37 protein-coding genes (1 of these 37 running past the window's edge) are annotated in these 57,671 nt (G+C 62.9%); 16 read left to right on the top strand and 21 right to left on the bottom strand.

The features are described 5' to 3' along the window. Positions 1-1,298: the 5' portion of a winged helix-turn-helix domain-containing tetratricopeptide repeat protein gene (locus AC1MDC_RS13695; RefSeq protein WP_480393151.1), read on the bottom strand. The gene continues 271 nt to the left of window position 1, outside the view; the window shows 1,298 of its 1,569 coding nt (coding positions 1-1,298); the start codon lies at positions 1,296-1,298; the stop codon falls past the left edge of the window. Positions 1,299-1,548: 250 nt separating this feature from the next. Here AC1MDC_RS13695 and AC1MDC_RS13690 point away from each other — a divergent pair, with 250 nt between their 5' ends. The 5 genes from AC1MDC_RS13690 to AC1MDC_RS13670 all read left to right on the top strand — a co-directional run bounded on the left by AC1MDC_RS13690 (position 1,549) and on the right by AC1MDC_RS13670 (position 5,168). Beyond that, on the top strand, positions 1,549-2,304 hold the full coding sequence (locus tag AC1MDC_RS13690) for an SDR family oxidoreductase (protein ID WP_085703694.1): 756 nt from the start codon (positions 1,549-1,551) through the stop codon (positions 2,302-2,304). A gap of 32 nt (positions 2,305-2,336) precedes the next feature. After that, positions 2,337-2,750 carry a cupin domain-containing protein gene (locus tag AC1MDC_RS13685; protein WP_227235305.1) on the top strand — a complete coding sequence of 138 codons (414 nt, stop codon included), beginning with the start codon at positions 2,337-2,339 and terminating at the stop codon, positions 2,748-2,750. A 166-nt stretch (positions 2,751-2,916) separates the two neighbouring features. After that, positions 2,917-3,432 (top strand): GNAT family N-acetyltransferase, encoded by a 516-nt coding sequence (locus tag AC1MDC_RS13680; protein WP_480393150.1) that lies wholly within the window; start codon positions 2,917-2,919, stop codon positions 3,430-3,432. Between the two features lie 37 nt (positions 3,433-3,469). After that, positions 3,470-4,510 (top strand): GSCFA domain-containing protein, encoded by a 1,041-nt coding sequence (locus tag AC1MDC_RS13675; RefSeq protein ID WP_480393149.1) that lies wholly within the window; start codon positions 3,470-3,472, stop codon positions 4,508-4,510. Next, positions 4,479-5,168: a hypothetical protein gene (locus tag AC1MDC_RS13670; protein WP_480393148.1), complete on the top strand. Its 690-nt coding sequence runs from the start codon at positions 4,479-4,481 to the stop codon at positions 5,166-5,168. The genes AC1MDC_RS13675 and AC1MDC_RS13670 overlap by 32 nt, the downstream gene beginning before the upstream one ends. A gap of 45 nt (positions 5,169-5,213) precedes the next feature. Here AC1MDC_RS13670 and AC1MDC_RS13665 read toward each other — a convergent pair whose 3' ends face one another. The 6 genes from AC1MDC_RS13665 to AC1MDC_RS13640 are packed head-to-tail and all read right to left on the bottom strand — an operon-like array spanning position 5,214 to position 29,192. Further along, on the bottom strand, positions 5,214-6,083 hold the full coding sequence (locus tag AC1MDC_RS13665) for a TauD/TfdA dioxygenase family protein (RefSeq protein WP_480393147.1): 870 nt from the start codon (positions 6,081-6,083) through the stop codon (positions 5,214-5,216). Positions 6,084-6,097: 14 nt separating this feature from the next. Next, positions 6,098-6,304: an MbtH family protein gene (locus AC1MDC_RS13660; RefSeq protein ID WP_085700385.1), complete on the bottom strand. Its 207-nt coding sequence runs from the start codon at positions 6,302-6,304 to the stop codon at positions 6,098-6,100. Then, on the bottom strand, positions 6,297-6,986 hold the full coding sequence (locus tag AC1MDC_RS13655; RefSeq protein ID WP_480393146.1) for a hypothetical protein: 690 nt from the start codon (positions 6,984-6,986) through the stop codon (positions 6,297-6,299). The genes AC1MDC_RS13660 and AC1MDC_RS13655 overlap by 8 nt, the downstream gene beginning before the upstream one ends. Beyond that, complete coding sequence (locus AC1MDC_RS13650; RefSeq protein WP_480393145.1) at positions 6,983-16,078, bottom strand: hybrid non-ribosomal peptide synthetase/type I polyketide synthase; 9,096 nt, start codon at positions 16,076-16,078, stop codon at positions 6,983-6,985. The genes AC1MDC_RS13655 and AC1MDC_RS13650 overlap by 4 nt, the downstream gene beginning before the upstream one ends. Beyond that, positions 16,075-20,187 (bottom strand): non-ribosomal peptide synthetase, encoded by a 4,113-nt coding sequence (locus AC1MDC_RS13645; RefSeq protein ID WP_480393144.1) that lies wholly within the window; start codon positions 20,185-20,187, stop codon positions 16,075-16,077. The genes AC1MDC_RS13650 and AC1MDC_RS13645 overlap by 4 nt, the downstream gene beginning before the upstream one ends. Continuing rightward, positions 20,184-29,192 carry an amino acid adenylation domain-containing protein gene (locus tag AC1MDC_RS13640; protein ID WP_480393143.1) on the bottom strand — a complete coding sequence of 3,003 codons (9,009 nt, stop codon included), beginning with the start codon at positions 29,190-29,192 and terminating at the stop codon, positions 20,184-20,186. The genes AC1MDC_RS13645 and AC1MDC_RS13640 overlap by 4 nt, the downstream gene beginning before the upstream one ends. Positions 29,193-30,003: 811 nt before the next feature. Between AC1MDC_RS13640 and AC1MDC_RS13635 the strand changes: the two genes are divergently transcribed. The 3 genes from AC1MDC_RS13635 to AC1MDC_RS13625 all read left to right on the top strand — a co-directional run bounded on the left by AC1MDC_RS13635 (position 30,004) and on the right by AC1MDC_RS13625 (position 32,435). Next, positions 30,004-30,408 carry a hypothetical protein gene (locus AC1MDC_RS13635; RefSeq protein ID WP_085700390.1) on the top strand — a complete coding sequence of 135 codons (405 nt, stop codon included), beginning with the start codon at positions 30,004-30,006 and terminating at the stop codon, positions 30,406-30,408. A gap of 40 nt (positions 30,409-30,448) precedes the next feature. Beyond that, entirely contained in the window at positions 30,449-30,865 is a 417-nt protein-coding gene (locus AC1MDC_RS13630) for an organic hydroperoxide resistance protein (protein WP_480393142.1), read from the top strand. A 136-nt stretch (positions 30,866-31,001) separates the two neighbouring features. Further along, positions 31,002-32,435 (top strand): catalase, encoded by a 1,434-nt coding sequence (locus AC1MDC_RS13625; protein ID WP_480393141.1) that lies wholly within the window; start codon positions 31,002-31,004, stop codon positions 32,433-32,435. A gap of 57 nt (positions 32,436-32,492) precedes the next feature. Here AC1MDC_RS13625 and AC1MDC_RS13620 read toward each other — a convergent pair whose 3' ends face one another. The 3 genes from AC1MDC_RS13620 to AC1MDC_RS13610 all read right to left on the bottom strand — a co-directional run bounded on the left by AC1MDC_RS13620 (position 32,493) and on the right by AC1MDC_RS13610 (position 34,720). Beyond that, entirely contained in the window at positions 32,493-32,954 is a 462-nt protein-coding gene (locus tag AC1MDC_RS13620) for an aldehyde dehydrogenase family protein (protein ID WP_480393140.1), read from the bottom strand. A gap of 66 nt (positions 32,955-33,020) precedes the next feature. Beyond that, complete coding sequence (locus AC1MDC_RS13615) at positions 33,021-33,770, bottom strand: creatininase family protein (protein WP_085703684.1); 750 nt, start codon at positions 33,768-33,770, stop codon at positions 33,021-33,023. A 134-nt stretch (positions 33,771-33,904) separates the two neighbouring features. Continuing rightward, positions 33,905-34,720: an AraC family transcriptional regulator gene (locus AC1MDC_RS13610; protein ID WP_085703683.1), complete on the bottom strand. Its 816-nt coding sequence runs from the start codon at positions 34,718-34,720 to the stop codon at positions 33,905-33,907. A 134-nt stretch (positions 34,721-34,854) separates the two neighbouring features. Between AC1MDC_RS13610 and AC1MDC_RS13605 the strand changes: the two genes are divergently transcribed. Further along, entirely contained in the window at positions 34,855-36,069 is a 1,215-nt protein-coding gene (locus AC1MDC_RS13605) for an MFS transporter (protein ID WP_480393139.1), read from the top strand. A gap of 46 nt (positions 36,070-36,115) precedes the next feature. Here AC1MDC_RS13605 and AC1MDC_RS13600 read toward each other — a convergent pair whose 3' ends face one another. From AC1MDC_RS13600 to AC1MDC_RS13585, 4 genes are all read right to left on the bottom strand, one after another. Continuing rightward, positions 36,116-36,892 carry an alpha/beta fold hydrolase gene (locus tag AC1MDC_RS13600; RefSeq protein ID WP_227235290.1) on the bottom strand — a complete coding sequence of 259 codons (777 nt, stop codon included), beginning with the start codon at positions 36,890-36,892 and terminating at the stop codon, positions 36,116-36,118. Between the two features lie 24 nt (positions 36,893-36,916). Next, on the bottom strand, positions 36,917-37,426 hold the full coding sequence (locus AC1MDC_RS13595) for a cytochrome P460 family protein (protein WP_085703680.1): 510 nt from the start codon (positions 37,424-37,426) through the stop codon (positions 36,917-36,919). 24 nt (positions 37,427-37,450) lie between these two features. Then, on the bottom strand, positions 37,451-38,494 hold the full coding sequence (locus AC1MDC_RS13590) for an alpha/beta fold hydrolase (protein ID WP_085703679.1): 1,044 nt from the start codon (positions 38,492-38,494) through the stop codon (positions 37,451-37,453). Between the two features lie 71 nt (positions 38,495-38,565). Next, the gene (locus AC1MDC_RS13585; RefSeq protein WP_085703678.1) at positions 38,566-39,912 is read right to left on the bottom strand and encodes an epoxide hydrolase family protein; all 1,347 of its coding nucleotides are present in this window, start codon (positions 39,910-39,912) and stop codon (positions 38,566-38,568) included. 216 nt (positions 39,913-40,128) lie between these two features. Here AC1MDC_RS13585 and AC1MDC_RS13580 point away from each other — a divergent pair, with 216 nt between their 5' ends. Next, complete coding sequence (locus AC1MDC_RS13580; protein ID WP_480393138.1) at positions 40,129-41,358, top strand: MFS transporter; 1,230 nt, start codon at positions 40,129-40,131, stop codon at positions 41,356-41,358. Here AC1MDC_RS13580 and AC1MDC_RS13575 read toward each other — a convergent pair. Continuing rightward, positions 41,345-42,310 carry a quinone oxidoreductase family protein gene (locus AC1MDC_RS13575; RefSeq protein WP_480393137.1) on the bottom strand — a complete coding sequence of 322 codons (966 nt, stop codon included), beginning with the start codon at positions 42,308-42,310 and terminating at the stop codon, positions 41,345-41,347. The two genes, AC1MDC_RS13580 and AC1MDC_RS13575, sit on opposite strands and share 14 nt — an antisense overlap. A gap of 339 nt (positions 42,311-42,649) precedes the next feature. On the opposite strand from AC1MDC_RS13575, the gene AC1MDC_RS13570 reads away from it, so the two are divergent. The 3 genes from AC1MDC_RS13570 to AC1MDC_RS13560 all read left to right on the top strand — a co-directional run bounded on the left by AC1MDC_RS13570 (position 42,650) and on the right by AC1MDC_RS13560 (position 45,675). After that, complete coding sequence (locus AC1MDC_RS13570) at positions 42,650-44,611, top strand: PAS domain-containing sensor histidine kinase (protein ID WP_480393136.1); 1,962 nt, start codon at positions 42,650-42,652, stop codon at positions 44,609-44,611. Then, positions 44,611-44,982 (top strand): response regulator, encoded by a 372-nt coding sequence (locus tag AC1MDC_RS13565; protein WP_480393135.1) that lies wholly within the window; start codon positions 44,611-44,613, stop codon positions 44,980-44,982. The genes AC1MDC_RS13570 and AC1MDC_RS13565 overlap by 1 nt, the downstream gene beginning before the upstream one ends. Before the next feature lie 78 nt (positions 44,983-45,060). Further along, positions 45,061-45,675 carry a response regulator transcription factor gene (locus AC1MDC_RS13560; protein ID WP_085700404.1) on the top strand — a complete coding sequence of 205 codons (615 nt, stop codon included), beginning with the start codon at positions 45,061-45,063 and terminating at the stop codon, positions 45,673-45,675. Here the strand turns inward: AC1MDC_RS13560 and AC1MDC_RS13555 are convergent. The 3 genes from AC1MDC_RS13555 to hchA form a co-directional block, all read right to left on the bottom strand. Next, positions 45,662-48,544 carry an ATP-binding protein gene (locus AC1MDC_RS13555; RefSeq protein WP_480393134.1) on the bottom strand — a complete coding sequence of 961 codons (2,883 nt, stop codon included), beginning with the start codon at positions 48,542-48,544 and terminating at the stop codon, positions 45,662-45,664. The two genes, AC1MDC_RS13560 and AC1MDC_RS13555, sit on opposite strands and share 14 nt — an antisense overlap. Before the next feature lie 120 nt (positions 48,545-48,664). After that, a complete protein-coding gene (locus AC1MDC_RS13550) occupies positions 48,665-49,384 on the bottom strand; it encodes a PA1136 family autoinducer-binding transcriptional regulator (RefSeq protein ID WP_480393133.1) in 720 nt (239 codons plus the stop codon). Beyond that, a complete protein-coding gene (gene hchA / locus AC1MDC_RS13545; protein ID WP_227235287.1) occupies positions 49,381-50,259 on the bottom strand; it encodes a glyoxalase III HchA in 879 nt (292 codons plus the stop codon). The genes AC1MDC_RS13550 and hchA overlap by 4 nt, the downstream gene beginning before the upstream one ends. A 168-nt stretch (positions 50,260-50,427) precedes the next feature. Between hchA and AC1MDC_RS13540 the strand changes: the two genes are divergently transcribed. The 3 genes from AC1MDC_RS13540 (at position 50,428) to AC1MDC_RS13530 (ending at position 54,228) form a co-directional block, all read left to right on the top strand. Then, a complete protein-coding gene (locus AC1MDC_RS13540; RefSeq protein WP_085700408.1) occupies positions 50,428-52,287 on the top strand; it encodes an ABC transporter ATP-binding protein in 1,860 nt (619 codons plus the stop codon). 147 nt (positions 52,288-52,434) lie between these two features. Further along, positions 52,435-53,268: an oxidoreductase gene (locus tag AC1MDC_RS13535; protein WP_480393132.1), complete on the top strand. Its 834-nt coding sequence runs from the start codon at positions 52,435-52,437 to the stop codon at positions 53,266-53,268. Between the two features lie 21 nt (positions 53,269-53,289). After that, positions 53,290-54,228, top strand: coding sequence for an AraC family transcriptional regulator (locus tag AC1MDC_RS13530; RefSeq protein WP_085700410.1), 939 nt, complete (start codon positions 53,290-53,292; stop codon positions 54,226-54,228). Positions 54,229-54,250: 22 nt separating this feature from the next. On the opposite strand, the gene AC1MDC_RS13525 is transcribed toward AC1MDC_RS13530, so the two are convergent. The 3 genes from AC1MDC_RS13525 to AC1MDC_RS13515 form a co-directional block, all read right to left on the bottom strand. Beyond that, positions 54,251-55,384, bottom strand: a complete 1,134-nt coding sequence (locus tag AC1MDC_RS13525) for a GGDEF domain-containing protein (protein ID WP_480393250.1) — start codon at positions 55,382-55,384, stop codon at positions 54,251-54,253. Positions 55,385-55,513: 129 nt separating this feature from the next. Further along, the gene (locus AC1MDC_RS13520) at positions 55,514-57,058 is read right to left on the bottom strand and encodes a methyltransferase regulatory domain-containing protein (RefSeq protein WP_480393131.1); all 1,545 of its coding nucleotides are present in this window, start codon (positions 57,056-57,058) and stop codon (positions 55,514-55,516) included. 79 nt (positions 57,059-57,137) lie between these two features. Beyond that, the gene (locus tag AC1MDC_RS13515) at positions 57,138-57,593 is read right to left on the bottom strand and encodes a VOC family protein (protein WP_085700413.1); all 456 of its coding nucleotides are present in this window, start codon (positions 57,591-57,593) and stop codon (positions 57,138-57,140) included. Between the last annotated feature and the right edge of the window lie 78 nt (positions 57,594-57,671).

Genomic DNA, 57,671 nt, shown 5'->3' with positions numbered 1-57,671 from the left:
GCCAGTGCCATCCCGACCTGCATGCGGAACATCTCCGGATCCAGCGGGCTCAGGCGCACGGCGTGCTCGAGGTTGGCAATGGCGGCCTCGGTTTCGCCCCGCAAGGCACGCAGGATGCCACCCAGATACCAGGCCGGCGCCAGGTTGGGGTTGAGCAGTCGAGCCCGATCGAGCAAGGCGATGCCACAATCGACATCCCCGGTCAGATGGGCAAGAGCATGACCGCAACGGGTCAGCGCCACGGCGTCATCGCGCCCCAGCTCCACACCCATTCGCGCCAGCCGCGCACCTTCGGCGATTTCCCGAGACCGATCGGTCATCCAGCCGTTGAGCTTGCGCCAAAAGTGGCACCACGCGGCCATGCCGTAGGCCGAGGCAAATTCCGGATCCAGCTCAATCGCCCGGTAGAACAGCGCCAATGACTGCTCGATCGCCGCTCGGGTGCCGATGTGCAGCTTGGCAGTCCCTCGCAGGTAGTAATCGTAGGCATCGAGGCTGTCGGTGGGCTTGCGCTTGGCCCGCTCGATTTCCGCGCGTTCGAGCTGTGGCGCAATGGCGCCCACAACGCTTTCGGCCACTTGATCCTGGAGCTCGAAAATATCGTCGAGCAGACCTTCGAAGCGTTCGGCCCACAGGTGCGTTCCGCTGCAGGTGTCAATCAGCTGGCCGGTGATGCGGATCTTGTTGCCGCACTTGCGCACGCTGCCTTCCAGCACATAACGCACACCCAGTTCCTGACCGACGCCTCGTGCATCCACCGCCCTGCCCTTATAGGTGAAGCTGGAGTTGCGAGCGATGACGAACAACCAGCGCAGGCGTGACAAAGCGGTGATGATGTCTTCGACGATGCCGTCGGCGAAGTAGTCCTGTTCGGGATCGCCGCTGAGGTTCTGGAATGGAAGGACGGTGATCGAAGGTTTTTCCGGCAGGACAAGTGTCGCGGCCACCTCGGGTTTCGCAGGTGCTTCTGGTGCGTCGACAGGACAGTCGCACGGGATGATTTCACCGACAAAGCGATAGCCCTTGCGCGGTACCGTGCGCACCAGGCGCTGCTGTTCACCACTGTCGCCGATAGCCTTGCGCACGGCGTTGATGTGGCTGGTGATGGTCGATTCGGAAACGATCCGGCCACTCCACACGGCACTCAACAGTTCGTCCTTGCTCACCACCCGCTCGCGGTTGCCGACCAGTACCAGCAACAAGTCGAAGACCTGCGGCCCGACAGTCACTACCTCCCCGCGCCAGGTCAGTTCCCGGCGCTGCTGGTCGAGCACGTAGTCTTCAAACACGAATTGCACGGTGGCTGTTCTCTGGTCTGGGCCCCCGACTCCGTATCCGAGCGGGCGATTGTCGTGCGCTCAATGATACGGCAGACCTTGAACCGCCGCACCGGTGTGCACATTGGTCTACGCATCTGCCGACGGATTGGCCTGTCTGGACAAAAAACCAAGGCAAATCCAAGGTCACCACAAGGATTTGCCCGGGCGCCACAAGCATGCTCAACGCACATCGACAGCAATGGTTGCCGTCGTCAAGTGGAGAGTTGCCATGAAGATCGTCGTTATCGGAGGCACCGGCCTCATCGGATCGAAACTTGTGAACAATCTGCGCGAACGCGGCCACGATGCCCTCGCCGCCTCCCCCAACACCGGCATCAACAGCATCACCCGCGAAGGCCTGGCCGAAGCGATGGACGGTGCCCAGGTTGTGGTCGATGTGTCCAACGCGCCGTCGTGGGAAGACCAGGCCGTGCTCGATTTCTTCGAAACCTCCACCCGTAATCTGCTCGCTGCCGAAGACGCCGCCGGGGTTCGCCATCACGTGGCGCTGTCGATCGTCGGCAGTGAGCGCCTGCCCGCCAACGGTTACTTCCGCGCCAAGGTCGCGCAGGAGAATCTGATCAAGGCGTCCGGCATTCCGTACAGCCTGTTACGGGCCACGCAGTTCTTCGAATTTGTCGGCGGCATCGCCCAGGCCGCCACCGTCGGCGAGGAAGTGCGCCTGTCGCCGGCGTTGATCCAGCCCATGGCTTCTGACGATGTCGCGGCAGCACTCACCGACGTGGCACTGGCCGCGCCGATCAACGGCACGCAGGAGATTGCCGGCCCCGAAGCCATGCCGCTCGACGAGTTGGTCCGGCGCTTTTTCCGCGCCACCCACGACACCCGCAAAGTGATCCCGGACGTTCACGCCCGCTACTTCGGCGATGTGCTCGACGACCAGTCGCTCACCCCCGGCAGCAGCAACCCGCGCCTGGGCCCGACGCGCTTCGAAGACTGGCTGGCGAAATCGACCCAGCGCTGAAACACCCCCATCCGCTTAGAAGGAGTATCGCCATGTTCAGCCGAATCCTGCTGGCCGCCACGTTTGCGGCCGTTTCGATTTCCTCCGCCTCGGCCGCCGAGCCGCAGGCCGGCAAGGTCACCGTGGTGTTCGACCGCGCCCTGCCGAACGTTCCGGGTAAATCCATGAAGGGCGTGCTGGTGGAATACGCGCCCGGTGGATCTTCGCCGGCGCACTTTCATCCCAAGTCCGCGTTCATTTACGCCACGGTGCTTGAGGGTGCGGTGCGCAGCAAGGTCGGCGACGGGCCGGAGAAGGTCTACAAGGCCGGGGAAAACTTCGTCGAACAACCGGGTGATTTCCACGCGGTGAGCGCCAATGCCAGCACCACCGAACCGTCCCGTCTGCTGGCGGTGTTCGTGCTCGACAGCAGCGAGACCGACCTGGTCAAACCGGTCAAGCCGTAACCGATCAATTCGCCGATCCACCTCCGGCAGCTCGGCTGCCGGAGAGTACCGCGACGAGGGGCGTCCAAGGTCGGCGCGGCAAAACATGCCCGATCAAAACATTGATCTTTCCCCCCACACCCAGTAAAAAACCGTCTTCCCTTTTCGCACTTGCAAGGAGCAGCGGATGCTTGAGCTCACCACGCAACGCCTGGACCTGCGCACGATGGTCGAAGCCGACTGGCCGCTGTTCCTCAGGCTGCATTCCGAGCCGCAAACCATGCAGTACGTGTTCGGTGAAATCGCCGAGGACCAGGTTCGCAAAGGCTTCGAGCATCGGCTTCCGGCCTGGGGGCCGCAGTCGGATCACTGGTTGTGTCTGGTGGTGACCGACAGGGCCAGCGGGCAGGAACTGGGCGTGACCGGGTTTCGCATCCTGTCGCCGGGGCATGCCGAGGTGGGTTGTCTGCTGTTGCCCGAACATCAGGGCAAAGGCTTCGGCACCGAGTCGCGGAAGGCGATCATCGACTACGCCGCCGCCATCGGCCTGGACTCGCTGGAGTCGACCGTGACCGACGGTAATATCGCGTCCTGCAAGGTTTTGGAGAAATGCGGTTTTGTATTCGAGCGCCGCGTGCCGCAGGCCTATCAGATTGGCGATCGCTGGTTTGACGACCTGATCTACCGCTATCAAATCAGCTGACCCCGTTTTATCAGCGACCGCCAAGGAGGCCCTCGTCGTGAATCCTTATCAATGCCTGCCACCCCGCGCGTTCTGGCGCACCGCCGTGGCGGACAAGCCCGCGCTGAACATCGATCAACTGTGGACGCCGCAATTCGAGATCGGCAACAAGGACGCCATCGTCACCGCCGGCTCGTGTTTCGCTCAGCACATCGGCCGGGCGCTGGTGGAACGCGGCATGAACTGGCTGGATGCAGAGCCGGCCCCGGCCGGACTGGCCGAAACCGACTGGAAGGCCCACAACTACGGGGTTTTCTCGTTTCGCACCGGCAATCTGTACACCCCGGCGATGCTCTGCCAATGGCTCGAATGGGCGCTGGGCGTGAGCCTGCCGCCCGACGAAACCTGGGCCCATGACGGGCGCTTCTTCGACCCGTTCCGCCCCGCCGTGGAGCCCGACGGTTTTGCCAGCGAGGACGCGCTGTTCGCATCGCGCCAAGCCACCCTAGACGCGATCCGCACAGCCCTGCGCCGGGCCAAAGTGTTCGTGTTTACCCTCGGCCTGACCGAAGCCTGGCAAAACCGTCAGACCGGTCTGGTGTACCCCGTGTGCCCCGGCACCGTGCGGGGGACCTTCGATCCGCAGCTGCATCGCTTCTGCAACTTCGGCTTCATGGACACCTACGGCGAGATAGTCAGGGCACTGGAGTTGATGCGTTCGATCAACCCGCAACTGCGCGTGCTGCTCACCGTGTCACCGGTGCCCCTGACAGCGACCGCCACGGGTGAGCATGTGCTGAGCGCCACCACCTATTCCAAATCGGTCCTGCGCGCCGTCGCCGGGCAGCTATGTGAAGACCTGTGCGACGTCGACTATTTCCCCTCCTACGAAATCATCACCGGCACACCGTTCAAGGGCGCGTTCTACCAGCCCAACCAGCGTGAGGTCACACCCGAAGGCGTGGCATTCGTCATGCAGCAGTTTTTCGCCGGACTCGATGCCGTTCAACCGGTGCAGACGCCGGTCAACGTGCCCTCCACCTGCGTGCCCAGCGAGGAGCTTGTCTGTGAAGACGCCGTGCTCGATTACTACGCCTAGGTTTCTGCTGCTGGGCGATTCCCATGCCGGGGTCATCGGCAAGGCGGCGCAGGCCCGTGAGTTACCTTTCAGCGGCGGCCCGCTGGGCACCGGCCGGGATTTCGCGGTGGACTTTTTCAGCCTGACCCGCCATGACGTGGTGTTTCGCGAGGCCGAGATGGAGCGCCTGTATCGTCAGGCCCTTGAACCGTTCGAAGTGCCGCAACTGGCGAGGGTCGGGGTGCCGCTGGTCAGCACCATCGGCCTGAGCCTGCACTACCTCGCCACCGCGCCGAACTGGACGTGCTACCAGGCCCCGGACGGCGAATTCGATGAAGGTTTTCTCGCCGGGCCGTTGTTCGAATCCATCGTCGACACCCTGTCCCGGCCTGCGCTGGCGTTCTATGAGCAGGCCCGGGCGATGAACCTCAAAGTGTTCGCCGTGCTGCCACCGCAGCGGGTGCCGGAGTTGTCCGACTCGCGGGTGTTCATGGCCGCGCAGGCGCTACTGATCGAGCGTCTGCAAGGGCTCGGCATCGAGCTGATCGACGTGCGCGCCGCAGCGAATGATGAACAGGGTTTTCAGCTTCCGGCGTACTGCGAAGTGGATGACCCGCTGCACGGGAACCTAGCGTTTGGCGAGCTGATCGTCGAGCAACTGCTCAAACGAGGAATTTAGACCCAGACCTGTGGGAGCGAGCAAGCTCGCTCCCACAGGGGGTCATCAAGCCTTGGGCTGCGTCCCCAGAATCGTCACCCGCTCGCCATACCGCGAATGCGGGAAATAATCCCAGACCGCATGGTGCTGGGTGCAGCGGTTATCCCAGAACACCAGGCTGTTCGGCGTCCAACGCACACGACAACTCAAAACCGGCTCCCGCGCCACCAGATCGAAAAGCATGTTCAACAGCATCTGACTTTCGCCGCCGGACAACTGGACGATGTGCGACGTGAACCCGGAATTGACGAACAGCGTTTTGCGCCCGGTTTCCGGGTGGCGAACCACCACCGGGTGTTCGTTTTTCGGCAGGTTGGCCGGCGCTTCATAACCCTTCCACGGAATTGCGCCGTCGTGGATCGCCGTCAATTCGCCGAGAAACTGCTGCATTGTCGGCGAGAGCATTTCCAGCGCCAGGTGCATGTTGGCGAACAGCGTGTCGCCGCCCGTGCCGATGGCCGGGGTTTCCTTGACGTACAGCATCGAGCCCATGGACGGCGCCAGGTCGGCGGTGCCGTCGGTGTGCCAGGTTTCACCGGCCACGTAGCGCGATTGCGCATTGGCGCGGATCACCACCAGCTCCGGGTCATCGCCGTCGATGTCTTCCACCGGCAGCGCCCGCAGCTCACCGAACAGCCGACCGAACGCCTTGTGCTCGTCCACCGTCAGGTGCTGGTCGCGGAACACCACCACGTGGTTCTCCAGAAAGGCCCGGCGGATTTCCGCGAGCTGCTCGTCGCTCAGCGGCTGTGAAAGATCGACGCCACCAATCTCGGCGCCGATGATCGGCGTGATCCGCTCGACCGTGATGTGCCGATAAGGCGCACGCTGTTCTGCGGCGATGCGCTCGATTGCCTTGAGTGCCAACTGATCCATGTTCCCTCACCTTTTTATTGGAACGACAGCGATGACTGCTCGCGCAGCGAGCGCGGGCGCATGTCGATCCAGTGTTCATTGATGTAATCCAGGCAGTCCTGGCGCTCACCGCGCATCCCCGCCTCGCTCCAGCCGCTGGCCATCGGCTTGCCCGCCGGCCACAGGGAATACTGGCCCTGAGCGTTGATCACCACATCGAATTGCAGTTGTGCGTCATTCATGTCGTTCTCCTGTTGAACGGGACTGCAGCGTGGCCAGGCTTCGCTCGAGCCCGGCGACGAGATGGTTGAGTGCGGCATGCCGCTGTTCGTCGCTCGAAGCGCATGCCCCGACGTAGACCCGCACGGTCGACCCACAGACCTGCGCGCAGGTTGCTGCGTCGTCGGCCGCAAAAGCCCGGGCCGAGACCTCGGCGTTGGCGCTGGCATGGGCCTGGGCAAACGCCGTGGCAGCGGCCTCGGTATTCAGTTGCGCGTAGTACTCGGCGAACGCCTCGGCATCGCCGAAGTGCTCGGCAATCATGGCGGTGTTAGCCGGCGCGAGGCCGTAGCTCAGCGCACTGGCGTGGGCCTTGGCGTAAGCCGCGTCGTAGGCATAGGCCTTGCGATACAGCGCCAGCAACACCGGTTTGAGCGTTGCCCGCCATTCGCCCTGACGCCCGATCACGCCGAGCGCCGCTCGCTGGTGCAGGCTTTGCAACGCGAGCAGCGCCTGCTGATGTTCCGGCAAGGCGTCGCCGAGCATCGGCATGACAACGTCAGCCTGCCAGAGATGAAACAGCTGAAACGGCACCTGTCCCCGGACTCGGCTCAAGCGCAGACGCAAGGCCTCGTCCGGTTCGACTTCACACAGCACCTTGGTCAGGGCCAGCCACCATTGCGGCATCAAGGTCGGTTCGTTCATGGCGCTGGCTCATCCGTACCGATAACTTCGGCCAACAACCGCGCCCAGCGGCCCGCCACGATGCCGTAGTGATCGGTGTCCAGGGTTTGCCTGCTGCGCAACTGCGGCAGCAAGGCCTGCCAGCTGCGTTGCAGGTCATCCGGATTCCAGGCATTGCCCAGCCCGTAAGGATTGGCGTGTCCGGCGATGAACAGTCGCACTGCTGTTGTTGCCAGCGCCGGCGGCTGGAAGTCGATCATGCTGGTCATGTTGTTGCGGCAGCACACCGTCAACCGTTGCAGATACGCCTGACGTTCCTCGGCCAAGCCCTGCCCTTCGACCGCCGGCCAGCGCTGGGCGAACTCGCGCTGGAACACTTGCTCGATGGTCTGTTCATCGATGCCGGCCAGCTCCGCACCGGCATCCGGCGCGGGCGGGTCGATCAGGTACAACAACGGCTGCCTGAAGCCCTCAGCCTGAGCCTGATGACACAGCGCCTGCGCCACCCATGCACCGAACGACCAGCCGGCCAGACGCCAAGTGCTGCCGTGCGGAAGATGGGCCTTGATCGCCTCCAGATACCAGAGTCCACGTTCCTCCACGCTGATGTTCGGCAACTGCGGCAGGCGCAGCGCCGGGTCGGCGATCACGCACACGCCCAGTTCCGCCGGCAGCGCCGAGACCAGTTCCCGATAAGACTGAACATCACCACCCACCGGGTGGATCAGGTACAGCCAATCGCGGCCGGCACCGGCATGCCACTGATCGATCCGCACCGCGTCGTGCCAGCCGTGCAGTGTCACGGCCGCGGCCTCTTCACCCGTGGCGGTCGACACCAGCCCCAGCACCTCGTTCAGGCTGACCTTGTGGCTGAATTGCGACAACTGGAACACCTCGCCGGTGGCTGCCTGCAGTTCGTCGATCAGATCGAGCAGCGTCAACGAATCTGCGCCCAGGTCGTACAGCGAATCTTCATCTTCCAGCTCGGACACGCCGAGCCACTTGCACAGACACTCACGCAAGCGCGCCGACAGATCCACGCCCTTCGGCGCCTCGACCACTGCGGCCACGGCGCCATGGCGAACCGGATAAAACCGCCGCGCCGTGTCGATGCCGGTGGTGGAGATCAGCAGTTGCGGCAACTGCGTCGCCATCGCCAGATCGAACACCCGGCAGCCCTCTTGCGCCGAGAGACCGACCGTCAGATGCTCCAGATGTGCGGCGTCTCCGCCGTTGCTGGTGGTGGCCATGCCGATGTCGCGCCAGATGTCCCAGTTGATCCCCAGGCGCAGGCAAGCGTCGGCCGGATTCGGGCGATAGTGGGTAAAGCCGTCGAGCACCCCGCTGGCCGCTGCGTAGTCCAGATGCCCCGCGCCGCCGAACAGTGCCGACATTGACGAGCAGTACAGAACAAAACCCGGTTTCAAGTGCTCGATCAAAGCCTCGACCGCCAGCATGCCGCGGGTCTTGGCGGCCATCGCCTCGGCCATTTGCCCGGCATCGCGATGACGGATCAGACTGCCCGCCCCCACACCCGCCGCATGGATCACCCCGCTCAGACGACCGTAACGAACCGCCATTTGATCGAGGACCTGCGGCCAGTGCGCCAGGTCGGCGATATCCGCTTTGATGCAATCGATCCGCGAGTTGTAAGTCGCCAGTGACTCAGGCAATTGCCCTTGGCGCGAGATCAGCACCACACGGCGCGCGGGTGCCTGGAGCAGGTGTTCACACAAGGTCCGACCGATGCCACCGGTCCCGCCCAGCACAAGGAACGTTCCATCTTCCGGTAAAAGCGGCGTGGTTGCCGGGCCAATCAATGGCTGAGGTATCAGGCGTGGCAGCCAGAGGTAACCGTCGCGCACCGCCATTCGCCGAGGCAACGATGAAGGATCGGCCAGCAATGCCGCCAGCACTGCGCCTTGGGTTTCGAGGCGCGACGACGGCCAGTCCAGCCAGTGGCAACGCACCGGGTATTCCTGCGGCACCACTTCGGTGATGCCGGCCAGTGCTGCCAACTCGGGACGTTGCACTTCGCCGTCCACCGGGCAGGCCTGCCATGACATCAACCACAAGCGCAGACGGGTCGTGCGCGCGGTCTGCCCCCAGGCCTGCATCAGCGCACTGACCGTATCCAGGCAGGCCCACTGCGCCAGATCCAGCGATTGCTCGTTGACCGCGCCCGACACCGCCAGCGGCAAGGCATGCAGCCAGTCGAGTTCGCCGAGATCAGGGTCAGCAACTTCGGCGAGCAACCGGTTCAGGGCATCAGTGTCCAGAGGATCCAACTCGAAACGGTCCGGACTCAAGCGTTTGAAGCCGTTGCCCGCGCGGACCTGAATCACGCGTCGGTACACGGCGCTCAGGCTCGCGAGCAAGGTCGATTCGGGCGCTTCGTGGCTGCACAGGATCAGCACCTCACGGGATCCGGCCGTAGTTATCCCGCTCAGACGCCGGGTGCGCACCCACTGACGTAGGTGGAACCAGTCCGCCAGCGATTGTCGCTCCAGGGCTGGTGCATCAGGTTGAGCAGCTACAGGCGTCTGGAAGCGATACGGCTGAAGATCGAACGACGACGGCGGCAAGTCCCAGGGTGGCGGTGCCGAGCGCTGCGGCCACTGAATATTCGCACCTTCGTACCAGGCGTCGAGCAGTTCCTGCGGCGCTTGATCACGGGCGACCAACTGCGCGCCCGAATCGGTGATTTCCTTGATCGAAGTTGGCTGCAACGGAATCTCATCACCTGCCCGGCAGACCATCGCGAAGCGCCAACGCAGTTGCCGACGACCTGACTGCAAGTGCCGCAACAACGCGGTGTGCTGGCCCGGGTTCGTTTGCAGATATTCGTGAATCGCCGCGATATCGCGCAGCAGTTCCGTTCGGCCATGGGCCGATATCATCAGCAGCGGCAGTGTTTCCTCGCCCTCTTCCTGCGCCTTGGGCGCAGCGCCGACGATGACATGCACATTGGTCCCGCCAATCCCGAAACTGCTGACACCGGCCAGCCGACGCCGCCCTTGCGGCCATGGCCGGGACGTGGTCGGCACATAGAACGGCGAATGCTCCAGATCGATCTGCGGGTTGATCCGGCCAAAACCGAGGTTCGGCGGCAGCACGCCATGGAACACCGACAGACTGGCACGAATCAGCCCGACCACCCCCGCCGCCGCGCCCAGATGACCGATCTGGCTCTTCACCGAGGCCAACGCGCAACTGCCGGCCGGCGCATCGCCGAAAGCCTTGGTCAGCGCCGCGACTTCGATCGGATCTCCCAGCAAGGTGCCGGTGCCGTGGGCTTCGATGTAGCCGATGTCGGCACCGCTCAACCCGGCGCGGTTCAAGGCATCGCGGATAACCGCACTCTGCCCGGCCACCGACGGTGCGGTGTAACTCATCTTGGCCCGGCCATCGTTGTTCAACGCCGAGCCTTCGAGCAGCGCGTAGATCCGGTCGCCATCGGCTCGCGCCCTGGCCAGCGGTTTGAGTACCACCACCCCGTAACCACTGGCGCCAAGGGTGCCGCTGGCGTCGTCGCTGAACGGACGGCACAGACCATCGGCGGAAAAGATGTGCTGCGAGCGATGCCGGTAGCCCTCGGTCAGGGTCGGGTCGATCAGCACCCCGGCCGCGAGCATCACGTCACTGTCGCCCTGACGCAGCATCGAACTGGCCAGGTGCACGGCGATCAGCGAACTGCCGCAAGCGGCCTGCACGCTCAGGGCCGGGCCATTGAGGTCCAGGTGATACGCGGCTTTGGTCGCCAGAAAGTCCTTGTCGTGATGCAGCGCCAGCTGAAAACCGTCCGGCAGATCGTCTTCGGCGGTTTCGCGCAGCATCTGCTGGAAGTAGGTGGTTTCACCGCAACTGGCGATCAGGCCGATGCGCGGGCCATCGGCCGACGGGACGATGGCCGCGTGTTGCAGGGCCTGCACGCACGCCATCAGCAGATGCCGCTGTTGCGGGTCCATCAGGCGCGCTTCCTGGCGGCTGATGCCGAAGTACTCGGGATCGAAATCGAGCATGCCGGCCAGCTGACTGCGGGCGCCGATCAAGCCTTCTTCGGCAGCAAAGTGCTCGATGCCCAACTCATTGCCTTGCACCATCGCCCAGAACTCGGACAGGTTCTGCGCCCCGGCCACATTCACCGACATGCCGATGATCGCCATCGGCTGATGGCCTGCATCGGAAAGCCTTACACGCTCCGCCACCTCCACCGGTGCGGTCGACAGATGCGCCGCCAGACGCCGCACCGTGACGTGTTCGAACAGATCGGCCATCGTCACCTTGTGCGGCAACTCTGCGGCGTAACGCCCATGCAAACGCATCAGACCGAGACTGGTGGCGCCGGCCTCGAAGAAGGTCTGCTCCGGCTCGATGTCACGGCCGATCACAGCCTGGAACAACTCGATCAGTTGTCGTTCCAGCGCGGTCAATTGAACAACCGGTTGTGGCGTGCTGCGCCGCTCCAGCGCCTCGCCAACATTCGCCAAGGCCTTGCGGTCGATCTTGCCGCTGGGGGTGCGTGGCCAGAGGTCGATCCGTCGGTATTCATCGATCCGCACATGGGCCGGCAGCAGACGCGCGACCTGACGATCCAGCAATTGTGAGGTTGCAGGTTCGCCATCGAGTTGCAGCCAGGCGATCAGCCTCGGCGGATCGGCCTGCACCGCCACCACCGCGTTGACCACTTCCGGCACCTGCATCAGCGCCGCCTCGATCTGCCCCAGTTCCAGACGATGGCCGCTGAGTTTGATCTGCTGATCGTCACGTCCCAGGTAATGCAGGCAGTCTTGGGCATCGGCCCACGCCAGATCGCCGGTGCGGTAGTACAAACGGCCGTCCGCCAGTTCGACAAACCGCGCAGCGTTCAGCGCAGGATCTGCCAGATAGCAGCGGGCAACCATCGGCCCGGCCACCAGCAGATAGCCGCGACTGCCCATCGGGACCGGACGGTCATGCTCATCGACCAGCAACAGCCGCGCATTACCGACGGCATGGCCGATCGGCGCGCGCAACGGCCAGTCCCGCGCTACGGGCGGCAGGCGCCAGGCGCTGACCACGTGGGTTTCGGTCGGACCGTAGTGGTTGAACAGCGAGGCCTGCGGCATGCCGCCAAACCAGTTGCGCAAAGCCTCCGTGCAGAGCAATTGCTCGCCGGCCGTGATCACCTCACGCAACGCCGACGGATAAATGCCACGGGCCACCGCGGTTTGCGCCAGATGCTGCAGGGCCACGTACGGCAGGAACAGACGCTCGATCCGCGCCTCGACCATGTAATCCAGCAACGCCTCGGCATCCTGACGCCAGCGCGGTGTGATCAGGTGATAACAACCGCCACCGCACAGGGTGCTGAAAATCTCCTGAAACGACACATCGAACGACAGCATCGAGAACTGCAGGGTTACCGCTTTCGCCGACAACTGCCCTTCGCTGCGCTGCCATTGCAGCAGGTTGCACAGAGTGCGCTCCGACACCTGCACACCTTTGGGCGTGCCGGTCGATCCGGAGGTGAACAGCGTGTACAGCGGCCGTTCACCGGCGTGGCGCGGACGCTCGAACGATCCGGCATTGGCGTTCAGATCGACCCGATGCGTGACAAATCGTCCGGCGTTCAGGTCATCCAGCGCGGCCGCCGTCGTGTCGCTGAACAGCACACAATGCGGCTGCGCCTGCTCCAGCACCTGCCGCTGGATCGCCACCGGATAGGCAGGGTCCAGCGGCACGGCGGTCAGGTTGAGTTTGGCCAGCGCCAGCAAGGCGACGATGTGCTCCACCGAGGCATCGAGGAACAGCACGACGTGCAGCGGCGCATTCCCGGTCGGCAATGGATGACGCTCGACCAGCGTTGCTGCCAGAGCATCGGCCAGCGTATTCAATTCGCTGTAGCTGAGGTGCTGCGGGCCTTGAACCAGCGCGACCGCCTGCGGCGTGCAATGCACTTGATGCTCGAACCCGTCCGCCAGTGTGTTGAACGGCAGTGCAATCTTCGGACCTTCGCTGGCCGGTGGCAGGCTGCGTCGATACGGACCGAGCAAATCATCGAGCCTGGCCGCCGGGCTTTCCAGCAACAGATCCAGCCCTCGACGGAACAGCGCACTCACAGCCCGCATCTGTTCGGCATCGAAGTAGCCGCACTGATATTCCCACCAGCATTGCAGTTGCGACCCGCTGCCGACCATCAACAAGGTCAGCGGGCACTTGGCGTGCAACTGCTCGTTGAATTCCAGCGTGGCGCGCAGGTTCGAGTCAGCCAACGCGGCGTAATCGGTGTTTTCCAGCACGAACATGAAATCGAACAAAGAAGGGTTCGACGACAGCCGCAGGTCTTCCACCAGATCCGCCAGCGCCACGTCCTGCAACGCCAGCACTTCGCGCACGGTGGCGGTCTGTTTGCGCAACTGCTCGTTCAGCGTGAATCCGTGTTCAACGGTGGTGGGAATCAACACGGTGTTGGCAAACATGCCGACGGTATCTTCGAACTCCACCAGCGGTCGGTTGGACACCGGGCTGGCGATCCGTGGTCGCTCGCACCCGGTCAGGGCGTACAGGCTCCAGGCGAAGACACTGAACAGCACTTCGAAACGGGTCAGTCGTTGTTGGGTGCAAAAGCGTTCGAGGGCTGCGCTTCGGATGGCGCCCAAGGGTTCCCGGTGCAACCGGGCATTCGGGCTGATTTCGCGCATTGGCATCAGGGCCGGCGACGGTTCTTCCTGACGGCGATGCAACTCGGCGAGTGCGCGGCGCTGGTCACGATAATGCGGGTCGACGCTCCACTGGCGTTGCCACTGACCAAACTCCAGCGTCGTCAATCGGGCAACTGGCGTCGGGCTGTCGTGGCCTTGCAGGATATCGGCATAGAGCTGCACCAGGTCGTCGAACAACAGGTTCACCGACCAGCCATCGACGATGATGTGGTGCAGGTTCAGCAACAGCCGACAGCTGCCATCGGCGAACGGCAACAACCAGGACTGAAACAGGTTCGGGGTGGTCAGCTCGAATGGCGCGGCGAACACCCATTCAGCGAAGGCCTGCCAGTTGTCCTCGGTGAAATGCCCGACCGCGAAGGTGCGACAGGTCGCCCCCTGCTCGGCGATGACCTGATCGAGTCCATCGGCACCGGGCGCAAAAGCCGTGCGCAATCCCGGATGGCGCAGCACCAGTCGCCCCACGGCCTCGGCCAGTGCCGTGACATCAACGCCCGCCGCCAGATGCAGAATCAGCGGCACGCTGTAGGCGGTCGAGGTCGGCGAGCGTTGTTGCAACAGCCACAAGCGGCGCTGTTCGGCGGTGGCCGGCAGGCGTTTGGCGCTACTGATCGGAGGCGCCGGCGGGTAGATCGAATCGCAGGTGGTTTGACCGGTCAGTCGTTCGGCCAATGACGAGAAAGGCTCGTTGAGCAACGTGTCGATAGCGATCTCGCGCTGCCAACGAACACGGATTGCCGAACGCAGGCGCATCGCCTTGAGCGAATCGCCGCCGCTGGCCAGCCAGTCGTCCTGCGCACTCAGAGCGGGTTGGCCGAGAAGCGAACGGGCCTGACTCAGCAACCAGTCCAGCGCCGGTGAAGCGCTTTCGTTATCCGTTGCCGTCAAGACTGGATGCCAAGGACTCAACCCTTGGGCCAGCAAGCCGTCGCGGTCGATCTTGCCATTGGCCGTCAGCGGCAGGCGCTCCAGCAGGAACAACTGATGCGGCCGCATATACGGCGCCAGTTGCGCCCGCAGGTAAGTTTCGAACGCGTGATAGTCCAGATCCCCGCGCGGCACGACAAACGCCAGCAGCTGATGATCTTCAGCCGCCAGCCGCCGCGTGCAGACGTACGCCTGCGCCACGCCCGGGTACTCCAGCATGCGTTGCTCCACCTCCCCCGGCTCGATCCGGAAACCACGAATCTTCACCTGTCGGTCGACCCGCCCCAGGTACTCGATCAAGCCTTCGGCATTGCACCGCACCAGATCGCCGGTGCGGTAATGCACCTGCGCCCCCCCGTCGAGGTCGGGCAAACGGACGAACTGGCGAGCCGTTTCTTCGGGCCGGTTGCGATAGCCTCGGGCGACGCCGCTGCCACTCAAATACAGCTCGCCCACCTCGCCCGCCGGCACCGGCCGTTGTTGCTCATCCAGCACCCACACACCGGTGTCCGGCAACGGTCGGCCAATGGGCGCCGAATCACCGGCAAAGTCGCGGCTGATCGGCCAGCACAAGGCAAACGTGGTGCACTCGGTGGGGCCATAGACATTGAAAATCCGGCAGCGGCTCTCGGGGTTGGCCCGATACCAACCACGAACAGCAGCGGCGCTGATCTGCTCACCGCCGATCAGCACCTGACGCACACTGGAAAAGCATGACGGCCACTCGGCAATCAACGTGTTGAACAGCGACACCGTCATGAACAGGTTGTCGACTTGCGTGCGCTCCAGCACCTCGGCCAGTCGACGCCCGTCCAGCACGTCCTCGTCGGCGATCATCACGCAGCAACCACCGTTGAGCAGCGGCGCCCACAGTTCGAAACTGCACGCATCGAATGCCGGGTTGGACAGGCAGGCAAACCGGTCCGTCGGGTAAATCTCGATATAGCCGTCGGTGTGCGCCAGCCGCAGCAGACCGCGCTCGCCCACCTCGACCGCTTTCGGCGTGCCGGTGGTGCCCGAGGTGTAGAACAGGAACACCACCTCGGCAAAGTCTTCGGCCAGTGTTTGCGGCGGAGCGTCAGGTTGATCGAGCAAGGTCTCGATGCCGGTTTGCCACAAAGAAGGCGACCAAAGCGGTTCTTCTTCCAGGGTAATCAGGCCGACACACGCCGCATCCGCCAGCATCAACTCCCGACGTTTGCGCGGGCTCGCCCGATCCAGCGGCACCACCACCGCGCCGACTTTCAACGCGCCGAGAATTGCCGCCAGCCACTGCCAGCAGCGCGGCATGCACAACGCTAGCGACTGGCCGGGTTCGACACCCCGTGCCAGCAATCCTCGGGCAATGCGTTCGCTGGCGCTGGCCAGTTCGGCATAGGTCAGCGTGAGCGACTGGTCGATCACTGCCGGGGCTTGCGGATTATTTCGCACGTGCTCGGCAAAACGCGCGAGCAACGGCATGTCTTTGGGCGCACTCATCATTTCGTCTCCTGCGCGTCGAAGCGTTGCAGCTCCCGACGGATGATTTGCGAGACCCGGTGGATTTCCGCGCTTTCGAGCATGTCCCAGTGCCCGCCGCTGACCAGCTTCGCCAGATAGCCGCTGCCCGAGCGGCGGCGCCAGAACCCGCGCAGTTCGTGCAACTGATGGCGGCTGAAATCTTCCCGCGCCTGAATCAGCACCACGCGACCGGCGCGCGGCGCGCACTCATAGGCGGCCATGGCCAAACGGTTGTGGTTGTAGATGTTGAAGTAGCGTTCGACCTGGGCGTCTTCGATGCCGGGGTACATGCCGTTGAAGCGCACCAGTTTGTCGCGGAACTCGGCCATGTCCACGGTGCCGATCTGTTCGCGGAAACCAGGGTCGTCGCTGCCCTGGGTGTCGAGCAGCACCACGGTCACCTGCCGATGCCCCGCCGCCGTCAACCGCCGCGCCATTTCATAGGCCACCAGACCGCCGAACGACAGCCCGGTGAGGATCAGCGGTTGCTGCGTCAGCGGTTCGATCTGGCGCAAGTAGGCCTCGGCCATCGCCTCGACCGTCGGTTCGGTACTCTCCCCCGGATTCAGCCCCGGCGATTGCACCCCGTACACGCCGGTTTCATCCGGCAGCACCTTGGCCAGCGACAGATAACAGAACGCCGTACCGCCCGCCGGGTGAATGCACACCACGTTGTGCTGGCCGCTGCCGCGCCGGAATTCGATCAGGTTGCTCTGGGCCAGCGCCGGATTGGCGCCAACCCGCAACCAGCCACCCAGCGCCTCGATGGTCGGGTAGCTGAGCACCACGCGCACCGGCACTTCGACCGCGAACTGCCGGCTGATTTCATGGGCCATTTTGATCGCGGCGATCGAGGTGCCGCCGACATTGAAGAAGTTGTCGCGAATGCCGATCTGCGGCGCCAGCAACAGGCTTTTCCAGATCTGGTACAGCGCCAGCTCGATGTGGTCGCGCGGGCTGCTCAGGTTGACCTGACGGTTGACCATTTCTTCATCCGCCAACGCTGTCAGCGCAGGGCGATCAACCTTGCCGTTGGCGGTCAGCGGTAGCGCGTCCAGCCACAGATAGCTGCCGGGGATCACCGCTCTGGGCAGGGTTGTTGCCAGATGGGCGTGCACCGCCGCTTCGTCAACGGGCTCGGCCACCACGCAACAAGCCACCAGCCGCTGGTCCTGCGCCGCTTCACCGACCATCAACACCACCGCGCTGCGAATGCCGGGAAACGCTTCGAGCCGGGCTTCGATCTCGCCCAGTTCCAGGCGCACGCCGCGCAACTTGACCTGAAAATCGTTGCGACCGAGAAACTCCAGCTGGCCGTCCGGGCGATAACGCGCCAGATCGCCGCTGCGATAGAGCCGATCACCTGACACAAACGGGTTGTCGATAAAGCGCTCGGCACTCAGTTGCGCCAGCCCCAGATAACCCCGGGCCACGCCCACGCCGCCAATATGCAGATGCCCGGTCACGCCCACCGGCACCGGCTCGTCGCGATCATCGAGCACGTAAAAGCGATTGTTGGAAATCGGCCGACCGATCGGCAGTTGCCGGGCCGGCACGTCGGCGCCGGGCTCAAGGGTCCAGATGCTGTTGATCACCGTGGTTTCGGTCGGGCCGTAGACATTGTGCAACCGCGCATGGGGCAGACGCTCCTGGAAGCGCCGGGCCAGAGCCGGCGGCAGTTCACCGCCGCCACTGAACACATCGGTCAGCGACGCACACTGACTGACCTCGTCGACCTCCAGAAACAGCTGCAACATCGCCGGCACGAACACCAGCGCCGTGACCTGCTGCTCGCGCACCTCGCGCGCCAGATACGCCGGCTCGTAATGCCCGCCGGGCCGCGCGATCACCAGCCGTCCGCCAGTTGCCAACGGCCAGAAGGTCTCCCACGCCGAGGCGTCGAAACCGAACGGGATCTTGTGCAGCATCGCCCCCGCTTCGCCGCACACCTGCAAACACCAAAGCAGCAGGTTGCTCAAGCCACGGTGGGCGACCATCGCGCCCTTGGGCAAACCGGTGGTGCCGGAGGTGTAGATCACGTAGGCGAGATGGTCAGGGGTGACGCCGACATTACGTGGGTCGAGATTGTCCGCCGGCAACGACGCCCAGCTCGCGGCATCTTGTTCGAGGTCGAGGATCGGCGCTTCCCAGGTCGAGCCTTGCACGGCCTGACGCAAAATCCCCTGCGCCGAACCGAACGTCAGCAGCACCGCCGGGGTGCTGTCGCCGAGCATATGGCTCAGGCGTCCCAGCGGATAATCCGGATCCAGCGGCACGTAGGCGCCACCGGCCTTGAGCACCGCCAGCAGCGCCACCGGCAATTCAAGCGAACGCTCGATGCACACCGCCACGCGCACATCCGGGCCGACGCCCAACGTGCGCAAATGCCGCGCCAGTCGGTTGGCCCTGGCATTGAGTTCGGCGTAGCTCAGGGCTTCTCCCTCGAATACCACCGCGCAAGCCTGAGGGTTGCTCGCGGCCTGCGCTTCGACCAGTTGATGCACGCAGGGCGCCGCTTGCGTCAGTGGCGCGGCGCGGTTGAAGTCGACCAGCACTTGCTGGCGCTCCGCCTCGTTCATCAACGGCAAGGCATTGATCGGTTGCTTGGCGTCGGCGGCGATCTGTTCGAGCAGATGACGGTAGTGCCCGCTCAGGCGCTCAATGGTCGCAACGTCGTAGAGGTCGGTGTTGTATTCCACCAGCAAGTCCAGCCGCCCTGCCCGCTCGACCCATTCGAATGCCAGATCGAACTTGGCCGTGGCGCTGCTGGTGCCGAACGGCGCCAGTTCCAGCTCGGGCATCGACACCGCGTTGCCCGGCGTGTTCTGCAGCACCAGCATCACCTGGAACAACGGTGAATGACCGGGGTCGCGCTGCGGGTTGACCGCTTCGACCACGCGGTCGAACGGCACGTCTTGATGGGCATGGACGTCGAGCATCTGGCCACGCACTTCGCGCAGCAGTTCGGCGAAGGTCTGCTGCGGATTCAGGCGCTGACGCAGCACCAGCGTGTTGACGAAGTGACCGATCAGCGGCTCGACTTCCGGGCGATTGCGGTTGGCGAACGGCGTGCCGATGCACAGATCCTGCTGACCGCTGTGGCGCCACAGCAACACCGCCAAAGCGCCGAGCAGCACGTTGAACAGCGTGCCCTGGGTCTGCCGGGCCAGCGCCGTGAGTTCGCGCAAGGTGCCGCCATCGACCGAAGAGCTGAAAGTGGCGCCGACATAACGCTGCACCAACGGCCGCGGCCGGTCGGCGGGCAAGGTCGACAACAGCGGCGCGTCGTCCAGGTTGCGCCGCCAGTAATCGAGCTGAGCGTCCAGCACCGCACCGCCCACACGTTGTTGCTGCCAGCAGGCATAGTCGGCGTACTGCACCGGCAGCGGCGCAAGTGACGGGGTTTCGCCCCGCACATAATCGCCGTACAACGTGGCCACCTCCTGCAGGATCACGCCCATCGACCAGCCGTCGGCGATGATGTGATGCACGCTGTACAGCCACAGATGCTCGTCGTCGGCCACGCGCAGTAGCGACGCCCGCAGCAAGGGTCCGGTGGCCAGATCGAACGGCGCCCGGGCGTCCTGTTCGACGGCGAATCGCACTTGCTGCTCACGCTCTTTGCCAGGCAACTGGCGCAGATCCGTCACCGACAGCGACAGCGGCATCGACGGATGCACCACCTGACGCGGTTCACCGTCGACCTTGCAAAACGTCGTGCGCAGGACTTCGTGGCGGGCAACCAGTTCATTCAACGCTCGTTCCAGCCGGGCGACGTCCAACTGGCCTTTGAGCGTCACCGCCGTGGGCACGTTGTAGAACGGGTTGCCAGGTTCCAGTTGATCGAGAAACCACAGTTGCCGCTGCGAAAACGACAGCGGCCAGGACGCGTGTTCGCCGGTGCGACGGGGAATCGCCGCGTCAGCGTGCCCGCCGAGCAAGGCGATCAGTTCCTGTTTGTGGCGCTTGAGCGCCTGGGTCAGCTCTTCGGTGAGGAACCCGCGCGGCGCCTTGCAGCGCAGCCTGTCACCGTCCACTTCAAGCGCCACGCCATGGCGAGCGAACAACGCCAGCAATTGATCGGCATTCATACTTCGAATTCCTCCATGTCTTCGTCGTCCAGGCTGGCGGTCACAGGCTCGATGGCAAACGCCTCGACCGGCGCGCGGTGCTGTTCATCGGCCGTGCGCAGCCCGCCGATCATCGAGTAGATCAATTCATGACTCGGCCCGAGGTCGAACAGCGTAGTTAGTTGCTGCTCCTCGACCGAGCCGATGCCGCACAGACCCAGACCGTGTTCGACGGCGGTCATGCTCAGCAACTGGGCCATGGCGCCGCTTTCGATGTGGCAGAAGTCGCGGCTGCGCTCGCCATACAGCGGCCGGATCGCGGCCATGTCGGCGATGAAGAACAGCGAGAACGCGGCGTTCTCATACACCGGACGGTTGACGAAATAGTCGTAGGTGTCCGGGTCGAGCAATCCACTCTCGAGCGCCAGCAAACGATGCTGGCGCGGATCGTAGTAATACGCACCACCGGGCACACCGAGCACGCGATCCGCCTTGACGTAGAGGTAGGCCTGAATCGGATACAGGCCGCCCGCCGACGGGAACTGGTATTTCACCTCACCGTCGAGTTGTCCTTGGGCCAGCGCTGCCAGCACGTGCGCGAAGGCCTGGGTGGCGATCGGTTGCCGATCGTATTGACGCACCGAGCGGTAATCGCTCAGACGCCGGGCGAAAGCCGGGGCTTGCGGCAGATCCAGCGCCAGCGCCGGCAGGGTTCGAACAAACTCACGGCGACCGCGCTGCTCAGCCTTGAACTGCGCACGCTGCTGGGGATCTTCGATGATGTCCTGCACGGGCTCCGGCGTCTGCTGCACGTTGCCGAGCAGTTCCTGACGCGCGCGGTTCTGGCGATACATGCCGAGCAAATGCAGCAACGTCGGCTGGGCCAGCAGTTGCGCCACATGCGGGCGGAACTGCAAGGCACCGGACAAGGCGTTGCTGATCCGGACGATATCGATCGACGTTGCGCCGAGGTTCAGCAGGTTGGCGTTGGCGGCGATGGATTCGCGCTTGAGCACGCCCTGCACGATTTCCACCAGCCGCTGTTCCTGCGGGCCCTCGACTTCCAGCGCCGGCCCCTGCTGCTCGATCTGCTCAGGTTCGGGCAGGCGTTTCTTGTCGACCTTGCCGTTGGACGACAACGGCCAGGCCTCGACAAAGGTGAACGACGCCGGAATCATGTAGGCCGGCAGTTTGTCGCTCAGGTACGTGCTGAAATCGCTGGCCTGCAACGCCGGATCGGCCTTGAGTACATAACCCGCCAGGCGCTTCTCGCCCAGCGTGCTGCCGAGAATCCGCACCACCGCGCTCTGCACGCCGGGATGGCGATTGAGCGCGGCTTCGATCTCGCCCAGTTCGATGCGATAGCCCTGCACCTTGACCTGGTTGTCTTCGCGGCCGAGGAATTCGATGTTGCCGTCCGGCAGCAAGCGCCCCAGGTCGCCGGTGCGGTACAGCCGCTCGCCAGTCAGTGGATGGGCGAAGAAACTGCCCGCGCTGAGTTTTTCATCGCGCCAGTAACCTTTCGCCAGACCGTTACCACCGATGTACAGCTGCCCGGCGACCCAGGTCGGGCGCACTTGCAGCGAGTCATCCAGCACGTAGAAGCGCTGATGATCGAGGGCCTTGCCGTAGGGGATGCTGCGCCAGGCCGGGTCGACATGCTGCACCGGATAGCAGATCGACCAGATCGACGCTTCGGTGGCGCCGCCCAGGCTGATCAACTGCAAGTCCGGCTGCAAGGCCCAGGCCCGCTCGGGCAGGGTCAATGGAATCCAGTCGCCGGACAGCATCGCCACGCGCAGGCTGACGGGCAACGCACCACCCTCGCCCTCTGCGTACTCGACCAGCATGCCAAGCAACGCCGGCACCGAGTTCCACAGGCTGACTTGATGACGCTTGATCAATTGCAGCCAGTGCACCGGATCGAGAGTCAGTTGCGGGTCGAGGATGACCACCGCAGCACCCACGGCCAGCGTGCCGAAGAAGTCATAGACCGAAAGATCGAAACTCAGCGACGAGATCGCCAATACGCGGTCGTTCGGGCCGACGGCAAAGCGCCGGTTGATGTCGAGCAGCGTGTTGACCGCACCGCGATGATCGATCACCACACCTTTCGGCTGACCGGTGGAGCCGGAGGTGTAGATCACGTAGGCGAGGTCGCTTTCGCTCACCTGCACCGGTTGCAGCGCCAGCACATCGTTTGAGACTGCATCCGTCACGGCAATGGCCGTGATCTGCGCCGGCCATTCGATTTGGTCGAGCAGCGCCGGTTGGGTCAGGGCCAGACTCGCCTCGGCCCGCTCCAGAATATGCCGCAATCGTTCCGCTGGCTGGGTCGGTTCGATCGGCAGGTAGGCACCGCCGGCATACAGAATCGCCAGGGTCGCAACCACTTGCTCCCAGCCGCGCTCCATCACCACCGCGACCAGCCGGTTCGGCACCACGCCCTGCGCTTGCAGCCGGGCGCCGAGTTGCCGGGCCTCGTTGCGCAACTGTGCGTAGGTCAGCTGCCGTGCGCCGATCACCGCCAGTGCATCCGGCGTGGCGAGGGCCTGACGTTCGAACAATTCGTGCATCAGTGGCAGCGTTTGCTGATTGTCGACCGGCGCCGGCAACTGCGCCTGCGGCAGCAGTCGAGGCGTGTTTGCGCCCCAGGCTGTCGGCTCGCAAAGGCTGTCGAGCAGCGCGTTATAGGCGACGAACATCTGCTCGATCATGCCTTGCGGGAACAGCTCGTCGATGCTGTCCCAGTTGAACAACAGGCGTCCTTCCAGCTCCAGCAAGGTGTGGTCGAGCCAAACCTGTGGGGTCTGGGTGATGCTGTGCATGTGTTTGGCATTCAACGCGTCAGCCAGGTTGAATTCGGCCAGTTCCGGCGCCGCCTCGGACAGCGTGCTGTTGAACACGATCGGCATCGCCGTCTGCTGCACACCCCGTGCCTGGGACAATTCGCGCAGCACCCGCACGCCGCTGACCACCGAATGGTCGATGTCGCGCCACAGCTGCGCCTGCACGGCGCGGGCCTTGTCGGTGAAACTGAGCGCCCCGTCGATACCGACTTCCAGCAGCACCAGCGAAGTGAAGTCGCCGATGATTTCATCGACATCCGGGTGCAACGGCATGCGGTTGAACAATGGCAGGCTCAGGGTGAAGCGCGGTGTGCGGCTCCACAGCGCCAGCACTTCGCTGAACGCAGTCAGGAGCATCACCGACGGCGTCACCGCAAACTGTTTGGCCACGGCTTTGAGTTGCGCCCACTGCGCCGCCGACATGTCGCGGTCACGGCGGGTAAAGTGCGGGTTGGCGATGCTTTCGGGCTGGCGCACCAGCGGCAGGTCCGGCGCCGGGGCCAGGGTGGTTACCCGTTCACGCCAGTAGCCCAGCGCCTGCTCGTAGCGGCGACCGTTGCGCAGCTGTTGTTCGGCCAGCACGTAGTCGCGGAAAGTCAGGCCCGGTTCGGCCAGTTCCAGCGCCGGATCGACGTAGAACGCCATCAGTTCGCGGGCGAGAATCTGCGTGCTCGCGGCGTCGACGATCAGCGCGTCGAGGCTGATGTGCAAATGGGTGATGCCGTCATCCAGCAACGACAGGCTGAACTCGAACAGCGGCCAGCGACTGGCATCCAGCACCTGATGGGACTGGCGTTCGCGGGTCGCTTCCAGCGTGCGCTGCGCCACATCGGCGGGTAAACCGCGCAGATCGCTGCGAGGCATGCGATAGGTCGGCACCTGCGCCAGCACTTGTTGCGTACCGTCGCTGAGGAAGATCACGCGCAGCATGTCGTGGCGCTGGATCATGCGGTTCAGCGCCAGCTCGAAACGTTCGGCGTCGAACCCGGGAATGCGCAGCTCTTCGTAGCCGTGAGCGCTGACACCGCCAAGGCTGACCGTGGCCTCGCGACCGAACCAGTACGCTTGCTGGATATCGGTCAGGGGGAACGGTTCATGTCGATTAGCACGATCCGGCCCGATCTGGATGAACGCCGGCTCGATGCTCTGATCATCACGCGAGACCTGCGCCGCCAGATCCATCAATACGGGCGTCTGGAACAGACTGCTCAGGGACAGTTGCGCGCCCATCCGCTGGTTGATCGCGTAGATCATCCGCGTCGCCAGCAGCGAGTGGCCGCCGAGGTCGAAGAAGTTGTCGTGGATGCCCACTCGCTCGCACTTGAGCACCTCGGCCCAGATCTCGGCCATCTGCCGTTCAGTGTCGTTGCGCGGCGCTTCGTAAGTCGCCCCGGCACTGCGTTCCGGCGCCGGCAGCGCTTGGCGGTCGAGCTTGCCGTTACGGGTCAGCGGCAGTTGCGAGAGCCGCACCCAGGTGCTCGGGATCATGTGTTCGGGCAACTGGCGTTGCAGTTCGCCACGCAAGAATTCACTGGTTGCGGTGCCGACCACGTAAGCCACCAGACGCTTGTCCCCGGCGACGTCTTCACGCAGCAGCACGGCGGCTTCCTGCACGCCGGGCTGCTGGTGCAACAGGCTGTCGATCTCACCGAGTTCGATGCGAAAGCCGCGCAGTTTCACCTGTTGGTCGATGCGTCCCAGGTATTGCACGTTGCCGTCGGCCTGGAATTTCGCAAGGTCGCCGCTGCGGTACATCCGCGCGCCCGGCTCGGCACTGAACGGGTCCGGCAGAAAGCGTTCGGCGGTCAGGTCCGGGCGGTTCAGATAGCCACGGGCCAGACAGGCGCCGGCGATGTACAACTCGCCCGCGACGCCGACCGGAACCGGATTCAAGTGCTCGTCCAGCACGTACAGCCGCGCGTTGGCGATGGGCCGTCCGATGGGCGGCGCGTCCGGCCAGGAATCGGCCTCGTTGCACTCAAGGCTGAACTGGCTGACCACATGGGTTTCGGTCGGCCCGTACTGGTTGTGCAACCGAGCACCGCCCAGTCCACGGACAAACCCGCGCAGCTCGTCATTGATTTGCAGGGCTTCACCGGCGGTGATGATCTCGCAACCGCCGGCCGGCGTCGGCGCATCGGGCTCTGTCAGACCGGCGAGTTGCTGCAACACGGCGAACGGCAGGAACGCGCGCTGCACGCCTTCGGCCACCAGCGTCGGACGCAGCGCGGCGAGGTCCTTGCGGCTGGCTTCAGTCATCAGCAACAGGCTGCCTCCCTGGCAGAGCGTGCTGCAGATTTCCTGGAACGAGACGTCGAAGTTCAGCGAGGCGAATTGCAGCACACGCTGCGGTGCCGTGGCCTGATCGAGTTGCCAGGCAATCAGGTTGTCCAGCGCGCGACGGCTGTGGGCCACGCCTTTCGGGCGTCCGGTGGAGCCGGAGGTGTAGAGCACGTAGCCGAGGTGTTCCGGGCTTACCGTGACTTGCGGATCATCCGTTGGGAGTTGCGCCCATTGCGAGGCGTCAGTGTCCAGGCAGCAGATTTTCGCCTCGTTCGCCGGCAGCCCGGCCATCAGGCTCGATTGCGTCAGCAACAGGGTCGGCGCGGCATCGCGGAACATGAACGCCAGACGCTCGCTCGGGTAAGCCGGGTCGAACGGCACGTACGCCGCGCCGGCCTTGAGGATCGCCAACAGGCCGATGACCATGTGCGGCGAGCGCTCCAGACACAACCCGACGCGATGCTCGGGGCCGACGCCTTGTTCGATCAGGTAATGCGCGAGGCGATTGGCGGCGCGATTCAGTTCGCCATAGCTCAGTTGTTCGCGGTCGGCGAGCAGCGCCACGGCGTCGGGCGTTTGCCGGGCCAGGGCTTCAAAGCGCTCAACGCAACCGGACAACGACGCGGTATTGCGCGCGGTGCGGTTCCAGTCATGAACGATTTGCTGGTGTTGCTCGGTGCTCAGCAGCTTGATCCCCGCCAGCGACTGTTGGCTGTCCTCGACCATTTGCGTCAGCACCCGACGCAGGTACTCGCCGAACTGCTCGACGGTGCGGCGCTCGAACAGGCCCGAGGCATATTCCAGACCACCGACGATCTGCCCGTCGCGCTCACTGAGCGCCAGTTGCAGATCGAACTTGGCCACGTGATGGCTGCTCTGGACCGGTGTAACGTCCAGCCCGCTCAGCAACAGGTCGGAATCCTGATCCTGCTCCCAGGCGAACAGCACCTGAAACAGCGGACTGTGGGCCAGACTGCGCGGCGGGTTGAGCAATTCCACCACTTGCTCGAACGGCAGGTCCTGATGCTCCTGAGCGTCCAGCGCCACTCGCCGCGCCTGTTGCAGCCATTGCGCCACCGACGGCGTACCTGACCGCGTCATGCGCAGCGCGAGGGTGTTGACGAAGAAACCGATCAGCCCTTCCAGCTCCTGCTGCGGACGGTTGGCCGATGGCACGCCGATCACCACATCGTTTTGTCCCGACAGGCGCGACAACAGCAGCGAAAAACCAGCCAGCAAATTCATGAACAGCGTGGTGCCTTGCTGCATGCCCAGGGCTTTCAATCGCACGGTCAACGCTTCGTCGAAGACCAGTGGAACGAAGCCGCCGAGATAATCCTGCACGGGCGGACGCTTGTGATCGGTCGGCAGTTCCAGCAGCACCGGCGCGCCGGTGAGGGTTTCGCGCCAGTAACGACTCTGCTGCTCCAGCACCTCGCCGGACAGCCACTGCTTTTGCCACACCGCGTAATCCACGTACTGCACCGGCAATGGCGGCAGCGGATCGTCGCGATCCAGCAGCGCCGCTGCGTACAGTTGCCCCAGCTCTCGGGTGAGCACGCCCATCGACCAGCCATCCGAGATGATGTGATGTTGGGTCAGCAGCAACACATGGTCATCCGCCGCCAATCGCAGCAGGCTGACCCGCATCAACGGGCCATGGCTCAGGTCGAACGGTCGACTGCCCTCCTCGTCGATCAAGCGGGTCAGGCGCTCTTGCGCATCGAGGCCCTGCACGTCAGTCACCGTCAGCCGGATGCGGTGCGCTGGCGGCGACACCCGTTGACGCCCTTCCCCCTCAACGGCGATGAACGTCGTGCGCAGCGCAGCATGGCGCGCCACCAGCTGATTGAAGCTGCGTTCGAGTGCCGCCACGTCCAGCGCACCACGCAGACGCAGGTTCAGCGGCATGTGATACGCCGCGTTGCCTCCCTCCATTTGTGCCAGAAACCACAGGCGTTGCTGGGCAGACGACAACGTTTGCGCGCCCACGCGTTCAAGGCTTGTGATGGCTGGACGAGCCGCAGCCTGACTGGCTTGCAGCCGTTCGGCGAACTGCGCCAGAACCGGTGCAGCAAACAACGTCGAAGGCGCGACTTCCAGCCCCAGCGAATGACGAACCTGCGCCAGCACGCGCATCACCAGCAGCGAGTGACCGCCGAGGGCGAAGAACTGATCCTGTCGCCCGACCCGCTCGACGCCGAGCACGTCGGCCCAGATCGCGGCGAGCGCAGTTTCCAGCGATCCTTGGGGCGTCTGGTATTCCTGCTGATCAAACGCCTCGACGTCCGGCGCCGGCAGACCGGGCCGATCAACCTTGCCGTTGGCGGTCAGCGGCAGCTTGTCGAGCCGCACGAACGCGGTCGGCACCATGTAGTCCGGCAGGCTTTTGTGCAGCTGTTCACGCAGTGAACGCGGGCTCAGCGCTGTGTCTGGCGTTTCGCAGTAATAGGCAACCAGACGTGGCTCACCGGGACTGTCCTGGCGCAGCAGCACTACGCTGTCGCGCACGCCCGGAATATCCGCCAGTCGCGTTTCGATTTCCCCCAGCTCCAGACGCAGGCCACGCAACTTGGCTTGGGAATCGTTGCGGCCGAGGAATTCCAGATGCCCGTCGGCCCGATACCGCGCCGTATCCCCGGTGCGGTAAAGGCGTTCGCCCGCCACGAATGGACTGTCGATGAAGCGTTCGGCAGTCAGTTGCGGCCGGTTCAGATAACCGCGCGCCACGCCGACGCCGCCGATGTACAGCTCGCCCGCAACGCCCTCGGCAACCGGTGTGCCGTCAGCGTCGAGCAGATAAATCCGGGTGTTGGGCAGTGCCCGGCCGATGGGCAGCACCGCGTCGATCTGGCTGTTTTCGGTGAATTCAAAGCAGGTGCTGTCGATGCTCGCTTCGGTCACGCCATAGGCCTGGACGATCTGCACCCGATCACCGCAAAGCCTGCGCAATTGCCGCGCGCTGTGGGCGGTCCAGATGTCGGAGCCGCAGATCACGGTGCGCAGGAACGACAAGTCATGGCCGGTCTCTTCGACCCACGCCAGCAGCGGATTGAGCAGTGCCGGCACGAAGTCGGCAAAGCCGATCTGCGCCTCGCGCATCAGGCGATACAGGGCCGGAGGGTCCATCAGAGTGTCCCGTGGGCAGAGCACCAGCGTGCCGCCAAAACCCAGCGAACGGATCAGGTCCGCGCTGAACACGTCGAAGGAAAAACCGGCCATTTGCAGGTGGTTGATCGGCCCGCCCAAGCCATAGAGCTGCGCCCAATCGGCGCTCACGGCGACCAGCCCGCGATGCTCGACCATCACGCCTTTCGGGGTGCCGGTGGAACCGGAGGTGTAGATCACGTAAGCCAGGTGTCGGGGTGTCAGGCCGATAGCGTGAGGATCGAGGTTGTCTGCCGGGAGCGAAGACCAATCGGAGGCGTCGGCCAGATCCAATATCGCGGGGGCAGTCGCCGACTGTTCGAGCGCCGCCCGCAATGCCTCGCGCGCCAAGCCATGGGTCAGCACCACCGGCGGTGCGCTGTCGGCCAGCATGTGCGCCAGCCGCGCCTGCGGATATGCCGGGTCCAGCGGCACATAGGCGCCGCCGGCCTTGAGCACGGCGAGTACGCCGACCAACATCTCCAGCGAACGCTCCAGACACAGCCCGACTCGCACGTCCGGTCCGACCCCAAGGTTGCGCAAGTGATGGGCCAGCCGATTGGCGCGGGTGTTCAGTTCACGGTAACTGAGCGCTTGCTCCTGCCAGCGTGCAGCGATGGCCTCGGGGTTGCGCAGCACCTGCGCCTCAAACAGACCGTGCACGCACAGGTCTGCATCGAACGGTTTCAACGAGGAAAAGTCGGGCTGCGCGGGATTCGTCCCACGCAAGGAAGTGTTGTCGAGCATCGGAGATACCGTCCGTGACTACATTATTTTTGTGATCAGGCAGGGACAGCACGCGCCCTGCCGGTCAGGCCCCGGCATCAGGTGCCGGCACGGTCATTCGAATTCAGGAGGATGGCGCGGCGCGCGCGTGCAGACTCGCGTTGAACGCGGGCACACGCAGAAATCCGGGGGGAGACAGGCTGGAGAAAAACGCCGCCGCGCGGTCGGCGCAGGCAACTGGAAAGTGGGCCGAATCATTGGCGACAGATGTCGCCCCGTTCATTGCATCGACAATTGCAAACCGCGTGACCAATTGAAACCTCGACTTCCATTTGAGGGTCAACGACGAGGAACAACCTGCGCGGGGATGACAGCGCCAGGGTGGTCCCGATCGGCTGCGACTGCCGGGTCTGTAGACGCACGGCAATCTTCTGGCGCCGGGTTTATGACCCGAAGCGCCGGCGGATAATAACCACGTTTTTTGCTGGTGAGGCAAACAAAATGTAGGAATTCGACGAAATAAATATCAGCTGTTTCCTACACCCTTGTGACGGTGGCAAAGAGACAGGAATGTCAAAAATGCTCGAACACCGCCCCACCGTTTCGTCCAGGCAACGGACATCGAAACCCGCGCAGAGTCTTGACCGGCCAGTGAAAAAACCACCGCGCGACGTGTTGCAATCACCCAGCACTAACAAACGCTAACAACGCATAACTGGCAGTCATTCTGCCGTGAAGGCAGGCTTGAATCTCACCGCTGAACGCCAGGCCACCTGCGAACCTTTTCGGTCGCCTCGCTCAGTCGAACGATGGTTTTGCGAGGGATTCGACCATGGCTGAAGGTTATCGCAACAATTGCCTGTGCGAGGCTGACCGGCTCGGCAATGACGAACTGTATGCCTTGGTCGCGGGCGCCGTCAGCCATGGCCGGGGGGAGGCGCAACAACTGTTCGCGACGGTGACGCCGTTACTCATCGCCTTTTACGAGGGACAGGCGCAGGCCGGGCGGATCCGTCGTGAAGACACCGGCAACCTCGTCCAGCAAGCTTTCAGGATGCTCTATCAGGAACAGGCCGCCCATGACCCGAGCTTTCCGTTTCGCGCCTGGCTGATCGAGATCGCGCGCTCGACTCTGCTCAACAATCCGGGCCATCGCGGCACTGACGCCGTGGCCACGGCCGACGCTTTAGCGGGTGCGCCCATACGCGAATGCCATGAAGCCACACGGGCAACGTGAACCGCCCTTCTCGCTGTGCAATGCTCTTCAGGGAATGCCCATGATTGATATCGAAAAAACCCTCTACTCCGCGCATACCCACACCACAGGAGGTCGCGAGGGCACAGGGCGCAGTCAGGATGGCCGACTGGATCTCAAGCTTTCTCCACCGGGCGCACCCGGCAGCGGAACCAACCCCGAGCAATTGTTTGCCGTGTGCTGGTCGGCCTGTTTTCTGGGCTCACTGCGCCATGCCTGCAACGCGCGCAAGATCGGTTTTCCGGCAACGGCCGGAGTCGATGCTCAAATCGATCTGGTCCATGGGGAGCAGGGTTTTTTCCTGCAGGCGAGACTGGCGGTGTCACTGCCGGAGATCGAGCCTGATGTGGCGCAACAACTGATCGACGCCGCGCACCAGAATTGCCCTTACTCCAAGGCCACGCGCAACAACATCAAGGTCAGCATCACCCTCGCCTGATCCGCCTTTTGCCCACAGCAAAACGCCCAGTCTTCCAACCACACCTTCGTACTATCCGGCGACACCATGGTGCAATAGATCGCGCCCGGGGCTTTTGATGTGATGGCGGGAAACCGACAAAAGCCAGGAGTTGCGCATGAACAAGCTGACGACTGCCGCGGGCGCGCCCGTGGTTGATAACAACAACGTACAGACCGCCGGCCCGAGAGGCCCGATGCTGTTGCAGGACGTTTGGTTGCTGGAAAAACTTGCGCACTTCGATCGCGAAGTCATTCCTGAGCGGCGCATGCACGCCAAGGGTTCGGGTGCGTTTGGCACTTTCACCGTCACCCACGACATCACCCGTTTCACCAAGGCCAAAGTGTTTTCCAGCGTGGGCAAGACCACCGATGTGTTCGTGCGCTTCTCGACCGTGGCCGGCGAACGTGGCGCGGCGGATGCCGAGCGTGACATCCGTGGATTCGCCATCAAGTTCTATACCGAGCAAGGCAACTGGGACCTGGTGGGCAACAACACGCCGGTGTTCTTTCTGCGCGATCCGTTGAAATTCCCCGACCTCAACCATGCGGTCAAACGCGACCCGCGCACCAACCTGCGCAGCGCCCGCAACAACTGGGATTTCTGGACACTGCTGCCCGAGGCGCTGCATCAGGTCACGATCGTCATGAGCGACCGCGGACTGCCGCGCACCTATCGCCATATGCACGGTTTCGGCAGCCATACCTTCAGTTTCATCAGCCCGGCGAACGAGCGTTTCTGGGTGAAATTCACCTGGAAGACCCAGCAAGGCATTGAAAACCTCACCGACCAACAAGCCGCAACCCTGATCGGCGATGACCGCGAAAGCGCCCAGCGCGACCTGTACAACGCGATCGAGGAAGGTCACTTCCCGCAATGGAAGCTCTACGTGCAAGTGATGCCGGAGCTGGATGCCGAGACTTATCCGATCAACCCGTTCGACCTGACCAAAGTCTGGCCCCACGCGGATTACCCGCTGATCGAAGTCGGTGTGCTCGAACTCAACCGCAACCCCGACAACTACTTTGCCGACGTCGAACAGGCAGCCTTCAACCCGGCCAACGTGGTGCCCGGCATCAGCTTCTCGCCGGACAAAATGCTTCAGGCGCGACTGTTCTCCTACGGCGATGCACAGCGCTATCGCGTCGGCGTCAATCATCATCAGATCCCGGTGAATGCGCCGCGCTGCCCGGTCAACAGCTATCACCGGGACGGCCAGATGCGCACCGATGCGAACGCGGGCAGCACAATCGGCTACGAGCCCAACAGCTACGGCCAGTGGGCCGAGCAACCGGATTTCAGTGAGCCACCGCTGGCCCTCAAAGGCAGTGCCGGACACTGGAATCATCGCGAGGACGACGATTACTTCTCGCAACCGGGTGCGCTGTTCCGGGCCATGTCGCCCGCCCGGCAACAGGTCTTGTTTGAGAACACGGCGCGCTCGATCCATGGCGCCAGCGCCCAGACCCGACAACGCCACATCGATAACTGCACCCGTGCCGATCCGGCGTACGGTGCAGGTGTTGCGCAGGCCATCGAAGCGCTGGGCTGATCCGCAATGATGCAAGCAGGGCCGGCAGGATTGATCCTGCTGGCCCTGCTGCCGTTGTCAGTCCTCTACGATGCTTTTCGCTTCAAGAAACGCTTCCAGCCCCGACACCCCGACCGGCTCCATGATCACCCCTGCATGCCCCACAGACCGGACCAGCTCGTAGTTCTCCAGCACCTGCGCTGCGTTGGCGAAGGACTGCGACGCGTACTGGCTGACCCATTGCGCACGGGCCAACGGTGCGCCGTATTTCTCGATGGCGGTGTCGCGTATTTCGTCGGTGCTCTCCAGTACCGCCGCCTGAAGGCGCTTGAGCATGTCGATACGCTCGGCTTTGGAGGTACGCCCCATCGTGTTTTGCGCACGCTGGGCGGCGGCGATGGCTTGCCTGGCGTCGTCTCGGTTGGCCAGGGTGACGGTGCCGATGACAGATTCCGTTGCCGGGTTGATGCATTCGATCGTTTCGCGGCCCTGAACGGGCACGAACACGCCATCGATGTAGCTGTGCTTGATAGTGCACATGGCGATATTCCCAAAGGGTTGAAACAGCAACGCCCGGAAAATCCGGGCGTTGATCAGGGCGATGGTTCAGTCGGGTAGTGATTCGCGGCTGAAGGCTTGCACCTCCTGCACCAGACCGCGAGCGGCCATTTCCACCAGTTGCCGGCCTTTTTCCGGCGAAGCCTGCGCCGGGTCCGAGCCCATGCGGCCATCCGGGTGACGGGCGCGGAAATCCGCCGCTTCACGGATCGGTCCCCAGTTGGCGATCTGCGGCGAGTAGTCGGCGGACTTGATGGAATCGGGGTATGCCCACTGGGTCACGGCGATTTCCGAAGGCGTGGCATGAATGCCGTGGCCGGTCGGGAACTGCTCACGGGCCAGCTCGTTAACCCCTTCCAGGTCCCACCAGTTGCACAGCTTCAGGGCGAACCCGGCTTTGCGGCGGGCGAAACTCGCTTCAGCGTACAGCTCCGAAAACGCGGCTTCGATTGACGCGATGTTGCCGCCGTGGCCATTGAGGAAAAAGATCTTTTCAAAGCCGTGGGCGGCCAGCGAACGAGTCCAGTCGGCGATAGCAGCGATGAAGGTCGAAGGCCTGAGCGAAATGGTGCCGGGGAAACCGAGGTGATGCTGCGCCATGCCGATGTTGAAAGTCGGGGCGATCAGGAGGTCGGTGTTCTTCTGCGCTTCATGGGCGATGATTTCCGGGCACATCCAGTCGGTGCCCAGCAGGCCGGTCGGCCCGTGCTGTTCGTTGGAACCGATCGGGATGACGATGGTGCGGCTGCGTTCGAGAAATTGCGCTATTTCGGACCAGGTCGATAGGTATAAAAGCATCAGGATTCTCACTCTTCGAAGGTTCCTCGCGGAACGAGGCTGGGTGTTCAATGCACCTGCAACAGCAGCGTCATTGATACCACCCGCCTCCCTTCAACGACAGAATACGAAGGTATCGGAATCGTAAAAACACCCTAATCGCGGACGAGAAATTCGCGGGGCGATTCGCCCATCACCCGTCTGAACATTGCGCTGAATGCACTCTGGCTGGCGTAGCCCAGATCCCGGGCAATCAGCCCGACGGACTGCCCCTTGTCGAGCCGGTCGATGGCGGTCGCCAGCCGCACCTGCTGCAGCCAGTGGCGAAAATTCAGGCCTGTCTCATTGACGAACAAGCGAATCAGCGTGCGCGAACTGGCGCCGACCCGGTCTGCCCAATAGCCGATCGAATGGTCTTGTCCGGGGTCCTGCAGAATCGCCTCGCAGACCGTGACCAGTCGCCGGTCGAGCGGCCACGGCACTTCGATCGGCAACGTCCGCGCCGCCTGCAACTCATTGATTATCAGCGCCACGATGTGCGCGTTGCGCCCCTCCTGCGGATACTCGATCGGCTGCTCGGCCAGGGCCAGAATCAACTCGCGCAGCAGTCCGGGGATCTCCAGCACTTTGCAGTGAGGGCCCAGCCCGGCGCAGACCTGCGGGTCGATGTAGATCGAGCGCATTTTGACGGCGCTCAGCATCAACTGATCGTGGATCATTCCGGGCGGAATCCACAGCGCCCGCTTCGGCGGCAGGATCCACAACCCTCGTTCGGTGGCTACCCGCATCACGCCGTTCGAGGCATACAGCAACTGCCCGTGTCGATGTACATGCGGTTCGTTGTACTCGCCGGTGGCCTGATCGCGCACCAGCACGGTCATTACGCGCGGCACATCCTGATAGTCGGGATAACGTTCGCTGCGCGGCGCGGATTCTCGCTTTGCGACGACCTTTCGCACCTCTTGTTTCATCGAGTGTTTTCTCCTGAAAACAGACGTTGATCGTGGTAAAGCGGCGATTGTCACTTTGGCGACAAATCCTGGCATTTTCCATGGCCGGCCCATTGTTAGCCTTGCGCTCATTGTTCATCAATGAGGCCTTGACCATGGCAATCACCCGCAATCTCTCCGGCCACCAGCAGAGCGTCACGGCGGTGATCGGCCTGCTGATCCTGTCCATCGCCCTGCGTCCGCCGATCATCTCGGTGGGCCCGATTCTGCTGTTGATCCAGCAGCACTTCCAGTTGAGCTACACCCAGGCCGCGCTGCTGACCTCGATTCCCGACGTGTGCATGGGCGTGTTTGCATTGCTGGTTCCGAGCCTGGCCCGACGTTTCGGGATTGATCGCAGTGTCGTCGTCGCGCTGACACTGTTGGGCGCGTCCACCTTGCTGCGGGCGATCTCGCCAAACGCATTGTTCCTGCTCGGCAGTACGTTCTTCGCCAGCATCGGCATTGCCGTCGCCGGCGCGATGACCGGTGCGTGGATCAAGACCCACTTTGCGCAACGGCCGGCGCTGTTCATGGGCATTTATGCCGGCGGCCTGAGTCTGGGCGCGACCCTCGCGGCGGTGCTCAGTGCGCCGATTGCCGAGCTGGCGCAAGACTGGCGGGTCAGCGCCGGAGTCTGGAGCGTGCTGTGCCTCACTGCCATCGTCAGTTGGGTGTGGATGGCACGGCGTTTTGCGACACCGGCGCCAGCGGTGAAATCGCCGTCGAACCCGAGCAAACGCCTGCCATGGGGCAAGCTGCAGGCGTGGCTGATTGCGTTGAATTTCGGTGCCGGTCAATTCGTGGTCTACGCCCTCTTCGCCTGGATGGCGCCTGCCTCGGTGGAAGCGGCCACGTCGAGTATTTCCCCGGGCATCCTGCTGGGCATTTTTACGGCGGTGTTCGCCGTCGCCAGCGTGGGTGCGGGACTGATTCCGGGCAAGGCCCACGACCGGCGCGGTTTGCTCGGGTTGTCGGCGTTGCTGGCCCTGCTCGGGGTGGGCGGCATGGCGTTCCTGCCGGCGTACTCGCCGATGCTGTACGTGGTGCTCGCGGCCATCGGGTTGGGCATGGGTTTCACCGTGGCCATGACCTTGCCGCTGGATCACGCCAGCACCAGCGAACAGGCCGGATTGTGGACGGTGTTCATGTTGTTCATCGGTTACCTGATTGCCGCGCTCGGGCCGCTGTTGTTCGGTGCCCTGCGCGAATACGCCGGGCACTATGGCCCGGCGTACACCTTGCTGTTCGCGGTACTGCTGTTGATGCTCGGCATCACCCCGCTGCTCAGACTGGCACCGGCAAGATCGCCGCAGGTGTCCGCTGCCTGAGCGCGAAGTGACAGACCTGCGACGCGCCTCGGCACGTCGCAGGGTTTCAGTTGGCCGCCGCGGCTTTTTCAATCAATCGGGCCACTGGCGCCGGGTTCGACACCATCACCACGTGAGAGCCGCCCTTCACCACCTCGACCGCCTTGGCATCTGCACGCTTGGCCATGAACGCCATCGCCTGGGGCGGGATGTTCTTGTCCTTGTCGCCGTAGATGTACCACGACGGAATATGCTTCCAGGCCGGCGTTCCGGCCTGTTCGTTCAGCGCCGCTTCGGTCACCGGGCGTTGGGTCGCAGCCATCAGGGCCGCTTGTGCAGCCGGCACGTCGGCGGCGAACTGGTCGTGGAATTTGCTCTGCTGGATGTACAAGTCCTTGCCGCCATCGGCCAGCGCAACGGGTGGCGCCAGCGTTGGCCCGAGGGTGCTGCCGGGAAACTTGCCGGCGAGTCCTGCGACGGTCTCACCCGTTTCGGGGGCGAAGGCGCTGACGTACACCAGTGCTTTGACATTGGCATGATCGTTGGCTGCCTCACTGATGACGTTGCCGCCATAGGAGTGACCGACCAGCACCACCGGCGACTGGATGCTGCTCAGCAATGCCGATACCGCTGCGCCATCGCTCTTGACGCCGCGCAACGGATTGGCGGCGGCGATCACCGTGTAGCCATCCTTCTCGAGAATTTTCGCCACGCCATTCCAGCTCGACGCGTCGGCAAACGCACCGTGCACCAGCACGACCGTGGGTTTGGCGGTTTGGGCGAAGGCATTGGCGCCCAGGCACAGGCCGGCAGCGATGCTGAGTGCAGTCAGTGTTTTTTTCATGTGGATGTTCCTCGTATGACAGATTCAGGGGGCGTATCGGGTGAAGACAAAATCGTGGTTCTGCACCCGCGCCTGATGGCAGGCAAAGCAGGTCTGGTGCTGGGCTTCATCGGCGGGTTTGCCGTTGATGAACCGGCCGAATCCCCAGCCACCGGTCGAGGCGTATTGGCGCGAGTCCTTGACCATCACCTGAACGGTGGTGGCCGCCCCCGGAATCGAGGCTGGCTCGAATTCCGGCGACTGCACGTGCTTCCACGCCAGCTTCACCAGCACCGTGCCCTCGGGAAACGGCAGCGTCTTGCCCTGGTAAGCCTTGATCGCCCGGTCATTGCCCAGTACCGCGCGCAGTTCATTCAGCGGCGCGGCTTCCTGTGCCGGAGCAATCAGTGCCCACTGGCGGTAGTTTTTCGGCAGCTTCACGCCGTAGATCGGCGACGCTTCGCCGTCATCGGCCTGGCCCAAAGCGACACCGGCAGCCGCCAGTGCCGCGAGCGCAATGGCCGCTGGCAGCACGGCCCAATGGTTGAGTTTCATCGTCGGATCCCCTTCAGCCAGCGATCAGAGATGATCGGCATCGATCACCGCCTGAGCGAACGCCTGCGGCGCTTCTTGTGGCAGGTTGTGGCCGATGCCGCCGCTGATCAGCCGGTATTCGTACTTGCCAGTGAAGCGTTTGGCGTAGGCCTCGGCCGGTGGGTGCGGCGCGCCATTGGCGTCGCCTTCGAGGGTGATGGTCGGCACGCCGATCGAGGGGAATGCCGCCAGTTTTTTCTCCAGCGGATCGTATTGCGCCTCCCCTTTGATCAGTCCCAGGCGCCAGCGATAGTTGAAGATCGACACGGCGACGTGATCCGGATTCTGCAACGCGGCGGCACTGCGGTCATAGGTGGCGTCGTCGAAGTTCCATTTCGGCGAGGCCAGCTGCCAGATCAGTCTGGCGAAGTCATGGGTGTTTTTTTCGTAGCCCAGGCGGCCGCGCTCGGTCGCAAAGTAGAACTGATACCACCACTGCAACTCCGCCGCCGGCGGCAGCGGCGTCTTGCCGGCGTCCTGGCTGCCGATCAGGTAACCGCTCACCGCCACCAGCGCTTTCACCCGTTCGGGCCAGAGCGCGGCGACGATGTCGGCGGTGCGCGCGCCCCAGTCATAACCGCCGAGCACGGCCTGCTTGATCTTCAGTGCGTCCATGAAGTCGATCAGATCCTTCGCCAGCGCCGCCGGCTGACCGTTGCGCACGGTTTTGGCAGACAGGAAACGTGTGTCTCCATAGCCGCGCGCGTAAGGAATCAGCACCCGATAACCCTTCTGCGCCAGTGCCGGTGCCACGTCGGTGTAGCTGTGAATATCGTATGGCCAGCCGTGCAGCAGGATGACCACCGGACCGTCGGCGGGCCCGACTTCGGCGTAGGACACGTCCAGCAATCCGGCCTTGACGTGTTTCAGCGCGCCGAAGGATACGTTGGTGCCGGCGGTAATGGCGTCGATCTTGCCGGCGGGCACTTCGGTGGCGCTGGCGTATGCCGAGGCAATGCCCAGCGCAAGCGCCAGCATCGAAACGGTGAGCAAGCGCCGGGATGGGGTTAGAGCATTAGAGTCAGTCATGCCGAGTCTCCCTCGTGAACCGCCGGGCGGCGGTTCCGTTCTTTGGTTTGAAGGGCTTGCGGATTGAAGGGTTAGCGCGCTGCCTGCGCAGCGGTTTTCTGCGCAGCCGCACGCAGTGGCCGGAAGGCTTCGCGCAGTTCTTCGCTGAACAGTTGCGGTTGTTCCCATGCCGCGAAGTGCCCGCCCTTGCTGACTTCGCTGAAGTAGGCCAGCGAGGGATAGGCGCGCTGCGACCAGACTTTCGGCGCACGGTAGATCTCGTGGGGGAATACGGTGATCGCCACCGGCACCTTGATGTCCGCGGTCTTCTGCGCGGCGGCGCTGAAGTTATTGTTGTTGTTCTCCCAGTAGAAACGGGAGGACGACGCCCCGCTGTCGGTCAGCCAGTACAGGCTGATGTCGTCGAGCATTTCATCGCGGCTCAGGACTTTCTCGGGCTGACCGTCGCTGTCGGTCCACGCGGCAAATTTTTCGTACATCCACGCTGCCGTGCCGGCGGGCGAGTCGGCCAGCAGATAGCCGATGGTCTGCGGCCGGGTCACCATCATTGCGCCGTAAGCGGCGTTGCGGCCGAAGAACTGGCTGAGCGAATTGAAGGCCGTGACCTCCGGTGCGGTCAGTCCCGCTGGAGCCGGATCACCGCTGTTGATCGGTTTGACCAGTTCCGGCGGCACGGTGGCCGGCATGTTCAGGTGGATGCCCAGCAAGCCGGGCGGCGCCAGGCGGCCCAGCGCATCGGAAATCACCGAACCATGATCGCCACCCTGGGACACGTAATGGCTGTAGCCCAGACGTTGCATCAACACATCCCAGGCCTTCGCCACCCGGTCAGGCCCCCAGCCGAGTTCGGTCGGCTTGCCGGAAAAACCATGGCCGGGAATCGACGGGATCACCACATCGAACGAGTCCTCGACCTTGCCACCGTAGGCCACGGGATCGGTCAGCGGACCGATGGTCTTGAGGAACTCGAACTGCGAACCCGGCCAGCCGTGGGTGAGGATCAGCGGCATCGCATTGGGATTGCGCGAGCGCACATGAATGAACTGGATATCGACGCCGTCGATGGTGGTCACGAATTCCGGCAAGGCGTTGAGCTTCGCTTCGGCCTTGCGCCAGTCATAGCCATTGCCCCAGTACTTGACCAGTGCCTGGACCTGCGCCAGTTGCACACCCTGGGACACGTCGTTGACCGTTTCCTTGTCCGGCCAGCGGGTGTCGGCAATGCGTTTGCGCAAGTCGCTCAACTTCGCTTCGTCGACATGCACGGTGTACGGGCGAATGGCTTGCGATGAATCCGCGGCCGGCGTCGTGGCCCAGGCGCCGCTGCTGCCAGCGAGTACGGCAAGGCCGAGCGCGCCGCCCCTGATGGATGACGCCAGGCAATGGCGCCAGGTGAGACCGGACAGAACCGCAACCATGATGGATCTCCTTGTAGTCATTATTCGAAAGGCATCGCCAATCGGATCAGACCACCGCGCTGGCATCGGGACGATTACACGATGGTGTCGGTCGATACCTTGGTATGACGCGCTGGCCTGGCGCGCAAAATCGCGCTCGAATTCAGCAGCGGTTAACGGGCAGAATGCGGCGGGGAAACGGCCCATTTGAATGACAGAGCGGAACAAGGATTGCGGATGCGTGGGGAAACAGCGCTCGAACGCCTGAGCACTACGCCATCGACCACTTCGCAATGGTGGGTGATCGGGCTGTGCATGCTGTTCAACGTGATCGACGGACTCGACGTGATGGCCATGGCCTTCACCGCCAGCCGGGTAGCGGCGGAGTGGGCGTTGAACGGCGCGCAACTGGGCCTGTTGTTGAGCGCAAGCCTGGTCGGGATGGCGCTCGGTTCGTTGCTGGCTGCGCCCAGGGCCGACCGCTTCGGGCGCAGACCTTTATTGCTTGCCGGCCTGCTGCTCAGTGGCCTGGGTATGTTGCTGTCGTTCTGGAGTCCGGATCATCACGTGCTGATGTTCCTGCGTCTGCTGACCGGCATCGGCACTGGGGCGGTGCTGGTCGGCGCGAACGTGCTGACGTTCGAACACGCCAGCCCGCAGCGGCGCAATCTGGCCGTCGCGTTGCAATCTCTCGCCTTCGCCATGGGCGCCAGTCTGGGCGGTGTGCTGGCGCATGGACTGAATGACTTGATGGGCTGGCGGTATGTCTTTCTCGCCGGGGGCTGCATCACGCTGGCGGCGGCGTTGGCCGGTGTCTTTTGGCTGCGAGAGTCGCCGTCATTTCTGGCACTTGAACACCGCGCGCCAATTCCTCCTCTATCGCCTGACGACGTCAGCCAGCCGTTTTCACCCGGTCAGTGGCAACAGACTCTGTCGCTGGCACTGGCACTCTTTCTGTTGATGTTCTGCTTTTACTTCGTGATGAGCTGGACGCCGGCCCTGTTGGTCGACAATGGCTTTACCGACCAGCAAGGCGCCCGGATCGGGATGCTTTTGGCGCTGGGTGGCATGCTCGGCGCCCTGTTTCTGGGTCTGGCAGCCAATCGTTTCGGCTGCCGACGTTTGTTGTCGGGTTTTCTGCTGCTTGACGCAGCACTGCTGCCGCTGATGGTACCGGCCTCGCACGTTCCCGGTCTGGCGGCACTCGTGGCGGTCACGCTGGGGCTGATGCTCAATGGTGCAGTCGCGGCTCTGTTTGTCCTGGCCCCTCAAGCGTTCTGCACGTCGGTTCGCACGACTGGCGTCGGTGTGGTGCTGGCGATGGGGCGTCTGGGGGCGATCATTTCGCCGGTGGTCGCCGGGTTTCTGCTGGATGCCGGATGGACCGCACAACACCTGTTCATGTTTTTCGCCGGTAGCCAGGTGTTGGCGGTCCTGCTGATCCGGCGTGGCACTAGGGAACGATGATCAGCTTGCCCGTCGTGTTGCGCGACTCGATATCGCGATGGGCCTGTTGCGCATCATCCAGTGAATAACGCTTGCCGATCACGGCTTTCAGTTTGCCGGCACTGACCCACGCGAACAGTTGCCGGGATTTTTCCAGCAGCACCTCGCGGTTGCGCACGTAGTGCATGACCGAGGGATACGTCAGCTTGATGCTGCGCGGCATGCTGAAGATATCGATCGGCGGTGTCGGGTTCATGAACGGTCCGTACAAGGCCAGTGTGCCGAAGTAGTCCAACATCTCCAGCGAGTCGGCGAAACCTTCCGCGCCCGTGCCGTCGTACACCACATTCACCCGCTGGCCGTCGGTCAGGCGCAGGACCTGTCCGGCAATGTTTTGCGCCCGCCCGATCACCACATAGTCCGCCCCCGCCGCGAGTACCGCCTCGACCTTGTCGGCATGAGAAACCCGGCCTATGACCTTGCCGCCCAGCAGTTTGATCAGTTGGGTCAGCATCAGCCCCACGCCCCCGGCCGCCGCATGCACGAAGGCTACGTCGCCCGGCTGGATCGCATGCACCTTGTCCACCAGATTGCTGGCGGTCAGGCCTTGCATCATCAGGCTGGCGGCGGTGGTGAAGTCGATCTCGTCCGGCAACGGCACCAACTGGCTGACCGGGGCGATCACCTGTTCAGCGTAACTGCCCGGCACGTAATGCCAGGCCACGCGGTTACCGACACTGAACTCCGTCACCTGCGGGCCGGTGGCCAGAACGATGCCGGCGCCTTCTGCGCCCAGTGTCAGCGGCAGTTCCCAGGCAGCGCCGAGCCCGCGTCGGGCACCGGTGTCCATGAAATTGATACCTGCCGCCATGACCTTGACCAGGACCTGTCCGGGCCCCGGTTCTGCCAGTTGAATGTCTTTCACCATCAAGACTTCAGGCCCGCCGAAGGCCTCGATTACCACTGCTTTCATAATGTTCTGCCCTGTCAAAGGGACGGCCTGTCCTGCTGCCTTTGCGGTGGCAGGAGTGCGGACGTCACATCGTTTTCATTCAATCGTCGGAGGACGTTGAAACCAGGGCCAAGACTGCGCGGCGGATGTATCCTCGCGGTTTCTCGAACAGGCTGATTTGCATGTTTGTATGGCTCGAGGGGCCGTAGATACAGTGGCTTACAAAAGTGCCACTGTGATGTCCGTCGCAGCGTGCGATGGCGGCCGATATTCGCGACGGGCGACACCAAAGTATGATGGGCGCGCGCCATCCGAAGGCGCATCTTTGTTCAACGGTGACTGCACACAACGAGAATCGGTATGACGAACGAGCAGGAGCGCGTCATCGAGGACGCTTCAGGCCGCGCGGATGACGCGGTCATGCCAGCGCCGGGGGTCGAAGCCATCATCGACAGCATCCCGGCCATGGTCGCCTTCATGACGCCTTCCGGTGAGCTGGAACAGGTCAACCGGCAAATCATGGACTACATCGGCGCCCCGCTCCACGAACTGAAAAAATGGCAGACCAGCGAAACCGTGCACCCGGACGACCTGCCCTCGGTCATCGCCGCGTGGATGCATTCAGTCGGCACCGGCACACCCTATGAGAACGAGCATCGCATCCGTCGCGCCGACGGTGTCTATCGCTGGTTCCATGTGCGCGGCCTGCCGATCAGAGACAACGAAGGTGCCATTACGCGCTGGTGTGTGCTGCAGGTCGATATCGATGAACGCCGGCGGGACAAGATCTTGATCGCCAGTGCCCTCGCCGAAGTCAGCGCTTCGGAAGAACGTCTGCGCGGGATCATCGATGCCGTTCCCGGTTTTGTCTGGAGCGCTTCGCCTGAAGGCAGCGTCGGTTTCGTCAATCAACGCTGGTGCGACTACACCGGCATGTCCCTCGAACAGGCTTGCGGCCATGGCTGGACGGCGTCCATCCACCCGGACGATGCGCCGGGGCTGGCGGTTTACTGGCAAACGATTCTGCAATCGGGCAACGCCGGTGAGTACGAGGCCCGCCTGAAGCGCTTCGACGGGGTTTACCGCTGGTTTCTGATCCGCGCCGTGCCCCAGCGCGATGACACCGGGCAGGTCGTGCGCTGGTACGGCGAGAACACCGACATCGAAGACCGCAAACGGGCGGAAGTCTTTCTGGCCAAGGCCCAGCGCCTGAGCGCCACCGGTACGTTTTCCTGGCGGGTGAGCACCGACGAGATCACCTGGTCGGACGAGGTCTACCGCATCCTTGAACTGGACCCGGACACCCCGCCCGGCTTCGATGCGATCTATCGCCGCGTGCACCCGGACGACATTTCCAGCCATCGGGAAATGATCAAGCGCCAGCGCCGCAAGGGGCGTGACTTCGAACATGAGCACCGGCTGCTGATGCCCGACGGCACGGTGAAATACGTGCGGCTGGTGGCGCACTCGATCCCCCACGCACCGGACGGTTTCGAATACATCGCCGCGCTGCAGGACATCACCCAGCGCCGGCTTGCCGAAGAGGTCTTGAGCAAAGCGCGCTCGGAACTGACTCACCTGGCCAGAGTCGCCAGCCTCGGCGCGGTCACGGCGTCGATTGCCCACGAGGTCAATCAACCGCTGGCCGGCATCATCACCAACGCCAGCACCTGCCTGCGCATGCTCGGTGCCGACCCGCCGAACGTCGATGGCGCCAGGGAAACCGCGCGCCGCACCATTCGCGATGGCAATCGTGCTGCCGATGTGATCAACCGACTGCGGGCGCTGTTCTCGAAGAAAAGCATCACCATTGAAGACGTCAATCTGAATGACGCGGCACGGGAAGTCATCGCCATGCTGCTGGGCGAACTGCAACGCAATGGTGTGGTGCTGCATCCGGAGTTTGCCGAAGCCCTGCCGCTGGTCAGGGGGGACCGGGTTCAGCTTCAGCAGGTGATCCTCAACCTGATCATGAATGCCGCCGAGGCCATGAGTGCGATCCACGACCGGGCCCGGCAATTGATCGTCAGCACCGGTCTGGCGCCGGACGAGAGCGTTTATCTGGCGGTGAAGGACAGCGGCAACGGCGTCGATCCGCAGGACATCGAGCGCATCTTCAATGCCTTCTACACCACCAAAAGCTCGGGCATGGGCGTTGGTCTGTCCATCAGTCGCTCCATCATCGAGCGCCACGACGGCAAACTCTGGGCGACCGCCAACGATGGCCCGGGCGCGACGTTTACCTTTGCCATCCCGAATTCGACGGACTTGCCGCAAACCGCTAACCGCGACCTCACCGATCGCACCGTGGAGAATGATTGATGGGTACGCATTTGCTCGTATCGGTGGTCGATGACGACGAATCGGTTCGTGAATCACTGCCTGACCTGATCAAGGAATTCGGCTTTACCGTCCAGGCATTTGCCTCGGCGCAGGCGTTTCTGTCATCGCCCTACCTGGACCTGACGCATTGCCTGATTCTCGACGTGGCCATGCCCGGCATGTCGGGCCCCGATCTGCAACGGGAACTGCTGCGCCGTGACTATCGCATTCCGGTGATTTTCATCACGGCTCACGGCGACGCCAGCGAACAGGCAAAGCTGCTGAACAGTGGCGCGGTGGAGTGCCTGTTCAAGCCGTTCAGCGAAGCTCAATTGCTCAAGGCCCTGAGTGCCGCCCTGCCCCTCGACTGAGCGTGCAGCCGAACAGAACAAGGAATCGACATGTTGAACGCGAACAACGCAATGGCCCTTTCTCGTGGAGCAATACCGATGAGTGATGTCACGCCCGTCGTATTCGTTGTCGATGACGACATTTCCGTGCGCGAGTCGCTGGAGCTGATGATCCGTTTCGCCGGATGGCAGCCACGGCTGTTTGAGTCCGCGCAGGAGTTTCTCGACGCGCCTCGGACGCTGGTGCCCAGTTGTCTGGTGCTGGACATCAACCTGCCCGACCTGAGCGGCCTGGACCTGCAGACCGCCCTTGCCGATGAACGTCACAACATGCCGATCATCTTCATCACCGGCTACGGCGATATTCCGCGCACGGTGCGGGCGTTGAAGGCCGGCGCGGTGGAGTTTCTGACCAAACCGTTCAACGACGAGGTGATCCTCACCGCCATGGCGGATGCGCTGCAAAGCAGTCGCGTGGCGCTCGAGGGCGAAAAGAACCTGCGCTCCCTGCTCGAGGCCTACAAGACCCTGACACCGCGCGAGCAGGAGATCATGGCTTCGGTGGTCAGCGGACGGCTGAACAAACTGATCGCCGCCGACCTCAACATCAGCGAAATCACCGTCAAGGCCCATCGCGGCAAGGTGATGCGCAAAATGAAGGCCCGCTCGCTGGCAGACCTGGTGAAAATGGCGGCACTGATTACGCCGGCGTAGCAGGCAGGCTCTGCCAGAAGCGTTCCAGCCGCCGCAGATCGAGGCTGTCGAAGCCTTCCGAAGCCTGCTCGCGGCAGGCGCCGAGCAACTCCCGGGCCTGATCCGGTCGACCCTGCTCAAGCCAGAACCGCGCCAGATCCATCGATGACCGCAACTCCCACGCCCACGCGCCCTGCTCGCGGCTCAGCGCTATGGAGTCCTCAAGAACCGCCAGCATGGCCTGGTCATCATCGACGTGGATGGCCTTGAGAATACCGGCCTTGATTCGCAGCAACTCCGGCAGTGCAAAAGCATCGCCGCTTCGACGGCAGTGATCGATGGTGCCTTCGACCTGCGTCAGGGCCTTTGCGTGTTGCCCCCCCAGAATCAGGCCCTCGGCCAGTGCAATTTCGAATGAAGTGGTAAGCAGTTCGTATCGCATGCCGCGCAACCGCGCCAGACTCTCTTCCAGCATGGCAACTGCCTCCCCCGGCTCTTCGGCGCGGATGGCGATCGCCGCGCGCAACCCGTGGCAGGCGGCAATATAGGGGCCGAGTGCGTTGGTTTCGGCGATGGTACTGAACCGTTCGAGGCTGGCAGTTGCCTTCGCCAGATCACCGGTCCAGACATAGATGCACAGAATCCAGACCATTGCGATGCAGTAAGTGACCGGATGCTGCAGCGCCGACGCTTCGGCCTCGATCTGCTCGGCCCGGCGCCGGGCCTGATCGGGGTAGCCCTGCAGCCAGAGTGAACGCGCCAGCGCCAGGCCCGTGCGATTGCGATGATCGAAGCCGTAGTAAATCGTGTTGCTGGGATGAGACGGCAAGCTGTTGCGCAGCGAGCTTTCCAGCTCCTCACGGGCCAGACGCTGGTTGCCGAGCAGATGATGGGAGATGCCGGTCAGCGATGAGGCAATCGCGATGGCAGCGGGCTCGTTGAGAATGTTGCCGACCACGGCGGCCTGCTCTGCCCACGCCAGCGACGAAGGGAAATCACCGATGCGCTCGTAGAAGATCTGCAAGCGGCCCAGCAGCCGCAATTGTGAGCCGTAGTCATTCAGCGCGACTGCAATGTCTTGGGCGCGAAGCAAGGCTTTTTCGGCGGCTTCACTGTTGCCTCGGGTGAACATCAGCACAAGCCCGAGCGCGGCTTGCAGTTCCATTTCGGTGGGCGTGCCGTAGTATCCCAGCTGCAGCAGCTCCACCGCCCGGGAGCACCAGGTGCGGCACTCGACCAGCAATGAAAAATGCAGGAACAACGGCGCGCTCGCAGCCGCCAGCGGCAACGCCAGCCCTGGATCGCCGTGGGGGCCGAAGCTCCATTCCAGCGCACCGCGAACATTGCCCAACTGGCTGGCCAGGCGCGCCGAATTACGGAAAATCTCGTCGGGGGAAGTCCCCAGATGCCCAAGCAGATCCATGTAAAACGCTGCGTGCCGGAACGCCAGCGTATTGACCTCGGCGTCGCCCCGCGCCGTCAACTTCTCCCGGGCATAGGCGCGCGTCATCTCCAGCAATCGATAAGAATCTGTCGAATCGCTGTGATCGACCGTGACCAGCCCCTTGCACACCAGATCGTCAAGGATCGCGGCCGCCGCAGCGCTCCCGTGTTGCGACTCGGCCACCACCTGAGCGGCGGCTTCCTGGGAAAACGGCCCGACAAAGACCGAAAACCGCTCCAGCGCCAGACGCTCTTGCGGCGACAACAAGTCATAACTCCAGTCGAGCATGGCGCGCAGGGTCTGATGGCGCGGCACCGCCGTCCTGCGCCCCGACCAGCCCAGCGAAAAGCGCTCACCGAGCAACGCGTGGGTGGCCTTCAATCCGTGGCTGGCGACCCGCATCGCCGCCAGCTCGATCGGCAACGCCATGCCCTCCAGCCGCTGGCAAATGTCCGCAATCATTTGCCCTCCGCCCGCTTCCAGCAACAGCGCCGCATTGCTCGACGATGCGCGTTCGACAAACAGCTTGATGGCCGGAAATGCCAGCAGTTCCTCAACCGAAAGGTGTTGCGACTCACGGGGAAATTCCAGCGGATTGAGCCAGTGCACGTATTCGCCACGCACCCGCAGCGGTTCACGGCTGGTGGCCAGAACCCCGACATCCGGCGCGGTATCGCTGATCTGCTCCAAGAGCGTCGACACCGCGTCGATCAGGTGTTCGCAGTTGTCGATCACCAGCATCAACCGCTGCTCACGCAAATGTGCGAGCAGGACGAACATCGGGTCCTCCGCCTGCACCGGAATGTCCAGTGATCGGGCCAGCGCCGACGGCACCAGCGCACAGTCTTCCACCTGCGCCAGATCGACGAAGCAGACGCGCTCGTAGCCTTGGGCGGCAATGCGATGCGCCACTTCGATGGCCAGGCTGGTCTTGCCGACACCACCGGGGCCGACAATGGTAAACAGTCTTGGTTGCTGCATGTGGTCGATGACCAGTTGCAGGTCGGTCTCGCGGCCGATCAGTCTGGCCCGGGGCGGCAAACTGCAGACGCCCTCGGTGGCTAGGGACACGATGGGCGTCGGTTGAACAGCAGTCTGTTTTCTTTCCAGCGGCGCGACGAAGGCATAACCCACACCCACCTGAGTCGCGATGTAGCGCGCCTGCTCCTCGCCATCCCCGAGAATCCGTCGCAAACCGGTCATATGAAAGCGCAGGCTGCCTTCAGCCACCACGCTGTCGGGCCAGACTTTGTCGATCAAATCGTACTTGGACAGCACGCGCCCCGGTTGCTCGAGCAAGGCAATCAGCAGATCCAGAGCACGTCCGCCGATCTCGACCGCCCTCCCGTTGCGGGTCAGCAGCCGTTTGCCTGGTACGACGCAGAACGGACCGAACATGAATTCAGTCGTGAGGGATTCGTGCAATGCGTCCGGAAAAGACTCCACGAGGATCGATCTCTCTAAAAAGCATAGGGGCGGCGCCGGTTACAGGCAGCCAGCGCAGACCCTTTGCATCATAGGAGTTTTGCTCGACCGTTCAAGCGCGGCACGGGCAGAGTGAGAACCTCACCCCTTTATTTCACCCTTGCGAATGGCAATCTTGATGGCCTGAGCAGTGGTTGCCACCCCCAGACGCCGACGAGCCGAACGCAGGTGATTTTCCACCGTGCGTCCGGAGAGGCCGAGCGTAGCGGCGATGTCCGCCTGCCGGCGACCGGCAGCGACCCACGCCAGCACTTCGCGCTCGCGGGTCGAGAGCTTGCCGGACGTCTCGTCCAGCGGCGCTTCGAGCAAGCGTCGAGCGGAATAAAACGCCACCGAAGCGAGCATGCCCAGCGCCAGACGAATCCGCGCAGAAGCATCGATCTGCTCGCCACCCAGACTCATGGCGCCCTCAAGCCCTCGCGGGCCGAAGACCGGAATCTGCAAGCCATGCAGGCCAGGCCCGCTTGGCAAGCGAACCACCCGATAGAGTTCACCGCTCGGCTCCTGCACTTTGCTCCAGAAGAAGGATTCGCGGGTGTCCAGCAGATGGCGAGTCACGGGGCAGCGCTGAACATAGGTCTGGGCGTCGACAGCCATGTCGTCGCCGAACCAGTCGCCCTCCACCCAGTAAATGCGCTCGACCACGTCCTCTGCCGTCGAGGTGGCAGAGAACAGCACGAATCGATCGTAACCATAGGCCCCCGCGAAACCGCGGACGGCCTTCTGGATTGCCACCAGCGTGGGCGCCGCCTCGATCTCGAGGGCGGCGCGCAAGAGTGCTTCGGCAGGTCCGGGACTCACCCCGACGTGACCTCTTTCAGGAGCGCGGCGGCCGCCAGTTTGCCCAGCGCGTTGCCCGCCAGCGGACTGTCACCGGTCAGCAACTTGCGATCCTGAAGCGTGGCCCCGGAAATGTCCTGGTTAGTGATTTCCACACCGAGCGCCTGCAACTGCTCGCCGAACTTCCAGGTCAGGTGGCCCGGCATGTAACCGATGTCAGGGGTTGTCGCATCCAGGGCATCGGGAAACGCGCAAATCCGGTAACCGTTGAAGATGCACGAGTCTTTTGTTTCACCGAGGCCGGCCGCCAGCAGCGCCGCGGGGCCGTGGCACAGAGTGATGACGAATTTGTCCTTGGCGACGGCCCATTGCAGGACCTTTTTCACGTCCTCGCTTTCCGGCAGGCCGATCAGCGCACCGTGCCCGCCAGGGATGAACACGCCGATGTAATCCGAGTCCTCGCCCAGCGCGTCTTCGATCACCTGGGACAGTTTGAGCGGACGCTTGAACTGATCGCGATAGTGCTCGTAGAAGCCTTTCACTTCGGCGTCTTCGGAGGGCATGGCCCAGAATTCGAACTTGACCGGATTGCCCGACAGCGTCGCGACGTCGAAGCCAAAACCGGCCTTGTCCAGGTGATACATCGGCAGCAAGGTTTCAACCGGATGATTGCCCGTGGAGAACATGGTGCCGTTGTCGGTCAACAGATAGCGTTCGTCCGCGCCGATCATCAGGATCTTCCAGCGCCCGCCCTTGTAGCGATTGGGGTACTCGGCATCACTGAGATCGGATTTGGGCGAGGTGAACTGGCTGAGGGAATACGGCGAGGGGAAAAAAGCGTTGTCCTCAGCCGGATCGGGGGTTGGGCGCTTGTCGTCAGTCTGCGTGGTAGCCATGGTGCTCTCCATCGAAAGGGTCGATTGCCGAGCCCTCATGCTAGTAACGCGACGGTATTCCGGCAATGAGGGTTTTCCCTCAACGAGGACATGTCCGGGAACCTGCAAACCCTCAAGAGCGTCGTTAGATGGCAGAATCCCCGCAATTGATCGTTTCGGAGACCCACAATGCTTCGCCTGTTTGAACAACGGCTCGACCCCTTCCCGCCCGACGAAGCGCCGCCACCGCCGGTCGGTCTGGCGCGGTTTCTGTGGGCCTGCACCCGCGGTGCTCGTGGTTATATCCTCGCGCTGGCGCTGCTCAGTGCCGGTGTGTCGATCTACGAAGCCTGGTTGTTTTCCTTTCTGGGCCAGGTCGTGGACCTGCTCTCGAGCTGGCAGGCCGGCGGCGATGTGAACGGCCAAGAGAGCCGCGTGCTGTGGGGCATCGGCATCGTGCTGCTGACTAGCGTCGGGCTGGTGGCGTTGCGCACGATGGTTCAGCATCAGGTGTTGGCGATCAATCTGCCGCTGCGCCTGCGCTGGGATTTCCATCGACTGATGTTACGGCAGAGCCTTTCGTTCTTTTCCGACGAGTTTTCCGGCCGGGTCACGACCAAAGTGATGCAGACCGCACTGGCCGTGCGCGAGGTGTTGTTCACCGTCATCGAAATCGCCCCCGGCATCGGCGTTTACTTCATCGCGATCATCGCCCTGGCCGGCGGTTTCGCCCTGAAACTCATGCTGCCGTTCATTGCCTGGGTCGTGCTGTTCGGGCTGGCGATGCTGTATTTCGTGCCACGCCTGGGCCAGGTTGGACAAGAGCAGGCTCATGCGCGGTCATCGATGACGGGGCGGGTTTCAGATGCCTACACCAACATCACCACGGTGAAACTGTTCTCCCATTCCAAACGTGAAGCGCACTTTGCGCGGGCGGCGATGGAGGACTTCAAACAGACCGGTTTTCGCCAGATGCGTCTGGTCAGCCAGTTCGAGATCGTCAATCAGGCGCTGGTGGTCGGGCTGATCATGGGTGCCGGCGGTTACGCCTTGTGGCTGTGGCATCAGGGCGAAGTCGGTACCGGCGCCGTGGCGGCGATCACGGCCATGGCGTTGCGCATCAATGGCATGTCGCACTGGATCATGTGGCAGATGACGTCGCTGTTCGAAAACATCGGTACCGTGCAGGACGGCATGGGCACCCTGACCCGAGGCCCCAAGGTGCAGGATGCACCGGACGCCGGCGTGCTGGTGCCTTCCGGCGGTGCAGTGACTTTCGACAACGTGAGCTTCAACTACAACGGCGAACGCCAGGTGCTCGACGGCTTGAGCCTGAGCATCCAGCCGGGGGAGAAAATCGGTCTGGTGGGCCGCTCCGGTGCCGGCAAGTCCACGCTGATCAACCTGCTGCTGCGCTTCTATGACGTCGATCGCGGCGAGATTCGCATTGACGGGCAAAACATCGCACAGGTGACACAGGACAGTCTGCGCAGCGCGATCGGCATGGTCACGCAGGACACGTCCCTGCTGCACCGCTCCATTCGCGACAACATCGCCTACGGCCGACCGGACGCGACCGACGCGCAAATCCAGCGCGCTGCGGCGAACGCCCAGGCCGACGGTTTCATCAACCAGTTGAGCGACCGTCAGGGCCACACCGGCTACGACACGCTGGTGGGCGAGCGCGGCATCAAGCTTTCCGGTGGCCAGCGCCAACGTATCGCCATTGCACGGGTGATGCTCAAGAACGCGCCGATCCTTCTACTTGACGAGGCCACCAGTGCGCTGGATTCCGAAGTCGAAGTCGCCATTCAGGAAAGCCTCGATGAAATGATGCAAGGCAAGACCGTGATCGCCATCGCCCATCGTCTGTCGACGATTGCGGCGATGGATCGACTGATTGTCATGGATGAAGGGCGCATCATCGAGCAAGGCACTCACACTGAACTGCTGGCTAAAAACGGCACCTATGCGCGGCTGTGGCAGCATCAGAGCGGCGGGTTTCTGGGTGAGGACCAGGGCGTGGCCGAGACGCTGGATCAGGCATAAATCCGGGTCACGTTGATCAGCCCCGCGATGACCACTGTGGGGCTGATCGCCGCTGAGAGGATTAGGCAAGGCTCGAAGACAAACCGGCATAGGTGAACCATTTATCGCTGGCTACCATGACGGCACACCTGATTTGCGGAGAACGTCATGCCTGACACCAAAACCCTCTTCATCACCGGCGTCAGCAGCGGCTTCGGCCAGTCGCTGGTCAAGGAAGCGCTGGCTGCCGGTCACCGCGTCATCGGCACCGTGCGCAACGAAGCCGACCTGCAAGCCTTTCAGGCGCTGTCTATCGATAAGGCATACGGCGTGCTGCTGGATGTCACGGACTTCGACCGGATCGATAGCGTCGTGGCGACCGTCGAAGCGACCCACGGCCCGGTCGATGTGCTGGTCAACAACGCCGGCTACGGCCACGAAGGCATTTTCGAAGAATCGCCGCTGGAGGACATGCGCCGCCAGTTCGACGTGAACGTGTTCGGCGCGGTTGCCGTGACCAAGGCGTTTGTGCCGTTCTTTCGCCGGCGGCGGGCGGGCCATATTCTCAATATCACGTCGATGGGCGGCACGATCACCATGCCGGGCATTGCGTACTACTGCGGCAGCAAGTTTGCGCTTGAGGGCATCTCCGATACGCTCAGCAAGGAACTGGCGCCATTGAATATCTTCGTGACCGCCGTCGCGCCGGGTTCATTTCGAACCGACTGGGCCGGTCGTTCGATGCAGCGTACACCCCGCAGCATCGCTGACTATGACGCCAGCTTCGACCCCGTGCGCAAGGCGCGCGAAGACAAAAGCGGCAAGCAGCTCGGCGATCCGCAGAAAGCGGCGCAAGCGATGTTGCAGATCATTGCCAGCGCGGCTCCACCAACGCATCTATTGCTGGGCAGCGATGCATTGAGCCTGGTGCGCGACAAGCTGAAACGCGCCGCCAGCGAGATCGATCAATGGGAAACGCTGACGCGCTCCACCGACCATTGAACGGCCCACAGAGAGAACGCAATGAAACAGGCCGACTCAAGTATTTCTCGCATGGTGCAGCTGATGGAAGCGCTCGCACCGGTGGAGGGCTACAACCTCAGTGCACTGGAGGGCGTGCGCTTCCTGCGCTCGAACCGGCCACTGACTCGCACGCCGGTGCTGTACGATCCCGGCATCGTGATTCTCTGTCAGGGGCAGAAGCGCGGGTATCTGGGCAATGACGTCTACGTCTATGACGCTCAGCATTATCTGGTGGTGTCGGTTCCGATCCCCTTCACCATGGAGACCGATGCCTCTGAAGACGAGCCAATGCTCGCGATCTATATGCAACTCGATTTCCAGGTGGCCAGCGAGTTGATGCAGCAAGTGGATGACGTTCACGGTCCGAGCGGCGCACCACCCAAGGGCATGTTTGCCTCACCGATGGACGACCGCCTGCGCGCTTCGACGCTGCGTTTTCTCGAAGCCATGAGCACTCCGGGTGAGGCGCAGATATTGGGACCGTCGCTGTTGCGCGAGATCTATTACCGCATCCTGACCGGTGAACAAGGCGGTTCGATGCGTGCCGCACTCAATCGACAGGGACACTTCGGCAAGGTGACGCGGGCGATCCGCAAGATCCACAGCAGCTATCAGGAGCGCCTGGACGTCGAGCAACTGGCCCGCGAAGCAAGCATGAGCGTGCCCAGTTTTCACCTGCACTTTCGCAGCGTGACGGATGCCTCGCCCATGCAGTACCTGAAGTCGACGCGCCTGCATCAAGCGCGACTTTTGATGTTGCGCCACGCAATGACGGCATCAGCGGCGGCGTTCAGTGTCGGCTATGAAAGCGCCTCGCAGTTCAGCCGCGAGTTCAAACGTTTTTTCGGGCGAACGCCGCAGGCGGAGATTGAATGGATGAAGGCAACGTATGCGCTGCCTGCACCGACGTCGCCGTCTGTTTATGTGTCTTCGCATTGACGCCGTGCTCGGGCGCGCTTGATTAAACCGTTTCAGCCACCACGATCTGATTACGTCCAAGGGCTTTGGCCCGATACAAGGCTTTGTCGGCGTTGTTCATCAAACTGTGAAGATCCGAGTCTTCGTTCTGCATCGAAGCAACGCCCAGGCTGGCGGTGATGCGATGAACCGGGCCGGTCATGATCCTGGGCATGGTCACAATCAGGTTTTCCAGCAGCTCCAGCGCCTTCTCGATCGAGGTATCCGGAAGCAGGATCGCGAACTCTTCGCCGCCTAATCGACCATGCACATCGGTGTCCCGAAAATATGTACAGATGATGCTCCCCATCTGCTGCAAAACACGATCCCCGACCTGGTGGCCGTAGGTGTCATTGATGTGTTTGAAATGATCCATGTCCAGCATGACGGCACACATGTTCGACTGGCGTCGCCGGCACTCATCGAACAGTTGCTGTGCCCGCTCGAAAAACGCCCGCCGGTTGTTCAGGCCAGTCAGCTCGTCGGTTCGTGCGGCGAGCCTGGAGATGTTGTGCGCGCGCTCCATTTCCCGGGTCAGGCGAAAGGCCGCCTCCAGCGCTTCAGTCATTTTGCGCGTAGCACGGGCGACGAACGACGCAAAGACAAGGACCGCCAGCGCCATGCCCACTTGAAGCGTGGACGGCTGAAACAGCAGCCAGAACGTACACGGCAGCAGCACCAGTGCCACGGAGACCAGCGTCATGTATCGATAAGCCGAATAACAGGACACCGCGCTGACCGACATCCCGACCGTGAAGAGCATGACCAATGCCTGCGCCAACAGGTCATCGGCCGGCATGATGATCAACGCACCTGCGCCCCATATGCCGGCGGACAGCACCAGGGTTGCCCAGTATTTGCGCTCCCAGCGCTTGGGTGTTCGCTCGCTCTCATCGCTGCGAAACCAGGCGACGAACATCGATATACGCAACAACGTGGACACCGTCAGCAGGCCGAGCCACACGAAAATACAGGCTTGTTCAAAACGATCCCAACACAGCCCACAGAGCATGAGTGCGGCCAGGTAGCTGCCGATAACGGCTGAAACGGATTGGCGAAACAACTGATGCAATCGATCAGTGTTGACCTGCTCGTCGATCGAAGCGCCGTGCTCACGCCGAAGATCTGATAACTCCATTCGATCCACCCACGCCTGACTGCTACATAAAACCGACAGAAGCCCATTTCGGCGCCGCCCGTGACGACGCCTTTGATACGAAGGCGCCAGAATCTCGTTCTGGCGCCTGTCCTCCATCAATTCTCGTGCCTAAACGATGTGCAACGCCTTGAGAATGACCAGCGTACTGTCGGCAAACACTTGGGCCTGCCCGGTCAGTTCGGCAAGATTTTCTTCGGCGGTGGTCAGGGCCCTGCCATCCTTCAGCAGACCTTCGCCCTGGCCACCAATGATGCCCCATGCCAGTTGCGCCCATTCAGCCGGGTGCTTTTTGCCCTGCTTGATCGATATCAGGAACAACTGCTGGAAGCGACTGACCGTCACACCTCCCCCCGTCACTGGACTCGCCAGAGTCTGAATTTTGTTGCCATACAACGAACGCTTGCACAGCTGCAGATTGAGGGTATTGCAGCGGGCCTGCACCAGTTTTTCGGCTGCCTCGCTCTGACAGGGCGCCACGGCCCCCATGCCGATCAACACGTTGAGCGCCTGCTCCACATCCCCATAGCCCAATGAGGGCACGAGATCCAGCAAATGCCGCAGGGTCTTCGGCACATAAGCGTCATCCGCCAGTGCAGAGAGTACCGGACCATAGATTTCTGCCTGCAAAGTGGCTGCGCCTGCCGGACCGGTGACGTTGACCGGTACGCTCTCGGCCACCTGCAACAGGACGAAGCGCGTGCTGAGCATACGCTCGCGGTGCTCGGAGGCGGACAGTCTGTTGGCGCCGCGTACATAAAGGTCGCGCCGGAAACTCTGGTTCACAAAGTAGTCACGCGCCTGCTCACGCATGACGGGATGCTCGATACCTTCCAGAAAGTCCATGCCTTCGGCGCTCAGGTTGAGCGGGTCGACGGAGTCCAATGGCACGGCTGTCGTGGCGTAATCGAGCTTGGCGGACGCCAGGGCATCAACCACGTCGGTGAAATACATGCAGTTCCAGTCGCGATTGAAATACTCATGGGCGACGTACTGGCGATCCTGGCCTTTAATGCTCTGAAGCTTGGCATCCAGCCCAGGCGCCGAGTTGGCATATTTGGGGTTTGCAGCCAGCAGCGCTTCGGAAAACTGCAGCGCAGCGTCGATACGTTGATCAGGACGTACAGAGGCCGGACTGGCGAACCGGTCGTGCAAACTGAACAGTTGGCGCAAGGGTGCCTGAGGCGACCAGCCCGGGAAACAGTTGTAGCTGACGTAGAGCATTCCACCTGGCTTGAGATGACGGCGGACGAACTCCACGATCAGCTTGTGGTTGTCTCGACTGACCCAGGTCCAGATGCCATGCAGGCTGATGCTGTCGAACTGAGGTAAGTCATGACGGGCCAGCAATTGCTCGAAGCTATCGTCATACAGTCGCGCATCGCTGCCCCAGTCTCTGGCCAGAGCGATGGCATGGGACGCCTGCCCGGGGTGAAAGTCGGTGCCGACATAGGAGCCCGGATTGCCCGCAGCATGGATGTTGATCGAAACGCCCTGACCGAAGCCCAGCTCACAGTGGTAACCGTCCGTGCTTTCCAGCGTGGCGAAACCGCGCAACAGCAGGCAATAACGCTGGAAAACCGGATTGATTTCCCGGCTATACCCGTAGGTGTAGCCTTCGTCCGTGAAATATCCTTCGTTCCAGGCATTGCTCATGCGTGCACCCTTTTCTTATATCGGAAGTGAAAGTCGCTCTTATACGGGGTAGTCGTGGCGTATCACAAGAGGAAAAACGTCAGGCAAACGCGTCCTTGATAAACGCTTCCAACGTCGCCTCCTCCAGAATTTCAATCGAGAAGTGGCCAAAGCGTTTGGGCAGCCAGATGATGCGTGCCCCTGCCGGCGATTGCAGGTGTTCGCGAGCCAGCGGGTTACCGTTTTCATCTTCTGGCTGTACCCCATCGGCGACCAGTTCGTCGTAGGCTTTTTCGATGTCGGGAGTCGAATAGCAGTGGCGGTAGATCATGCCCTCGCCCGCGCTATCCAGGAGCTTTCGCAGATTCCCGGCCAATGGCTGGACCAGCATGAAACGCTCCTGCCCGATCAACGCAATCGCATATCGCACATGCAAGCCGCCCCGCTCCCACACCAGTGTCCTGGAGATTCTCGCCTTCAATATCCGAGCGTAGTACGCACAGGCTTCTTCGAGGTTATTGACGAGTACATCGACGTGACTGAACTGGAGTTGCATTGCCTGCCTCCTGGAAAACGGACGCTCATGGTAACCGTCAACGTGCTCGCTGACGCGAGCAAAAACTTTCCTGCAGGC

This window comes from Pseudomonas sp. 1 (assembly GCF_056626735.1).
Note: the sequence above shows the minus strand (reverse complement) of the source record. Positions and strands in the feature narration are given on the sequence as shown.

What these genes read in the sequence shown, in the direction of transcription:
- AC1MDC_RS13595 (WP_085703680.1), bottom strand. Translation starts at nt 37,426, where the DNA reads ATGAAACTCAACCATTGGGCCGTGCTGCCAGCGGCCATTGCGCTCGCG.
- hchA (WP_227235287.1), bottom strand. Translation starts at nt 50,259, where the DNA reads ATGGCTACCACGCAGACTGACGACAAGCGCCCAACCCCCGATCCGGCT.
- AC1MDC_RS13655 (WP_480393146.1), bottom strand. Translation starts at nt 6,986, where the DNA reads ATGAACGAACCGACCTTGATGCCGCAATGGTGGCTGGCCCTGACCAAG.
- AC1MDC_RS13685 (WP_227235305.1), top strand. Translation starts at nt 2,337, where the DNA reads ATGTTCAGCCGAATCCTGCTGGCCGCCACGTTTGCGGCCGTTTCGATT.
- AC1MDC_RS13615 (WP_085703684.1), bottom strand. Translation starts at nt 33,770, where the DNA reads ATGCTTTTATACCTATCGACCTGGTCCGAAATAGCGCAATTTCTCGAA.
- AC1MDC_RS13640 (WP_480393143.1), bottom strand. Translation starts at nt 29,192, where the DNA reads ATGCTCGACAACACTTCCTTGCGTGGGACGAATCCCGCGCAGCCCGAC.
- AC1MDC_RS13605 (WP_480393139.1), top strand. Translation starts at nt 34,855, where the DNA reads ATGGCAATCACCCGCAATCTCTCCGGCCACCAGCAGAGCGTCACGGCG.
- AC1MDC_RS13565 (WP_480393135.1), top strand. Translation starts at nt 44,611, where the DNA reads ATGGGTACGCATTTGCTCGTATCGGTGGTCGATGACGACGAATCGGTT.
- AC1MDC_RS13580 (WP_480393138.1), top strand. Translation starts at nt 40,129, where the DNA reads ATGCGTGGGGAAACAGCGCTCGAACGCCTGAGCACTACGCCATCGACC.
- AC1MDC_RS13620 (WP_480393140.1), bottom strand. Translation starts at nt 32,954, where the DNA reads ATGTGCACTATCAAGCACAGCTACATCGATGGCGTGTTCGTGCCCGTT.
- AC1MDC_RS13585 (WP_085703678.1), bottom strand. Translation starts at nt 39,912, where the DNA reads ATGGTTGCGGTTCTGTCCGGTCTCACCTGGCGCCATTGCCTGGCGTCA.
- AC1MDC_RS13525 (WP_480393250.1), bottom strand. Translation starts at nt 55,384, where the DNA reads ATGGAGTTATCAGATCTTCGGCGTGAGCACGGCGCTTCGATCGACGAG.
- AC1MDC_RS13645 (WP_480393144.1), bottom strand. Translation starts at nt 20,187, where the DNA reads ATGAATGCCGATCAATTGCTGGCGTTGTTCGCTCGCCATGGCGTGGCG.
- AC1MDC_RS13515 (WP_085700413.1), bottom strand. Translation starts at nt 57,593, where the DNA reads ATGCAACTCCAGTTCAGTCACGTCGATGTACTCGTCAATAACCTCGAA.
- AC1MDC_RS13650 (WP_480393145.1), bottom strand. Translation starts at nt 16,078, where the DNA reads ATGATGAGTGCGCCCAAAGACATGCCGTTGCTCGCGCGTTTTGCCGAG.
- AC1MDC_RS13540 (WP_085700408.1), top strand. Translation starts at nt 50,428, where the DNA reads ATGCTTCGCCTGTTTGAACAACGGCTCGACCCCTTCCCGCCCGACGAA.
- AC1MDC_RS13520 (WP_480393131.1), bottom strand. Translation starts at nt 57,058, where the DNA reads ATGAGCAATGCCTGGAACGAAGGATATTTCACGGACGAAGGCTACACC.
- AC1MDC_RS13625 (WP_480393141.1), top strand. Translation starts at nt 31,002, where the DNA reads ATGAACAAGCTGACGACTGCCGCGGGCGCGCCCGTGGTTGATAACAAC.
- AC1MDC_RS13690 (WP_085703694.1), top strand. Translation starts at nt 1,549, where the DNA reads ATGAAGATCGTCGTTATCGGAGGCACCGGCCTCATCGGATCGAAACTT.
- AC1MDC_RS13610 (WP_085703683.1), bottom strand. Translation starts at nt 34,720, where the DNA reads ATGAAACAAGAGGTGCGAAAGGTCGTCGCAAAGCGAGAATCCGCGCCG.
- AC1MDC_RS13590 (WP_085703679.1), bottom strand. Translation starts at nt 38,494, where the DNA reads ATGACTGACTCTAATGCTCTAACCCCATCCCGGCGCTTGCTCACCGTT.
- AC1MDC_RS13665 (WP_480393147.1), bottom strand. Translation starts at nt 6,083, where the DNA reads ATGGATCAGTTGGCACTCAAGGCAATCGAGCGCATCGCCGCAGAACAG.
- AC1MDC_RS13530 (WP_085700410.1), top strand. Translation starts at nt 53,290, where the DNA reads ATGAAACAGGCCGACTCAAGTATTTCTCGCATGGTGCAGCTGATGGAA.
- AC1MDC_RS13570 (WP_480393136.1), top strand. Translation starts at nt 42,650, where the DNA reads ATGACGAACGAGCAGGAGCGCGTCATCGAGGACGCTTCAGGCCGCGCG.
- AC1MDC_RS13680 (WP_480393150.1), top strand. Translation starts at nt 2,917, where the DNA reads ATGCTTGAGCTCACCACGCAACGCCTGGACCTGCGCACGATGGTCGAA.
- AC1MDC_RS13575 (WP_480393137.1), bottom strand. Translation starts at nt 42,310, where the DNA reads ATGAAAGCAGTGGTAATCGAGGCCTTCGGCGGGCCTGAAGTCTTGATG.
- AC1MDC_RS13635 (WP_085700390.1), top strand. Translation starts at nt 30,004, where the DNA reads ATGGCTGAAGGTTATCGCAACAATTGCCTGTGCGAGGCTGACCGGCTC.
- AC1MDC_RS13630 (WP_480393142.1), top strand. Translation starts at nt 30,449, where the DNA reads ATGATTGATATCGAAAAAACCCTCTACTCCGCGCATACCCACACCACA.
- AC1MDC_RS13560 (WP_085700404.1), top strand. Translation starts at nt 45,061, where the DNA reads ATGAGTGATGTCACGCCCGTCGTATTCGTTGTCGATGACGACATTTCC.
- AC1MDC_RS13535 (WP_480393132.1), top strand. Translation starts at nt 52,435, where the DNA reads ATGCCTGACACCAAAACCCTCTTCATCACCGGCGTCAGCAGCGGCTTC.
- AC1MDC_RS13660 (WP_085700385.1), bottom strand. Translation starts at nt 6,304, where the DNA reads ATGAATGACGCACAACTGCAATTCGATGTGGTGATCAACGCTCAGGGC.
- AC1MDC_RS13600 (WP_227235290.1), bottom strand. Translation starts at nt 36,892, where the DNA reads ATGAAAAAAACACTGACTGCACTCAGCATCGCTGCCGGCCTGTGCCTG.